This window comes from Philodulcilactobacillus myokonensis (genome assembly GCF_027923585.1).
Classification (GTDB): domain Bacteria; phylum Bacillota; class Bacilli; order Lactobacillales; family Lactobacillaceae; genus Philodulcilactobacillus; species Philodulcilactobacillus myokonensis.
Map to the genome: position 1 here is coordinate 633,976 of NZ_BRPL01000002.1, position 57,671 is coordinate 691,646.

The 57,671-nt window shown below is 33.4% G+C and carries 53 protein-coding genes, 13 tRNA genes, 3 rRNA genes, 1 riboswitch and 1 other annotated feature (2 of these 71 only partly in view); of the genes, 60 read left to right on the forward strand and 9 right to left on the reverse strand.

Annotation, left to right across the window (positions count from 1 at the left end; translation table 11 throughout):
• The 9 genes from alaS to WR164_RS03365 all read left to right on the forward strand — a co-directional run.
• Window positions 1–2,343: the 3' portion of an alanine--tRNA ligase gene (gene alaS, locus WR164_RS03325; RefSeq protein WP_286136143.1), read on the forward strand. It extends 303 nt beyond the left edge of the window; only the last 2,343 of its 2,646 coding nucleotides appear in the window; its start codon lies off the left edge, out of view; its stop codon occupies window positions 2,341–2,343.
• Between the two features lie 75 nt (window positions 2,344–2,418).
• Window positions 2,419–2,703, forward strand: a complete 285-nt coding sequence (locus WR164_RS03330; RefSeq protein ID WP_286136144.1) for an IreB family regulatory phosphoprotein — start codon at window positions 2,419–2,421, stop codon at window positions 2,701–2,703.
• On the forward strand, window positions 2,700–3,137 hold the full coding sequence (ruvX, locus tag WR164_RS03335) for a Holliday junction resolvase RuvX (RefSeq protein ID WP_286136145.1): 438 nt from the start codon (window positions 2,700–2,702) through the stop codon (window positions 3,135–3,137). Before WR164_RS03330 ends, ruvX begins: the two co-directional genes overlap by 4 nt.
• Before the next feature lie 10 nt (window positions 3,138–3,147).
• On the forward strand, window positions 3,148–3,447 hold the full coding sequence (locus tag WR164_RS03340) for a DUF1292 domain-containing protein (protein ID WP_309297710.1): 300 nt from the start codon (window positions 3,148–3,150) through the stop codon (window positions 3,445–3,447).
• Window positions 3,448–3,560: 113 nt separating this feature from the next.
• The gene (locus WR164_RS03345; protein WP_286136146.1) at window positions 3,561–3,794 is read left to right on the forward strand and encodes a cell division protein ZapA; all 234 of its coding nucleotides are present in this window, start codon (window positions 3,561–3,563) and stop codon (window positions 3,792–3,794) included.
• Window positions 3,795–3,812: 18 nt separating this feature from the next.
• Window positions 3,813–4,295, forward strand: coding sequence for a CvpA family protein (locus tag WR164_RS03350; protein WP_286136147.1), 483 nt, complete (start codon window positions 3,813–3,815; stop codon window positions 4,293–4,295).
• A 15-nt stretch (window positions 4,296–4,310) separates the two neighbouring features.
• Window positions 4,311–6,680, forward strand: a complete 2,370-nt coding sequence (locus WR164_RS03355; RefSeq protein WP_286136148.1) for an endonuclease MutS2 — start codon at window positions 4,311–4,313, stop codon at window positions 6,678–6,680.
• 80 nt (window positions 6,681–6,760) lie between these two features.
• Entirely contained in the window at window positions 6,761–7,075 is a 315-nt protein-coding gene (trxA, locus tag WR164_RS03360; RefSeq protein ID WP_286136149.1) for a thioredoxin, read from the forward strand.
• A 125-nt stretch (window positions 7,076–7,200) separates the two neighbouring features.
• Entirely contained in the window at window positions 7,201–8,070 is an 870-nt protein-coding gene (locus WR164_RS03365; RefSeq protein WP_286136150.1) for a GRP family sugar transporter, read from the forward strand.
• Here WR164_RS03365 and WR164_RS03370 read toward each other — a convergent pair.
• Entirely contained in the window at window positions 8,063–8,518 is a 456-nt protein-coding gene (locus WR164_RS03370; RefSeq protein WP_286136151.1) for a YslB family protein, read from the reverse strand. The genes WR164_RS03365 and WR164_RS03370 overlap by 8 nt on opposite strands.
• A gap of 152 nt (window positions 8,519–8,670) precedes the next feature.
• Here WR164_RS03370 and murI point away from each other — a divergent pair, with 152 nt between their 5' ends.
• Window positions 8,671–9,489 (forward strand): glutamate racemase, encoded by an 819-nt coding sequence (gene murI / locus WR164_RS03375; RefSeq protein ID WP_286136152.1) that lies wholly within the window; start codon window positions 8,671–8,673, stop codon window positions 9,487–9,489.
• Window positions 9,477–10,076 (forward strand): XTP/dITP diphosphatase, encoded by a 600-nt coding sequence (locus WR164_RS03380; protein ID WP_373876918.1) that lies wholly within the window; start codon window positions 9,477–9,479, stop codon window positions 10,074–10,076. The genes murI and WR164_RS03380 overlap by 13 nt, the downstream gene beginning before the upstream one ends.
• Before the next feature lie 41 nt (window positions 10,077–10,117).
• On the opposite strand, the gene WR164_RS03385 is transcribed toward WR164_RS03380, so the two are convergent.
• Window positions 10,118–11,002 (reverse strand): mechanosensitive ion channel family protein, encoded by an 885-nt coding sequence (locus WR164_RS03385; protein WP_286136154.1) that lies wholly within the window; start codon window positions 11,000–11,002, stop codon window positions 10,118–10,120.
• Between the two features lie 131 nt (window positions 11,003–11,133).
• Between WR164_RS03385 and WR164_RS03390 the strand changes: the two genes are divergently transcribed.
• From WR164_RS03390 to WR164_RS03485, 20 genes are all read left to right on the forward strand, one after another.
• Complete coding sequence (locus tag WR164_RS03390) at window positions 11,134–11,535, forward strand: DUF948 domain-containing protein (protein ID WP_286136155.1); 402 nt, start codon at window positions 11,134–11,136, stop codon at window positions 11,533–11,535.
• A 17-nt stretch (window positions 11,536–11,552) separates the two neighbouring features.
• Window positions 11,553–12,044: a hypothetical protein gene (locus WR164_RS03395; protein ID WP_286136156.1), complete on the forward strand. Its 492-nt coding sequence runs from the start codon at window positions 11,553–11,555 to the stop codon at window positions 12,042–12,044.
• Window positions 12,045–12,204: 160 nt separating this feature from the next.
• Window positions 12,205–13,215 carry a catabolite control protein A gene (ccpA, locus tag WR164_RS03400; RefSeq protein ID WP_286136157.1) on the forward strand — a complete coding sequence of 337 codons (1,011 nt, stop codon included), beginning with the start codon at window positions 12,205–12,207 and terminating at the stop codon, window positions 13,213–13,215.
• A 10-nt stretch (window positions 13,216–13,225) separates the two neighbouring features.
• Window positions 13,226–14,017 carry a hypothetical protein gene (locus WR164_RS03405; protein WP_286136158.1) on the forward strand — a complete coding sequence of 264 codons (792 nt, stop codon included), beginning with the start codon at window positions 13,226–13,228 and terminating at the stop codon, window positions 14,015–14,017.
• A gap of 129 nt (window positions 14,018–14,146) precedes the next feature.
• Window positions 14,147–14,884, forward strand: a complete 738-nt coding sequence (locus WR164_RS03410; protein ID WP_286136159.1) for a YebC/PmpR family DNA-binding transcriptional regulator — start codon at window positions 14,147–14,149, stop codon at window positions 14,882–14,884.
• Between the two features lie 114 nt (window positions 14,885–14,998).
• Window positions 14,999–15,973 (forward strand): competence type IV pilus ATPase ComGA, encoded by a 975-nt coding sequence (comGA, locus tag WR164_RS03415; RefSeq protein WP_286136160.1) that lies wholly within the window; start codon window positions 14,999–15,001, stop codon window positions 15,971–15,973.
• The gene (gene comGB, locus WR164_RS03420) at window positions 15,912–16,949 is read left to right on the forward strand and encodes a competence type IV pilus assembly protein ComGB (RefSeq protein WP_286136161.1); all 1,038 of its coding nucleotides are present in this window, start codon (window positions 15,912–15,914) and stop codon (window positions 16,947–16,949) included. The genes comGA and comGB overlap by 62 nt, the downstream gene beginning before the upstream one ends.
• The gene (comGC, locus tag WR164_RS03425; protein WP_286136162.1) at window positions 16,950–17,258 is read left to right on the forward strand and encodes a competence type IV pilus major pilin ComGC; all 309 of its coding nucleotides are present in this window, start codon (window positions 16,950–16,952) and stop codon (window positions 17,256–17,258) included. It begins immediately after the preceding gene.
• On the forward strand, window positions 17,242–17,682 hold the full coding sequence (locus WR164_RS03430; protein ID WP_286136163.1) for a PulJ/GspJ family protein: 441 nt from the start codon (window positions 17,242–17,244) through the stop codon (window positions 17,680–17,682). Before comGC ends, WR164_RS03430 begins: the two co-directional genes overlap by 17 nt.
• Before the next feature lie 22 nt (window positions 17,683–17,704).
• Window positions 17,705–17,863, forward strand: coding sequence for a hypothetical protein (locus tag WR164_RS03435; protein ID WP_286136164.1), 159 nt, complete (start codon window positions 17,705–17,707; stop codon window positions 17,861–17,863).
• Complete coding sequence (locus WR164_RS03440; RefSeq protein ID WP_286136165.1) at window positions 17,832–18,287, forward strand: competence type IV pilus minor pilin ComGF; 456 nt, start codon at window positions 17,832–17,834, stop codon at window positions 18,285–18,287. Before WR164_RS03435 ends, WR164_RS03440 begins: the two co-directional genes overlap by 32 nt.
• A complete protein-coding gene (locus tag WR164_RS03445) occupies window positions 18,277–18,471 on the forward strand; it encodes a hypothetical protein (RefSeq protein WP_286136166.1) in 195 nt (64 codons plus the stop codon). The genes WR164_RS03440 and WR164_RS03445 overlap by 11 nt, the downstream gene beginning before the upstream one ends.
• 116 nt (window positions 18,472–18,587) lie before the next feature.
• Window positions 18,588–19,568 (forward strand): class I SAM-dependent methyltransferase, encoded by a 981-nt coding sequence (locus tag WR164_RS03450; protein WP_309297714.1) that lies wholly within the window; start codon window positions 18,588–18,590, stop codon window positions 19,566–19,568.
• Between the two features lie 27 nt (window positions 19,569–19,595).
• A complete protein-coding gene (locus tag WR164_RS03455) occupies window positions 19,596–20,792 on the forward strand; it encodes an acetate/propionate family kinase (RefSeq protein ID WP_286136168.1) in 1,197 nt (398 codons plus the stop codon).
• 95 nt (window positions 20,793–20,887) lie between these two features.
• Entirely contained in the window at window positions 20,888–22,258 is a 1,371-nt protein-coding gene (locus tag WR164_RS03460; RefSeq protein WP_286136169.1) for an amino acid permease, read from the forward strand.
• 63 nt (window positions 22,259–22,321) lie between these two features.
• Window positions 22,322–22,930, forward strand: a complete 609-nt coding sequence (locus WR164_RS03465; protein ID WP_286136170.1) for a metallophosphoesterase — start codon at window positions 22,322–22,324, stop codon at window positions 22,928–22,930.
• Between the two features lie 27 nt (window positions 22,931–22,957).
• Window positions 22,958–24,340 carry a bifunctional metallophosphatase/5'-nucleotidase gene (locus WR164_RS03470; RefSeq protein WP_286136171.1) on the forward strand — a complete coding sequence of 461 codons (1,383 nt, stop codon included), beginning with the start codon at window positions 22,958–22,960 and terminating at the stop codon, window positions 24,338–24,340.
• 13 nt (window positions 24,341–24,353) lie between these two features.
• Window positions 24,354–24,923 carry a YutD family protein gene (locus WR164_RS03475; RefSeq protein WP_286136172.1) on the forward strand — a complete coding sequence of 190 codons (570 nt, stop codon included), beginning with the start codon at window positions 24,354–24,356 and terminating at the stop codon, window positions 24,921–24,923.
• On the forward strand, window positions 24,923–25,696 hold the full coding sequence (locus WR164_RS03480) for a TIGR01457 family HAD-type hydrolase (RefSeq protein ID WP_286136173.1): 774 nt from the start codon (window positions 24,923–24,925) through the stop codon (window positions 25,694–25,696). Before WR164_RS03475 ends, WR164_RS03480 begins: the two co-directional genes overlap by 1 nt.
• Window positions 25,697–26,332: a TIGR01906 family membrane protein gene (locus WR164_RS03485; protein WP_286136174.1), complete on the forward strand. Its 636-nt coding sequence runs from the start codon at window positions 25,697–25,699 to the stop codon at window positions 26,330–26,332.
• On the opposite strand, the gene WR164_RS03490 is transcribed toward WR164_RS03485, so the two are convergent.
• Window positions 26,322–26,960: a VTT domain-containing protein gene (locus WR164_RS03490; protein WP_286136175.1), complete on the reverse strand. Its 639-nt coding sequence runs from the start codon at window positions 26,958–26,960 to the stop codon at window positions 26,322–26,324. The two genes, WR164_RS03485 and WR164_RS03490, sit on opposite strands and share 11 nt — an antisense overlap.
• 113 nt (window positions 26,961–27,073) lie before the next feature.
• Here WR164_RS03490 and WR164_RS03495 point away from each other — a divergent pair, with 113 nt between their 5' ends.
• The 17 genes from WR164_RS03495 (at window position 27,074) to WR164_RS03575 (ending at window position 36,834) form a co-directional block, all read left to right on the forward strand.
• A complete protein-coding gene (locus WR164_RS03495; protein WP_286136176.1) occupies window positions 27,074–27,661 on the forward strand; it encodes a peptidylprolyl isomerase in 588 nt (195 codons plus the stop codon).
• Window positions 27,662–27,970: 309 nt separating this feature from the next.
• Window positions 27,971–29,546 (forward strand): 16S ribosomal RNA (locus tag WR164_RS03500).
• 83 nt (window positions 29,547–29,629) lie between these two features.
• Window positions 29,630–29,703: transfer RNA gene (locus tag WR164_RS03505), tRNA-Ile, on the forward strand.
• A 23-nt stretch (window positions 29,704–29,726) separates the two neighbouring features.
• Window positions 29,727–29,799 (forward strand) — tRNA-Ala (locus WR164_RS03510).
• Between the two features lie 174 nt (window positions 29,800–29,973).
• Window positions 29,974–32,885: ribosomal RNA gene (locus WR164_RS03515) — 23S ribosomal RNA — on the forward strand.
• A 77-nt stretch (window positions 32,886–32,962) separates the two neighbouring features.
• Window positions 32,963–33,079 (forward strand): 5S ribosomal RNA (gene rrf / locus WR164_RS03520).
• The 16S, 23S and 5S rRNA genes sit together here with 11 tRNA genes alongside, the layout of an rRNA operon.
• An 8-nt stretch (window positions 33,080–33,087) precedes the next feature.
• Window positions 33,088–33,160, forward strand: a tRNA-Asn gene (locus WR164_RS03525).
• A gap of 8 nt (window positions 33,161–33,168) precedes the next feature.
• Window positions 33,169–33,259: transfer RNA gene (locus WR164_RS03530), tRNA-Ser, on the forward strand.
• 14 nt (window positions 33,260–33,273) lie between these two features.
• Window positions 33,274–33,346: transfer RNA gene (locus tag WR164_RS03535), tRNA-Glu, on the forward strand.
• A gap of 19 nt (window positions 33,347–33,365) precedes the next feature.
• Window positions 33,366–33,440: transfer RNA gene (locus WR164_RS03540), tRNA-Asp, on the forward strand.
• Window positions 33,441–33,465: 25 nt separating this feature from the next.
• Window positions 33,466–33,538, forward strand: a tRNA-Phe gene (locus WR164_RS03545).
• A gap of 5 nt (window positions 33,539–33,543) precedes the next feature.
• A tRNA-Tyr gene (locus tag WR164_RS03550) sits at window positions 33,544–33,626 on the forward strand.
• 4 nt (window positions 33,627–33,630) lie between these two features.
• Window positions 33,631–33,701 (forward strand) — tRNA-Trp (locus tag WR164_RS03555).
• Between the two features lie 22 nt (window positions 33,702–33,723).
• Window positions 33,724–33,794: transfer RNA gene (locus WR164_RS03560), tRNA-Cys, on the forward strand.
• Window positions 33,795–33,812: 18 nt separating this feature from the next.
• A tRNA-Leu gene (locus WR164_RS03565) sits at window positions 33,813–33,898 on the forward strand.
• A gap of 121 nt (window positions 33,899–34,019) precedes the next feature.
• Window positions 34,020–34,105: riboswitch (SMK box riboswitch) on the forward strand.
• Window positions 34,105–35,292, forward strand: coding sequence for a methionine adenosyltransferase (gene metK / locus WR164_RS03570; RefSeq protein WP_286136177.1), 1,188 nt, complete (start codon window positions 34,105–34,107; stop codon window positions 35,290–35,292). Its footprint overlaps the riboswitch before it by 1 nt.
• 111 nt (window positions 35,293–35,403) lie before the next feature.
• The gene (locus tag WR164_RS03575) at window positions 35,404–36,834 is read left to right on the forward strand and encodes an MFS transporter (RefSeq protein WP_286136178.1); all 1,431 of its coding nucleotides are present in this window, start codon (window positions 35,404–35,406) and stop codon (window positions 36,832–36,834) included.
• On the opposite strand, the gene mnmM is transcribed toward WR164_RS03575, so the two are convergent.
• The gene (gene mnmM / locus WR164_RS03580) at window positions 36,831–37,394 is read right to left on the reverse strand and encodes a tRNA 5-(aminomethyl)-2-thiouridylate-methyltransferase MnmM (RefSeq protein WP_286136179.1); all 564 of its coding nucleotides are present in this window, start codon (window positions 37,392–37,394) and stop codon (window positions 36,831–36,833) included. The two genes, WR164_RS03575 and mnmM, sit on opposite strands and share 4 nt — an antisense overlap.
• Before the next feature lie 106 nt (window positions 37,395–37,500).
• Window positions 37,501–37,707: a binding site (T-box leader), on the forward strand.
• A gap of 55 nt (window positions 37,708–37,762) precedes the next feature.
• Between mnmM and leuS the strand changes: the two genes are divergently transcribed.
• Entirely contained in the window at window positions 37,763–40,183 is a 2,421-nt protein-coding gene (leuS, locus tag WR164_RS03585; protein WP_286136180.1) for a leucine--tRNA ligase, read from the forward strand.
• Window positions 40,184–40,360: 177 nt separating this feature from the next.
• Window positions 40,361–42,031: a putative polysaccharide biosynthesis protein gene (locus tag WR164_RS03590; protein WP_286136181.1), complete on the forward strand. Its 1,671-nt coding sequence runs from the start codon at window positions 40,361–40,363 to the stop codon at window positions 42,029–42,031.
• A 68-nt stretch (window positions 42,032–42,099) separates the two neighbouring features.
• On the opposite strand, the gene WR164_RS03595 is transcribed toward WR164_RS03590, so the two are convergent.
• On the reverse strand, window positions 42,100–42,933 hold the full coding sequence (locus WR164_RS03595) for an NAD(P)H-hydrate dehydratase (protein WP_286136182.1): 834 nt from the start codon (window positions 42,931–42,933) through the stop codon (window positions 42,100–42,102).
• Between the two features lie 115 nt (window positions 42,934–43,048).
• Here WR164_RS03595 and pepV point away from each other — a divergent pair, with 115 nt between their 5' ends.
• Together pepV and WR164_RS03605 are read left to right on the forward strand one after the other, a co-directional pair.
• Entirely contained in the window at window positions 43,049–44,434 is a 1,386-nt protein-coding gene (gene pepV / locus WR164_RS03600; protein WP_286136183.1) for a dipeptidase PepV, read from the forward strand.
• 122 nt (window positions 44,435–44,556) lie between these two features.
• Entirely contained in the window at window positions 44,557–45,336 is a 780-nt protein-coding gene (locus tag WR164_RS03605; protein WP_286136184.1) for a restriction endonuclease, read from the forward strand.
• 37 nt (window positions 45,337–45,373) lie between these two features.
• Here the strand turns inward: WR164_RS03605 and WR164_RS03610 are convergent, their stop codons facing one another.
• Window positions 45,374–46,009, reverse strand: a complete 636-nt coding sequence (locus WR164_RS03610; protein WP_286136185.1) for a deoxynucleoside kinase — start codon at window positions 46,007–46,009, stop codon at window positions 45,374–45,376.
• Window positions 46,010–46,027: 18 nt separating this feature from the next.
• The gene (gene mscL / locus WR164_RS03615; protein ID WP_286136186.1) at window positions 46,028–46,390 is read right to left on the reverse strand and encodes a large-conductance mechanosensitive channel protein MscL; all 363 of its coding nucleotides are present in this window, start codon (window positions 46,388–46,390) and stop codon (window positions 46,028–46,030) included.
• Window positions 46,391–46,544: 154 nt separating this feature from the next.
• On the opposite strand from mscL, the gene WR164_RS03620 reads away from it, so the two are divergent.
• Complete coding sequence (locus WR164_RS03620) at window positions 46,545–48,326, forward strand: S53 family peptidase (protein ID WP_286136187.1); 1,782 nt, start codon at window positions 46,545–46,547, stop codon at window positions 48,324–48,326.
• Between the two features lie 46 nt (window positions 48,327–48,372).
• Here WR164_RS03620 and WR164_RS03625 read toward each other — a convergent pair.
• Window positions 48,373–48,456, reverse strand: a tRNA-Leu gene (locus WR164_RS03625).
• Between the two features lie 204 nt (window positions 48,457–48,660).
• On the opposite strand from WR164_RS03625, the gene asnB reads away from it, so the two are divergent.
• From asnB to WR164_RS03645, 4 genes are read left to right on the forward strand one after another with little or no spacing between them, the layout of a single operon-like run.
• Window positions 48,661–50,553 carry an asparagine synthase (glutamine-hydrolyzing) gene (gene asnB / locus WR164_RS03630; RefSeq protein WP_286136188.1) on the forward strand — a complete coding sequence of 631 codons (1,893 nt, stop codon included), beginning with the start codon at window positions 48,661–48,663 and terminating at the stop codon, window positions 50,551–50,553.
• Between the two features lie 56 nt (window positions 50,554–50,609).
• Window positions 50,610–52,151 (forward strand): UDP-N-acetylmuramoyl-L-alanyl-D-glutamate--2,6-diaminopimelate ligase, encoded by a 1,542-nt coding sequence (locus WR164_RS03635; protein WP_286136189.1) that lies wholly within the window; start codon window positions 50,610–50,612, stop codon window positions 52,149–52,151.
• On the forward strand, window positions 52,152–53,387 hold the full coding sequence (locus tag WR164_RS03640; protein ID WP_286136190.1) for a carboxylate--amine ligase: 1,236 nt from the start codon (window positions 52,152–52,154) through the stop codon (window positions 53,385–53,387).
• Window positions 53,388–53,405: 18 nt separating this feature from the next.
• Window positions 53,406–54,119, forward strand: a complete 714-nt coding sequence (locus tag WR164_RS03645) for an aspartate/glutamate racemase family protein (protein ID WP_286136191.1) — start codon at window positions 53,406–53,408, stop codon at window positions 54,117–54,119.
• A gap of 65 nt (window positions 54,120–54,184) precedes the next feature.
• On the opposite strand, the gene WR164_RS03650 is transcribed toward WR164_RS03645, so the two are convergent.
• Window positions 54,185–54,526, reverse strand: a complete 342-nt coding sequence (locus WR164_RS03650) for a DUF1516 family protein (RefSeq protein ID WP_286136192.1) — start codon at window positions 54,524–54,526, stop codon at window positions 54,185–54,187.
• Window positions 54,527–54,673: 147 nt separating this feature from the next.
• Between WR164_RS03650 and WR164_RS03655 the strand changes: the two genes are divergently transcribed.
• From WR164_RS03655 to argS, 3 genes are all read left to right on the forward strand, one after another.
• Window positions 54,674–55,600, forward strand: a complete 927-nt coding sequence (locus tag WR164_RS03655; RefSeq protein WP_286136193.1) for an L-lactate dehydrogenase — start codon at window positions 54,674–54,676, stop codon at window positions 55,598–55,600.
• A gap of 63 nt (window positions 55,601–55,663) precedes the next feature.
• Window positions 55,664–55,734 (forward strand) — tRNA-Gly (locus WR164_RS03660).
• A 273-nt stretch (window positions 55,735–56,007) separates the two neighbouring features.
• Window positions 56,008–57,671: the 5' portion of an arginine--tRNA ligase gene (argS, locus tag WR164_RS03665; RefSeq protein ID WP_286136194.1), read on the forward strand. Its footprint extends 34 nt past the window's final position; the window shows 1,664 of its 1,698 coding nt (coding positions 1–1,664); the start codon lies at window positions 56,008–56,010; the stop codon falls past the right edge of the window.

A 57,671-nucleotide genomic window follows, 5' to 3' on the forward strand; every position in this document is an offset into this window, starting at 1 on the left:
AAGGAAGCAATTAGCTGGGCATTTGAATTATTAACTTCGCCCAAATGGTTTGGCTGGGATAAAAATAATTTATACATGACGGTTTACCCCAAAGATAAGGATGCTATCCACTATTGGGAAAAAGCTGGGGTCGCTCCAGATCATATCGTTAAAATTGAAGATAATTTCTGGGATGTTGGTCAAGGACCATCTGGACCCGATTCAGAAATTTTTTATGATCGTGGTAAAAAATTTACCAAATTAGCTGATGACGATCCTGAAAATTATCCTGGTGGTGAAAATGGCCGATATTTAGAAGTTTGGAACATTGTCTTTTCACAGTTTAATCATAAACCAGATGGTACCTATGAACCATTGCCAAGAAAGAATATTGATACTGGGATGGGACTTGAAAGGGTCGTTTCTATTTTCCAAAATGCACCGACTAATTTTGAAACCGATCTTTTCTTACCAATTATTCATAAAACGGAAGAATTAAGTGATCATCAAAAGTATGATGAAAAGGATACTAAGAAAGACGTTGCCTTTAAGATCATTGCTGATCATGCGAGAGCAATTACATTTGCAATTGGGGATGGCGCCTTACCTTCTAACGTTGGTAGGGGATATGTTATCAGGAGGCTAATTCGTCGTGCTACCGTTGCTGGTCACGAATTAGGAATTGATGATGCATTTTTATATAAACTTGTCCCAGTTGTAGGCCACATTATGGAATCATATTATCCCGATGTTTTAGAACAAAGCGATTACATTTCTAAAGTCATTCACTCAGAAGAAAAGCGGTTTAATGAAACATTGAATGACGGGTTAAAGTTATTTAATCACTTAATTAAACAACTGAAGGCTTCTAATAAAACTGAAATGAGCGGTAAAGATGCCTTTAAATTATATGATACTTATGGTTTTCCATTTGAATTAACTAGTGAGTATGTGCACGATGAGAATTTATCAGTTGATGAACATGGCTTTAATAATGAGATGCAAAAACAAAGAGACCGTGCCAGAAAAGCTCGTGGTAATGACATGGCAATGGGTATTCAACGTGATTTATTGGTTGATTTAAAAGTACCAAGTAAATATGTTGGATATCATCAGTTAACAGTTAATGATACTGAACTGGAAACGATTATTGTTAACGATAAATTTGTTGATCATGTAGATGCTGGTAAAAAAGCAGAGTTAATTTTTAAGGAAACCCCATTTTACGCTGAAATGGGCGGACAAGTCGCTGATACTGGAGTAATTAAACAAGGAGATCAAGTTGTTGCTAAAGTAGGTGACGTCCAACATGCTCCAAATAAACAGAATTTACATTCGGTTAAAGTGTTGAAACCAATGAAAAAAGGAACTAAATATACTTTGGTTGTTGACCAAATTAGGCACAGTAAAATTGAAATGAATCATACTGCAACCCATTTGTTAGATCAATCCTTGAGAAATGTATTAGGTAGCCATACTCAACAAGCTGGATCATTAGTCGCACCACATTACCTTCGTTTTGATTTTAATCATTTTGGTCAAGTTACAGATCATGATCTAGCCAAGGTTGAATCAATGGTCAATCAACAAATTTTTAAAGAAATTCCTGTTAAAACCGTCATTACTGATCCAAAATCCGGAAAAGAAATGGGCGCCGTTGCCATCTTTTCAAATAAGTATGGTAAAAAAGTGAGGGTCGTTCAAATTGGTGACTTTTCAATTGAATTTTGTGGTGGAACCCATGTTAAAAATACCGATGCCCTAGGAATGTTCAAGATTATTTCTGAATCAGGTGTTGGTGCCGGTGTTAGAAGAATTGAAGCCGTTACTTCATCCGATGCATTTGACTATTTAAATCGGGAAGAGCAAATTTTAAAACAAACTGCCAGTCAATTGAAAGTTTCTAAGGTTGAAAATGTTTTGAGCCGTGTTGATCAATTGCAGAACCAGGTAAAAACTTTAGAACAAAAACAGGCTTCACTTGAATCTAAGGTTGCTGAGCGTCAGGCATCCGATGTATTTAAAAACACTAGTAATATTAATGGCGTTAAATTAATTACTGGAATCATCAAAAATTCTAAGATGACTCAATTAAGACAATTAGCTGATACCTGGCGTAGTAAGAAATTATCTGATGTTTTAGTATTAGGGACTTCCTCCGATGGTAAAGCTAATTTAATTGCTGCAGTAAGTGATGACCAGGTTAAATCTGGATTAAAGGCCGGTGATATTATTAAAACTGCTGCTAAGGAAATCAATGGTGGTGGCGGTGGCCGTCCTAATTTGGCTCAAGCTGGCGGTAAAAAACCGGCTGGTTTAGATAAGGCCATGAAAGCTGTTAAAGATTACATCTCAAAAAAATAATAGTTGAAATTTATCGTTGATTGTTTTAAAGTTAGTTTAATGTAATGCTACTTTATTTGAGATGGAGGCGTTTTTATGAGTAATTTAGATCAAACAATGTTTTTTAATTTTAATAGTAAACCTCCAAAAGATGTTCATGATACTTTATTAATTGTCTATCATGCCTTAGAGAAAAAAGGATATAATCCTTATAATCAAATTGTGGGCTATCTTATATCTGGAGATCCAGCCTATATTCCACGGTTTAATGACGCCAGAAATTTAATTCGCCGCCATGAACGTGATGAGATTATTGAAGAACTTGTTCGATTTTATCTAGATCATAATCAAGATGATAAAAAGAAAGAAGATCATAAATGAGATTAATGGGATTGGATGTCGGTTCCAAAACTGTTGGAGTTGCCGTCAGTGATTTGTTAGGGTGGACTTCACAGGGAGTTGAAATTGTTCAAATTGATGAAGATCAAAAGCAATTCGGTTTGGATGAAATGAAACGATTAGTGAATAAATATAAACCAACTGGTTTTGTAGTTGGTTTTCCTAAAAATATGAATAATACTTGTGGTCCGCGTGTGGACGCATCGAAGCATTATGGTGACTTATTAATTCAGCATTTTCATTTACCTGTTGATTACCAAGATGAACGTTTAACAACGGTAGAAGCGGATCGAATGTTAATTGAAAAAGCTGATACATCCCGTTACCATAGAAAAAAAGTAATTGATAAAGTAGCCGCAGAATTTATTTTGCAAACCTATTTAGATCGTAAAGGTAAGTTAACAAAACAAAAGTGAGGTTTTAATTATGAGAATGAATTCAGATGCACAATCTGATAAGATTACAATGATTGATAAGAATGGTAACGAGCGATTATTTGATATAATATTAACTTTTAAATCTGAAGACTACCACCGTTCATATATTTTAGTAGCACCAAGTGATCAAGTTGGAACTGATGAATTGCATGTTCAGGCATATGCAATGGAAGACGGATCCGATCCTACTAATCCACAGAATGGTAAATTACTCGAGATCCATGATGATAAAGAATGGGATATGGTTGAATCTGTTTTAAATACATTTTCTAATCACGCGCCTAAATAGTAATTTTAAATTAAATGGTAATGAACCTCTATTCACATTGAATAGGGGTTTTCTTATCGTTATCGTTTTTAATTCTTTCGTGATAAAATATTTTTTGATTGGAGGTTTTTTAAATGCCAAAGCAACGTTTTAAGGTAACAATCGATGGTCATGATTATAATTTGGTTGGCAATAGCTCAAGTGAACATATTAAAACGGTTACTGAATTGCTTAACCAACAAATTAAACAAATTAAACAAATTTCACCTAAATTAGATGATCAAACCATATCTGTTTTGTTAGCATTCAATGCCATTTCAGATCAATTAAAATTACAAGCAAAACTTGATCGTTCTAATCAGTATTAAAATGAGGTGAATACACAAATGATTCTATCGCTTTTTATTATTTTAATTTTAATTTTTAGTTTTTTTACTGGATATCAAAGTGGATTTATTTTAGAATTATTTCATTTAATTAGTTATGTTTTTGCCTGGATAATATCTCTGATTTTGATTAATCCAATTGATTGGTTAATTGATGATTGGTTTTTAAGGGGAACTAGTTCTAAACTATTTATTCATGGATTGATTTTTTTCTTGATTTTTTTAATAATTCATTACTTTATTATTAAAATGGGAATGTTCTTTAACGTCTTATCGCACTTTCCAGTCATTCACAAACTTAATCAAATTGGTGGTGGGATAATTAGCTTTTTAATTTGCTACTTTATTATTTTTTTAGTTTTAACAATTGGATTGCAAACGAATATTACCACATTTCAAAATCAATATTATAATTCTAGTATTGCTGAATTGATAGTTAATCAAACGCCAATGATCTCACATCATGTCTTTAATAATCTATAGGGAGGAATGTGAAATTTGAACCAAAACGTTTTAAAAACTCTTGAATATCCAAAAATAAAACAACAGGTTAATTCATTTTTAGTTACCGAATCTGGAAAAAAAGAATTAAATGATTTAAAACCAATTGATGATCCTAAAATTATTCAACAATGGTTAGATGAAACTGATGATGGATACCATTTGTTACGATTGAATTCAGAGATTCCGGTTCCGGTAATTAATGATATTATTCCATATATGAAGCGAATTAAAATTCAAGCTTCATTAAATGGAAACGAACTATCTCAAATTAGCAAAATTTTGAATTCAGTTAATCAAATTGCTAGTTTCTTTGATAAATTAAGAAACGAAAAAGTTACTTTTAATCGTCTATATGAATTAGTGCAATCATTTAAAGGAATTCCATCAGTTGCTAATCAATTAAGAACATCAATTTCTGATGATGGCTACTTACTCGATTCTGCATCATCTGAATTACATCATATTAGAAAAATAGTTGCCAGGATGCAGAATATGATTCGAACGAGGATGAATCATTTTACTAATGGTAAAAACGTTAAATATCTTAGTGAACCAATTATTACAATTAGGGATGATCGTTATGTCATTCCAATTAAAGCTGAATATAAGCAAAAATTTGGTGGAATTATTCATGATCAAAGTTCATCTGGTCAAACTCTATATGTTGAACCATCTTCAGTTATTAAATTTAATAATGAATTACGTAGAGACCAGTTAGCTGAAAAGCAGGAAGAACGAAAGGTTCTAGCTGAATTATCTGATTTAATCAGGCCTTATCAAAATGAAATTATTAATAACTACCGTGTTTTAGGACATTTAGATTTAATTAATGCTAAGGCAAAGTATGCGCGATTAATGAAATCCACTAAACCAGTTATTTCTAAGCAAAATCATGTTAACCTCAGAAAGGCTAGGCATCCACTGATTGATGCCAAAAAAGTGGTTGCAAATGATGTTATTTTAGGTGATAAGTATAAAACTATCATTATTACTGGACCCAACACTGGTGGGAAAACCATTACAATTAAAATGTTAGGATTACTCCAATTAATGGGGCAATCAGGTTTATTCATTACTGCAAATGAAAATAGTCAAATTGGTGTTTTTGATCAAGTCTTTGCCGATATTGGTGATGACCAATCAATTGAACAAAATTTAAGTACTTTTTCATCTCACATGGATAATATTGTTAAAATTTTGCATCATATTACTAATCAAAGTTTAGTTTTACTTGATGAAGTTGGCGCTGGAACTGATCCAAAAGAAGGAGCTTATTTGGCAATTTCGATTTTGGATTATATTTCACAAGTTGATAGTGAAGTAGTCGCAACTACCCATTACCCTGAATTGAAAGTTTATGGATATAATCGTCCCAAGACTGAAAATGCTTCAATGGAATTTAATACCAAAACACTACAACCAACTTATCATTTATTGTTAGGGGTTCCTGGACAAAGTAATGGTTTAAACATTGCCGAAAGATTAGGCTTAGATCAAATGATTATTAAAGAAGCCCAGGGATTGACTAGTGATAGTAGCCAGGATATTAATAATATGATTAAACAGTTAGCTGAACAGACGAGGCTAGTTAGACGAAGAGCTGATAAACTGCGACAAAATTTAAACGATGCGACTAATTTGTATCACCAATTGAAAAATAAATACGGTCAGTATGAAAATCAACGTGATCGTCTAAATGTTGAGGCAAAAGAAAAAGCTAATGACATTGTCAAAGATACTAAACGTAAAGTTGATCAAATTATTCATCGCTTGCACGTTAAAGAAAAACAATTAGCAAGTAGCCCCGTTAAAGAAAATGAATTGATTGATGCTAAAGGTGATGTGAATTCACTTAAACAAGATGTTAGTTTGAAGCATAATCATGTTTTAAATCGTGCTAAAGCCCAGAAAAAGCGTCAAAATGAACTTAAAGTGGGTGATGATGTAATGGTCACTACCTATGGACAACGCGGCGTTTTAATAAGTCATTTGAGTCGTAATACTTGGGAAGTTCAAATTGGCATTTTAAAGATGAGGGTGTCTAGTTCTAATTTGAAGAAAATTAATCCACCAAAAGAAAAATCAACATACACTGGTGTAAGAAGAACATCATCATCTGGATTATCCACTAAATTGGATTTGAGGGGCGAACGTTACGAAGAAGCAATGCATCGTGTTGATCGTTTCATTGATGAAGCATTATTGGCTGGCTATCCAATGGTTACGATTATTCATGGAAAGGGAACCGGCGCTTTAAGAACTGGTGTTAATCAGTATTTAAAACAAAATTCGCGTGTTAAAAGCTTTGGGTATGCCCCCGCTAATGCTGGTGGCGATGGTTCGACAATCGTAAAATTTAAATAATTAAATCAAAATAGTTGAATCTGTTTATATTTTTGGTTATCCTTACTTTAAGTAAGAAATAGAAATGAGGAGGTATTATTATGGTTTCAGAAACTACTGATAAAACTTTTGAAAATGACACTTCTAAGGGTGTTACATTAACTGATTTTTGGGCATCATGGTGTGGTCCTTGCCGAATGCAATCACCAATTGTTGAACAATTATCTGATGAAATGAGTGATAAGGTTACATTTAACAAAATGGATGTTGATGCTAACCCGCAAACACCACAAAAATTTGGAATCATGAGTATTCCAACTTTGTTAGTTAAAAAAGATGGCAAAGTTGCTGATAGCATCGTTGGTTACCATACAAAAGATCAATTAAAGAAAATTTTAAACCAATACGTTGGTTAATTTATGATTAAAGAATTAAAAAGGACTTATAATCTGTAAAGATTATAAGTCCTTTTTTAGTTGAGATTTAATTTAAAATTAAAATTTACTTGTTAAAATAACAATAATGGGAGTTTTGATATTCTATGAGTTTATTAATTAGCTTAATCCCAGCTTTTTTATGGGGAATCCAGCCTTTATTGTTATTTAAAATTAAAGGAAATACTATTTTTCAACTTTTAGGCACCGTTTATGGAACGTTGATTGTTTCGATCATAATTTATTTCTTCAATCAACCACAATTTCATTTAAATGCCTTTTTTATGTGTATGCTATCAGGTGCCAGTTGGACATTCGGACAATTTACACAGTACGTTGGATTTAAAGAAATTGGGATCGCAAGTGGAACGCCAATTGCAACTGCACTCCAATTAATTGGGAATCCACTGACTGGAATCTTATTATTTAATGAGTGGCCAACGTTGTTTAATAAATTATTTGGCTTTTTATCATTAAGTTTAATTATAATTGGTGGCATAATAATTGCAAGAGTTAATCCACAGCAAACCCAAAAGAAACAATTAAAATTTAAACATGGATTTTGGATATTGTTTATTGGCACCTTTGGGTACATTGGATATTCAACATTCCCAAAATTAGCTAATGTTGGTGGCACCGATGCAATTTTACCGCAAGCATTTGGAATGGTAATCACTGCCATTATCATTGCAAAGGTAAGTCGTACTTATCATGCAAAGAAAGTTTTATTTGATTGCCAGATCCTAGATAATTTAATTTTAGGATTTGTATTTGGAATTGCAGCATTTTATTATTTAGTTTCAGTCCACGTAAATGGTGTTGCCAACGGATTCATTATTACTCAAATGGATGTTGTCATATCTACTTTAGGTGGCATTGTTATCTTTAAAGAGATTAAAAAAATAAAAGCCATTATTTTTACCATTTTAGGATTAATTCTAATTATTATTGGTGGGATCGTTACTAGCCTTATTTAGAAACTTTATTTTTAGGATCAATTTGGACTAAAATTGGTACGACGTTTTTCTTTATTTTTTTAGGATTCATTGCACCTTCTGCCACTACCCCTAATTGTTGTTCAATTGATTGTGCTAAAAAACCAGTTTCAAACATGAAATCTGGATCTTTTTGAATTTTAATTCGTTCTTCAACAATGCTTCCAGATAATGTCCATTCAAATCGATCCTTGCCTTGATGTTTTAATTTTAGAGTACCTAAATTAGTTTGATTAAAAAAAGATATTAAACTATCAACATTATTTGTTGGGTGTTTTCTGGCTAATCTTTTTCCGGACCAATAAAGAATGTCGTGGATATCGTCACCTAATAATTCTGTTAGTAGATCATCCCTTAAAAATTCTTGTGGCCAGAATTTTGCAATTTCTTTGCTTTTGGTAAAATGTTTATAAACGTTTTCTTTATCCATAACTTGACACCTTTTCTTTCTTTGCTTATGATTATGTATTAAACTTACATATTATAGAATAACATTAATCAGGATAATTTATAATCTTTTTTACTAGTAAAAAATAAAATGAATGGTGACTTTTGATTGTTCACTGAAAGAAGGATATAAACTTGAATTCACATCCAATTGGATTTATGGACTCTGGACTTGGCGGCCTTACAGTCGTTAAAGAAGCTATGAAAAAATTGCCACATGAAAATATGGTTTTTTTAGGAGATGAAGCTAGGCTTCCGTATGGTGAGAAAACAGCTAAACAAGTTCAGACTTTTGCTAAACAAATTGCTAAATTTCAAATTAAAAAAGGAATTAAAATTTTAGTCATTGCATGTAATACAGCTACGGCACAAGCTTTACCGATGCTTAAACGGGAATTGAATATTCCTGTTATTGGTGTCATTGAACCTGGCAGTGAAATGGCGATTCGAACAACTAAAAACAATCAAGTGGGTGTTATCGCTACTAATGGAACGGTTAAAAACGGTGCATATTTAAGGGCAATTAAAAAGGATGATCCTAATATTAATCTATATAGTTTAGGATGTCCGGAATTTGTTCAAATGGTGGAACATGGTCATTATTCTTCTAATGATGACCAGAAAAAGGTTTCAAAAGATTTAAAACCAATCCATAAAACTCATATTGACACTTTGATTATGGGATGTACCCATTTTCCAATCATGCAAAATTTAATTCAAAAAGCAGTTGGCAAACATATTAAATTAGTTGACCCAGGGATTGCAATTACGGATGTAATTGTTGACGTTTTATCTGATTACAATTTAGCTGTGGATCCCAACAATCAACCGCATCGTGTTTTTTATACAACTGGTGATGTTAATAATTTTGATCGAATTGCAAGCGATTGGTTGAAAATGCCAATTCATGCTCAACATGTCAATGTAAAGGAATTGGAGGCATTAACCAAATGAATGAGATCGTAATTGCGAGCCGCAATCAAAATAAAATTAAAGAATATCGAAAAATGTTTGCTGAAAAGGGTTTTAATGTGAAATCAACTGATGATTTTTTAGGTATTCCAACTGTTAAAGAAACTGGCAAAACATTTGAAGAAAATGCAACTTTAAAAGCTGAAGCAATGGTAAGGCATACTAAATTACCAGTGATTGCGGATGATTCAGGATTAGAAGTAAAATCATTGAATAATGAACCTGGTATTTATTCTGCACGTTATGCAGGCGATCATGACGATCAAGCAAATAATCGAAAATTGTTAAGTCAATTAAGCAATTTTAAAAACCGTGATGCAAAATTTGTAACTTGGATTGTAATGATGAAACCTAATTTTGATAAATTAGTTGTTCATGGTGAATTAAATGGTGAAATATTAAAATCTAAACGGGGCCGTAATGGATTCGGATATGATCCACTGTTTTATGTTTCATCAAAAAAGAAATCATTAGCTGAAATGACAATGTCAGAAAAAAATTCGATTAGTCATCGTGGACGTGCTTTAAGAAAATTATTGGAAAAGTTTGATGAATTTTGGGATAAATAAAAAAGCATTTTCAATCATAAAATCATGATTGAAAATGCTTTTTAGTTGTTGAATTTATAATAAATGGATGGTAAATTAACATCATTTTTTCGCATGGCTTCTAAGTAAAAAGCTAAGAATTCATGCTGAATCATCCATTGTGCTCCATTTTTAGTAGGAATATTGATTTGAATGGCCGCGTATGCATCTGGTAAGTTGACACTCCGCCAAATATCCGGTTCACCAATAATTTCCGGATAATTATGCATTTTTTCTTCATCAACTTCTTTAATGGTTGCAATTGCCTTATCAATTTGGGTCTTAGGGTCAATTCTAATTTTAATAATCGCTTTCATTTGGTTTCTGGACATGTTAGCAATCGTTGTAATGTAATGATTAGGAACAAAATTAAGGGTTCCATCTGGGCTGGTAACTTTAGTCGTTCTAAGTCCAACGCCAGTGACAGTTCCGGTTACATTATCAATTGTTACGAATTCGCCAACATCAATTTGACGTTCAAATAGGATAAAGAATCCGCTGACAATATCTGAGACAAAGGTTTGAGCACCAAGGCCAATTGCAATACTGAATATTCCAGCACCAGCAATTAATGTCCCAATTGGAATGCCAATGATTGATAATAAAGAATAAATCCAGAAAAAGCCTAATCCATATTGAAAAATATTGTGGGTTAATGATGATAAGGTGTTAGAACGTTTTTCAGTTTCTGGATGTTTTTTTAAATAATTACCATAGGATCTACTAATAAAGAAGTTGCCGATTCTTCCGATGATATAGAATAAAAAGCTAACTAAAATTAATGTAATAATTTTTGAAGCAAGATTAGCTAAAATTTGATCCCAATGAAAATTGTTAAGAAATTTAGTAATAAACGAACTGCTCTTAGTAATTTGATTAATGGGGTGCGAAGCAGTTAGAAAATTCATTTTAAATCCTCCTTTTGTTGAAAATTATATTAAACATTTTAACATAGTTTAGGCCCTGTTGATTGTCAATTTTTAAGGATAATGCTATTCTAAAACTGAATAGTTTATACCAAACAAAGGAGGGTTATCAAATGACTGGTGGTGAAATTGCCGCATTAATCGCTGCGATTGCTTTTTTACTATTAGTATTCTTTATCGGAATATTCCTAACACGCCTTATGAATACATTAAATGAAGTAAATCGTAGCATTAAATCATTAACTGATGATGTTGATGTTGTTTCTAAACAATCAAGTGATATTTTAGCAACATCAAATGATTTATTAAAAGATGTTAATGAAAAAATCAACACCATTGACCCTGTTTTTAATGCCGCTGCGGATTTAGGTCAGAGTGTTACTGATTTAAATAATTCTGTTAGACATATGACTACTAGAGTAAAGGATAATACCAATAGGGGTGCTAAGTTTGCTTTAATTAGTAAAATGGGAACAATGTTTTATAAAATGCATAATAAGAAAAAACGCAAATAATTTAATGGGGTGATCTTATGAATAAGAAATCTAAGTTTTTAATTGGCGGAATGCTTTTTGGTGGTGCTGCTTTTGCTGCCTTTAAACAATTGGATCCAAAGAAACGCAAACAATTAATTAATAAAACATCTTCATTCGCTAATAAATTGAAGAAACGTGCTATCAATTATACATTGTACGTTGATGATACAGTTAATCATGCTAAAAGCAATTTGGATGATAAAACAAGACAGGCTCGTAGTAAAGCTAAGGATGCTGCCGATAAAGCAGCTAAACAAGTTAAACAAACAACTAATCAAGTTCAAGATAAAGTTAATAATGTTTATTTCAAGTCATCTAAGAATAAGCAAAAAGATGATGAGAATACTACTCAATTCCATACTGCCACTGATCACCTTCGAACAGCCTTAAACGATCCTAATCAGGATGACATTGTTATTAATGGTGATATGTCTGTTAAACAACCAACCGTTATTTTTTATCCTGATGGAAGTTCAAAAAAGAAATAACATTAATTTAATTAAACTAAAAAAAACAGGTGCAATTGAGCACCTGCTTTTATTTTGGATAATTAATTGCTAAACCCCCCTGTTTTTGTTATATTGGTAGTTGTGTAAGCGCTACAAATTTAAGTTATTAATTAAGTTATATTACAAGGGAATGTATATTATGGAAAAGCAGACAGTAACAATTTATGATGTTGCTCATAAAGCGAATGTATCAATGGCAACTGTTTCTAGAGTTGTAAATGGTAATTCAAATGTAAAGCCTAATACACGAAATAAAGTATTAGATGTTATTAATCAATTAAAATATCATCCCAATGCAGTTGCTCGCGGACTAGCCAGTAAGAAGACAACCACCGTTGGTGTAATTATCCCTGATGTTACTGATATGTATTTTGCATCTCTTGCAAGGGGAATTGATGATATAGCTGCAATGTATAAATATAATATTATTTTAGCTAATTCTGATGGAAAAGAAGGAAAAGAAATTCATGTTTTAAATACATTGTTAGCTAAACAAGTTGATGGAATTATTTTTATGGGAAATAATATTACTGATAAATTAAGAAAACAATTTCAAAGTACATCCGTTCCAATTGTATTAGCCGGTTCAGTGGATATAAAGGAAACGGAACCAAGTATTAATATTGATTATATAAAAGCGGTTAGCGAAGCAGTTAATGATTTAGTTCAAAATGGTAATCAAAAAATTGCATTTATTTCGGGACCTTTAAATCAAGATATTAATTCTAAATATCGTTTAAAGGGATATCGATATGCGTTATCTAAAAATCACATTACATATGATCAACAATTGGTTTATGGAATTAAACATTCTGATGATTTATATAAAGTTGGTGAAAAATTAGCTCAATCATTGATTGATAATCATATAACAGCTGCAATTATTAGTGATGATGAATTAGCTGTGGGCGTGTTAAACGGGATGAAAGCTCACAACGTAAAAATTCCCCAAGATTTTGAAATTATTACTAGTAATGATACAAAATTAACTAGAATGGTTAGACCACAGTTATCTTCAATTACGCAACCATTATATGATATTGGGGCAGTTGCAATGCGATTACTAACTAAAATCATGGATAATAAGAAAATTGATGATAAGAATATTTTATTACATTACCGTTTAGTTAAACGTGATTCAACCAAATAGGGGGATTGGAATGGAATCTAGAAGCAGAACTGCAATTTATAATCATAAAAATGCCAATCATCATTACTTGATTAACTTTTTATCCTTTATTTTATTGGCAATTCTAACTTTATCAATTTCTTTTCAAATTAATGTTTTTAGTAGTCAATCAAATACCAAAAATTTAATGGTTAAAACGATTAGTAATCGAATAGGAAATGTCGAAAACAATCAACTGGCAACCTATGGAATCAGTAATCAAAGTTTTAAACATGATTTAATTACGCCAATTGTTAATTATGAAGTGGATCAAGCTTATCAAAATAAAGAGATGGCGATCCCGAATCAAATGATTCAAAATTCTGTGAATAATTTAACAAAGCATAGTAATTTAGCTGGTGATGGCCTTTCATCGACAATTAATGAAGATTTGGTTCCGACGGTTACTCAAAAAATTACTCAAAATATTCAGTCTGGAAATCTAAGCCAATTAAAACAAATTTCGTATTATCATAATGTGAATGATATCATTATAATTGTGAGCACAATTTTATTTGTATTATTATTGATTATTTCATTATTTAAACATACTTTTTGGCGAACTTTTAGCTTAAGTTTCCTTAGAGCTGGACTAGTTTTACTTATTATTAGTGGAATTGGTCTATTGATGATTCGTGGAGGTATAACACAGATTAATCTAGGCGTATTTGCAGAGTTATTGCAGCCAGTGATAAGTTCAACATTAAGTTATGTTTGCTTAATGTCATTCATAGAATTTTGTATTGGATTAATGTTGACTATTATTAGGCATATTTTTAAATAAACCTTATCTTGATAATAAGAACAAATATTGATATAATAAATTCTGTTTATCTCAAAATTGAATCTAAATGATTGATGATTGAGTTTAAAATGTATATACATTTTAAAGAATTCGGAAGGAGTATGTACAATGTCAGGACATTCAAAATGGCATAATATACAAGGACGTAAGAACGCCCAAGATAAAAAACGTGGTAAAATTTTCCAAAAAATTTCAAGAAACTTATACACAGTTGCTAAAGCAGGCGGTCCAGAACCAGAATCTAATCCACAACTTCGATTAGAAATGGATAAAGCCCGTGCTGCTAACATGCCAAAAGAAAATGTTAAGCGAGCAATTGATAAGGCATCTGGAATTGGCGGTGCTAAATTTGAACAAATTACTTACGAAGGTTATGGACCAGGCGGAACGGCATTAATGGTTCTTGCTTTAACTGATAATAAGAATCGTACTGCCTCCGCTATTCGTGCAGCTTTTAGTCATCATGGTGGTTCATTAGGTACTACTGGATCTGTTTCATATTTGTTTGATCGAAAGGGATACATCGTTATCTTGAGAAAGGGATTGGACAAAGATGAAGATGGAATGTTAGAAGATGTTTTAGAAGCAGGTGGCGATGATCTTAAAACATTTGATGATCGATTTGTTATCTTTACAGATCCAAAGGAATTAGCTAAAGTTCGTAACTCTTTACAGAAGAAGGGTTATAAATTAGATACTTCTGAAATCAAAATGATTCCAAAGACGGTAACTGAAGTACCTAGTGATAAGGTCCAACAGTATACTGGACTATTAGATGAATTGAATGAAAATGATGATGTTCAAGATGTCTATGAAGCCGCTAAATTACCTAAACATGCTGAATAATTATTAAAAATAAAACAAATTAAATGGGATCCAACAATTTATTAATTGTTGGATCTTTTTTTCGCAAAAAATATCTTAATAAACGTATTTTATAGGGAAGAGGAGGGAGAAAGCATGAGTATTAATAAATGGTTGACAGAAATAATTCGGGTTTCAATTTTGAAACAATATTCTGATATATACATTATTCCCCAAAATAAATCATATGATATTAGAATGCATTCTAATTTTAAAACATTCCATTATCGATCAATCACAAATGAGTTTGCTTCTAAAATTATTAATTATTGTAAATATAAGAGTGGAATGGTTATTAGTGAACACCGTCGGCCCCAATTAGGTTCAATGACTTTGATTGTTAATCATCAAAATTTGTATTTACGTTTTTCAACCGTTAGTAATTTTAAAAATCAAGAATCATTGGTGATTAGAATTATGTATGATTTAAAAGCAACTAATCAACATTTTGTTTTCAGAAATCAGTTTAAAGAACTGGAACATTTATCTAAGAAACGTGGCCTAATGCTATTTGCAGGTCCAACAGGTTCAGGTAAAACGACCAGTATTTATCATTTAGCCCAACGTAATTGTCAAGATAAAATGGTAATGACGATTGAAGATCCGGTTGAAATTAGGGCGGAACAATTTTTACAACTACAAGTCAATGATGATGCTAATATGTCATATCAAGAATTGCTTAAGGTCGGTTTAAGGCATCGACCGGATGTATTTATTATTGGTGAAATCCGGGATGAACAGACCGCAAAAGTGGCAATTGAAGCTTCGTTAAGTGGCCATTTAGTTATGAGCACTGTTCACGCTAAAACTCCATTAGGGGTGATTAATAGACTACGTCAATTGGGAATTTCTGAATATCATTTAAAGCAAAGTTTGAATTCAATTATATACCAAAGAATTATTAAAATTCCAAATGGACTTGGTGCTTTGCTAAGCATTAATGAATGTGAGAATTTATTTTTAGGAAATGATAATCAATCCTTTTATCAAGACTGGAGGAATCATTTAAATGAATTGGTTCAAAATCAAATCATTAATATTAAACAAGCTGAAGATTACTGGTACGGATAAATTAAAGATGTCTGATCAAATTTTTCTATTTAGAAATTTATATGATTTATTTCAATCCGGATTTACCTTTTATGATGCTTTGAAATTCTTAAAAGTGGCTAATTTTAATTCTTACGCAGTGACACAAATGCTTGAACGTTTAGAACGGGGTGAACAATTTTCAAATTGTATCCGTCCGTTTATTAGTTCAAATTTATGTGATCAAATTCAAATGGCTGAAAAACATGGAAATATTCTTTCTTGTTTGGAGACAATTGTTGATTATGTTGATTTGAAATGCAGGCAGAAGAGAAAATTAAAAGAAATTATTATGTATCCATTATTTTTATTGATCTTATTAATTTCAATTATTATTGGAATTAAAGTCTTAGTACTTCCCCAATTAAATGGATTAGTTCAAAAAGATTCGTCTAAACCATTAAACTTTTATTTGATGGGTTTCATTTTATTAATTTTAATTATTATGATGCTAAGTTTGATTGATATTTATTTACACCGTCCTAAATTTGAACAAATTGATTTAATTATTAAAATTCCCTTAATTGGCAAAATTTGCCGTGATTATTACGGATATTACATTGCAAACAATTTAAGTCTAATGATTAAAAGTGGGATGAACATTAATGATATTTTAAATATTATGAAGAATTTTGGTAGTGATTCTTTGATGCATCAACTAGGGCAAGAAGTATCAAATACCCTTAATCAAGGAAAGGATTTTAAAGCTGTTTCTAATCGGCATTCGTTTATTCCCAATCAAGTTTATTTATTTTTATCAAAGGGAGATTCATTAGACGTAGTTGCTAAAAATTTAAATGCTTTTTCTAAGTTATGTTTTAAACAGATTGAATTAAGGACTAACCGTTTAATTACATTTATTCAACCAGCCATCTTTGCATTAATCGGAATTGCTATTATCACGACGTATTTAAATATGCTAATGCCAATGTATCAATCACTAAGGGGGATTTATTGAATGACTTTAAAAAACATGAAATCTGGGTTTACATTAATCGAAATGACGATCGTATTATTTATTATTTCACTATTAATTTTAATTATTATTCCTAATCTTAATAACCAGCGTCATAAGGCTCAGACAATTCATGAATCAGCAATGACATCAATGATTCAAACGCAAATTGATTCGTATTTAAGTACTTTTCCGTCATCAGATGTTAAATACAATAGTTTAGAACAATCTGGATATTTAACTGGGAAGCAGGTTGATGAAGCTCAAAAGGAAGGAATTCAAATTGTAAATAATCATGCTCAAAAAAATTGATTTTAAATGTGGCTTTACACTACTAGAAGTAATGATTGTCTTGTTCTTATCGACTTTAATACTGGGATTAAGCTTATTTGCTATTGCTAGTTTTTCTAATCATCAATCTGAAGAACGCTTATTTTGGCATAGTTTTAAAACTAAATTTGATCAATTAGAATTTCAGACTAAACAAAATCATTTTCCATCGATGATTACTTTTCATTCTCAAAATATTGTCTTTACATCTCATCAAAAATCATCGACCCTTCATGTACCATCAGGACTACGTTTTGTTAAAAAGAATTTTAATCATGGTGCTTCGATTCACATTCAAAGTGATGGCTTTATTGATCCACAAACGGTTGTTTGGCATTCATATAATTCTAATCATGATATTTTTCAAAAATTTCAATTAGGGTGGGGCGTTTATAATTTATATTAAAAATAAAAAGAATGGTTTTTGGATGGCTGATTCGATGGTTGGTTTATCCTTGATTACGACGGGGATGATATTTTATTTTCAATTTAATTCGACAATTAATCGATCGCTTTATCGTCAAAATCAAATGGTCATTCAATCACGGAAAACATATGAAAATCAAATTCAAAATCGATTCAAGTAAATCTGGATTTACATTAATTGAAACCATTTTTTCACTCCTTTTAATTTCATTTATCATAATATTAATTCATGGTTTTATTCTTGTTATCAATCAAAAACCAGATTTTAAAGATCGAACTAGTGAAGTATATCAATGGATTAATTTTATAGAGTCATCTCATTTTAATTTTCAGATTGCTAATCGCCATCAACATTTAACTTTATACAGTCTAAGTCAGCATCAATTCTATTTATTAAAAATTAATTCTAAAAATCATGAATTATACATGTCGAAACAAGGAGAAGGTGGTTATATGCCTTTATTGTCAAAAGTTGAATGGATTGATTTGAGTTATCATCAACCAATCTTAACCTTTAATATTAATTTAACAAATGGGCAAAAATACACCTTTCATAGCCTAATGGAGCAAATTAATGATAAGTAATGTTAAGAATGGTTCAGCAACCGTCATTGCTATTTATTTTCTTTTGCTACTGACGATTATTCTAGAATTTCAAATCATTGATTATAAAAATGAAACATGGTTAAATAATCAATTAATTAGAACTTATCAAAAAAGAAACGTTGAAATCAGCCATTCCCACATTAAACATTTAAAAAACCATTAATATAAGCAATTCTTGAATTTATGATCGTAATTCTGGTAATATAAAAGTGATTATAATATTGCATATTAGAGGAGCTGATCATACTGTCAGAAAAAGATACTCAAGAATTGTTTTCTGTGTTTGACCAGTCTAATCAATTATTAAGACAATCATTGAACGTTTCCTATATGGATGCGTTTATTGAAACTGGTAATAATATTTTAGATGGCAATCAGGTTGCTACCAGTGATGGACTTCCTGATCAAAACACAGTTCAAAAATTAGAACAAATTTATGCTAAAGTTGATTATCACAGTATGAATTCTGAAAGTATTAGAAAAGCAATTCAATTAGTGTTGATCAAGGCAATTAAAGAAGATGAAATTCAAGCTAATCATCAAGTTACACCTGATACAATTGCATTTATTATGGGATACTTGGTAATTAGATTATTGAAGAATAAATCAACAATTAATATTTTTGATTTAACGGTTGGAAGTGGAAATTTGTTAACTGCTGTAATGCATCAACTAAAAGATGCTTTACATGCTAAGATAAATGGCATTGGAATTGATAATGATGATTCTGAATTAGCTGTTGCTAGTATCAGTTCCCAAATGCAAAATGTTCCAGTTGAATTGATGCATCAAGATGCGGTTAACAATATTTTGGTTGATGACATGGATTTAGTAATGTCTGATTTACCAATTGGCTATTATCCAATTGATGCTAATACTACAAATTACCAAACCAGTTCTAACAATGGGCATTCATTTGCACATCATTTATTGATAGAGCAAGGGATGAACCATGTTAAAACAGGTGGATTAGGTGTTTTCTTAGTACCTAGTAATATTTTTCAGAGTCAAGAATCCAAAAGTCTGTTAAAATGGATTGAGGGTTCCTGTTACTTACAAGCAATGTTAAATTTGCCTAAGGAACTATTTAGCAATGTTAGTGCTAGAAAGTCAATTTTAATTCTTCAAAAGCATGGTGATAAAGCTAAACAAGCTAAACAAGTCATGCTTGGGGATTTCCCATCATTTAAAAATGTTTCTGAATTTCAGAAATTTATGGCTGGTATAGTCAAATGGGAAGAAGAAGATTTATTAAAATAAAACTTTAGAATAATGGGGAGTAAGCTTATGGAAAAAACAATTGCTGTTAACGCTGGAAGTTCAACATTAAAGTTTAAATTATTTGAAATGCCATCAGAAAAATTAATTAGTAGTGGATCGATTGATCGAATTGGATTGGGTAAATCTAATATTTCAATTAAATTTAATGGCAAAAAATTCAAGGATGTTCAAGACGTTAATGATCATAGTGCTGCAATTAAATTAATGCTTGATAAACTAATTAGCTTAAAGATTGTTAAACATTATGATGAAATCACTGGTGTTGGTCACCGTGTTGTTGCTGGTGGAGAAGAATTTAATGATTCAGTTGTGGTTACTGATGATGTTATGAAAAAACTTGAAAACTTATCAGAATTAGCACCATTACATGAACCAGCAAATATTCTTGGAATTAAAGCATTCAAGAAAATTTTACCTAATGTTATTAATGTTGCTGTTTTTGATACTTCATTCCATCATACTATTCCTGAAAAGAATTATTTATATGGCTTTCCATATAAATATTATCAAAAGTATGGTGCTAGAAAGTATGGTGCTCATGGAACAAGTTACCGATATGTTTCTAAACGTGCTTCAAAAATGTTAGGAAAACCATTAAAAGATTTAAAACTAATTGTAATGCATATTGGCGCTGGTGCTTCAATTTGTGCAATTGATCATGGAAAATCATTAGATACTTCGATGGGTTTTACTCCATTAACTGGAATTATGATGGCAACTCGTTCTGGAGATATTGATCCATCAGTGGTTTCATTTGTGATGGAAAAAGAACATATTAAGAATCCAAATGATATGATTAACATTTTAAATAGTAAATCCGGTTTAGCTGGTGTTTCTGGTGTTTCTGCTGATATGCGTGAATTAGAAAAAGTTATGTCACATAATCACCGTGCAATGTTAGCAAGAGAAATGTTTAAGAATCGAATTATCAGATATGTTGGCCAATATATTGCTGAGATGAACGGCGTTGATGCGATCGTATTTACGGCTGGTGTTGGCGAAAATGATATTGGTATCAGACAGGAAGTTACCGATAAATTGAGCTACTTTGGAATTGATGTTGATCCTAAGAAGAATCATATTCGTGGTCAAGAACGTGATATTAGTTCAGATGATGCTAAAGTTAAGACTTTATTAATTCCAACAAATGAAGAATTGATGATTGTTCGTGATGTTGAAAGATTAAAAAATGCTTCAAAATAAATAGTTAAATAAAATTATGATTAAAAGACATGTAATTAGGCATGTCTTTTTGTATAATATAAAGTATATATTTATTAAAGAAGGTTTTTAGAGAAATGTCAGATGAACAACAAAACAACGAGCAATTATCAAGAGGGTTAAAAGCTCGTCATGTCCAGTTAATGGCCCTTGGTGGGACGATTGGAACTGGATTATTTCTAGGATCAGGGCAATCAATTCACTTAGCAGGTCCCTCTATCATTTTTGCTTATTTAATTGCTGGAATTGCTTGCTTTTTATTAATGCGTGCTTTGGGTGAACTATTGTTATCAGATCTTAATTGTCATTCATACATTGAATTTATTACTAGGTACTTAGGTCGCAAGACTGGTTTTGTTGCCGGTTGGACTTATTGGATCTGTTGGATATGTATTGCAATGGCGGAAGTAACCGCATCTGGATTATATATGCAATTCTGGTTTCCAAATTTACCACAGTGGGTTACAGGAGTCGTTTTAATTATATTACTGTTTTTATTTAATTCTTTAAATGTGGGTATTTTTGGTGAAGCTGAATTTTGGTTTGCAATTATTAAAGTAGTTGCAATCGTTATTTTAATTTTAGTCGGAATTTGGTTGGTGATTATTAATTATAAAACGCCAGTTGGTCATTCAAGTGTGATGAATCTTTTCCGTGGTGGAATTTTTCCGCATGGATTAAAAGGATTTTTACTATCATTTCAGATGGTTATTTTCAGTTTTGTTGGGATTGAAATGATTGGAATGACAACTTCTGAAACTCAGGATGCCAAAAAAGTTTTACCAGAAAGTATTAATGAGGTTCCATTAAGAATCATTTTGTTTTATGTTGGATCGTTAATTGCATTGATGTGTATTTATCCGTGGAATTACATTTCAGCATCTTCTAGTCCATTTGTTCAAGTTTTTCAAAACATTGGAATTAGATCGGCAGCTGCCATCATTAACTTTGTTGTTTTAACGGCAGCAGCTTCATCTTGTAACAGTGGTATTTTTACAACCGGTCGAATGTTATTTTCATTAGCATCGGATACGAAGTCTAATTCTAAATTTACGAGGTATTTAAAACAAATATCAAAGCATCAAATTCCAATCCATGCGATTTTTATTTCAATTATTGTGATTGCAATTTCAGTTTTAATGAACTTGCTTTTACCGGGGATTATTTTTACATTTATTTCAAGCGTTGCAACAACGTGTTTCTTATTTATTTGGGGGACAATTATTGTTTCACATCTTAAATATCGTCAAAAAGTTACCAAAAATAATGATGAAAATAAGCTTACATTCAAGGAACCATTTTATCCATATTCGGACTATTTTGTTTTAATTTTCTTCGCTTTTGTTGGTATCATCTTATTATTTAAAACTGAAACACTAATTGCATTAATTGGATCGGTCATTTGGTTGATTTTATTGTATGTCATTATTAGCATGAAAAGAGAATAGTAATTTAAAATCCTAATCATAATTAGGATTTTTTTGTATTTGAAATTAAAGGAAGGAATCTTAATGCAATATTTTACAGCAGATACTCATTTCTTTGATAAATATTTATTGGGAATTGATAATTTTGCACCGCGGCCTTTTAAAACCGTTGATGAAATGAATCAAACAATTATTGATAACTGGAATCAACGTGTTAAACCGGATGATACAGTCTATCATTTGGGTGATATTGCAGTGTATTTTACCCATCCAGCAGTTTTATCTAACCAGGCTGTTTTTAGTGTTTTAAAACAATTAAATGGTCATTTGATTTTAATTAAGGGTAATCATGATAGCCGTAGTTTATTTAAATATTTAGCTAACCATAATTTTGATGTTGATGGGAAGCCAAAATTTCAATTTCATGACGTTGGGGCTTTAATTAAGTTTAATCATTGTCAGTATTATATGACCCATTACCCAATGTTGCTTGGAATTGTAAAACAAATTATTAATTTACATGGGCATATTCACCACAATTCAATTCCAATTAAGGAAAACATTAATGTTGGGATTGATACTCCAGAAGTACAATATTTAGATCATAAAATTTCATTTGGGACGCCTTTTTCTGAACAAGAAATTGAACAAATGGTAAGAGGTAAAGCAATTGATTTTGATAAGCGTCAATGATAATTTAAAATAAAAAGGGTGACTTAAATGGATGAAAAAATTGCAATTTTACACACTAATGATTTGCATTCACATTTTGAAAACTGGCCTAAAATTAGACGTTATTTAGTTCATCAGAAAGCCGTTTTAGAAAAACAAGGGTACTTTGTGTTAACGGTAGACGATGGGGATGCAATTGATCATTTTCATCCGTTAACTGATGCAACTGCCGGGCAAGCTAACGTTAAATTACTAAATCAGGTTCATTATGATGCCGCAACGATCGGTAATAATGAAGGACTCACTAATACCCATAATCAATTGAACCATTTATATGATCATGCTAATTTTAATATTATTTTAGATAATTTAATTGATAAGACGACTAACCAAAAACCTAAGTGGGCAATTCCAAGTAAAACCATTGAAACACCAAATCATACTAGAATTATGATCTTAGGGTTAACCGTTCCATATGCAACTTATCGTTTGTTAGGATGGGATCCAATGACTCCTAAACAGGTGATGCCAAAATTAGCCAAAAAAATTGATGGTAAGGCTGATGTTACAATTTTATTGTCACATCTAGGAATTTTCACCGACCGTAAGATTGCAAAGCATAATTCTTTATTCGATGTGATCATTGGTGGACATACCCACCATTTACTAGTTCATGGTGAAGAAATCAACCGGACAATGTTAGCAGCAGCTCAAAAGTATGGTCATTATGTTGGGTGTGTTAAATTGACATTAAAACACCATCATGTCGAAAGTAGGGAAGCTTCTGTCGTGAAAACAAGTGATTTACCTGAACAATCTGGTGATAAAACTGAAATTAATCATTATATTGAACTTGGTAATCATTTATTGGCAAATCAGAAAATAGCTTATTTGCCAACTGAATTGAAAGCTAATTTATTGAAACGCAATCAAATGATAAACATTGGGTTAAAGGCTTTAAGTGCCAAAGCGCATACTGATGCAGCGGTGATTAATTCTGGATTATTTTTGCGTAATTTGCCAGCTGGAATCATCAACATGAATTATTTGCACCAGTTATTACCACATAACATGCATGTTGTTAGAACAACTTTAACCGGGTATAATTTAAACCGTTTGGTTCAGGAAATGGAAAAAAATAAGCGTTTTCTAGTTAAATTCCAACAAAAAGGAATGGGATTTCGTGGCAAGTATTTTGGTAAATTAAATTATCTGGGAATTAAATATGACGATAAGAAACAACGGACCATTTTTAATGGTAGACCGGTTGAAAATGATAAGACGTATTCAATTGCGTTATTAGATCATTATATTTATATTCCGTTCTTCCCAACCGTTCAAATTGCTGGAGATAACCATATTTTTTATGATCAAAATTTAAGAGAGGTTTTTGCTGATTACTTAGGTAAAGCTTATCCTCTTAATAAATAAACGAGGTGTTTTTGTGAATCGAAAAAGTATTGAGGAATTAATTGAAGAAAATGTGAAACAGGAGCGTCCATTAGCGGATGTAAAACAATTAACAGAAAACAAGTTAACCATTAATGGCCATCACTACGAAATTGTTGCTAATCCTTCTGATAGCTTTGAAATTGATCAATTTCAAAGAAAGTATAATCCCATGCTTAGTAAGTACGATTTTATTGTGGGAGACATTAGCTTTGATCAATTAAGATTAAAAGGATTTTATGCTGATAGTAGAGAAGTTAATAACAATGGTAAAATTAGTTCTTTACAGGATTATTTAATGGAATATTGTAATTTTGGTGTTCATTATTACGTTTTATGTAATTTGGAAGTAATTAAAAAACATTTTGTTACCCATCGCAAAAAGCGACTTTACCAAAATGGCAAGAAATTTAAAATTAAGGGTAAACACATTCGAATTAGACGACGAGTGGGTAAGCGCCGAACATCTGCCGTTGAAAATAAGCGGGGACGAATGGTTGTAACCAAATCGAAAGGTAGGGGTCGGCATCATTTTACGATTCGACAAAAAAAGGTTAGGAAGTAATGGATTTGACTTATAGAGGATATTTTATCGATCTTGATGGAACAATATATGCAGGAAAGCACCGTATTCCAGCTGCTAAAAGATTTATTGACCGTTTAAAGCATAATCACATTCCATTTCTATTTGTAACCAATAACACCACTAAAATGCCATCTGATGTTGTGTCCAATTTATCTAAAAATCATGATATTCACGTTAAAGATAGTAATGTTTATACAGCTGGATTGGCAACTGCTGATTATCTGGATCAGAATGCTTCTAAAAAACGGACGGTTTATGTTATCGGAGAAGAAGGACTAAACCAAGCTTTGATAAGGAAGGGGTTTCACATTACTTCTGATCATCCTAACTATGTTGTTGTGGGATTAGATCGAAACGTTACGTATGAAAAATTTTGTTTAGCCACCTTAGCAATTCAACATGGTGCGACCTTTATCGGTACTAATTCTGATACAAATATACCAAATGAACGTGGGATGTTACCTGGTGCTGGTTCCTTGGTTGAAATGGTTAAATATGCAACTCAAAAACAACCAATCTTAATTGGAAAACCAAAAACAATTATTTTAAAAAATGCTTTAAAATTAATTGGATTAAGAAAATCAGATGTTGTTATGGTCGGCGATAACTACATGACTGACATTATGGCAGGAATTAATTTTGGCATTGATACATTGTTAGTATATACGGGGGTTTCCACTAAGAATCAGGTCAGTAACATGAAGAAAAAGCCAACCCATGAAATTGATTCACTGGATGAGTGGACAATATAAATGGATCACTCATTCAGATTTAATATTATGTTTTTAACCATGATAATTAATATTATTACATTTTCAATTTTTTTAACTGTTAATTCACCATGGTTGTATTATCTTAATATTTGTTATTTACATGTTGGAAATAATTTGGGATTAAATCATTTTCAATTAATGCACGTTTATTTTCAAATGATTGGTTTTATTCAAATTCCGTGGGAACATCATTTTAATTTGATATATTTAAAATCATCTATGAAAGCAATTCAGCATTTTAAGGATGTAAAAAGATTAATTTTATTTAATCATGGTCTAATGCTAATTACATTTCCATTTTCAATTCATTTTTATATTCAACTTATGAAAAGAAAAATGACATGGCTACTGATTTCACCATGTCAAAAATTATTATCATTTATTTTTATTTTATTGCTTCTATTTGGATTAGATTTTAATGATTTGTTTATTGCTTTTCATCGATTGATGTTTCGTAATCTAGATTGGGTCTTTAATTCTAAAGCTGATCCAATTATAAATGCATTACCGAATTCGTTGTTTTTTCAATATTTTATGATGTTTTTCGGCATTCTGCTTTTGATTTTGGTTCTAATTGTATTTAATGCAAAACATGATTTACGGTCTATTTCTTAGTGCAGGCTTTTAATAACCCAATAATTGATGGTAATAAAGAAACTACGATGATTCCTATGATGATTAATGAGAAATGGCTCTGAATAAATGGAATATTACCAAAGAAATACCCACTTAAGCAAAACAATAATGTCCAGGTGATACAAGCAGGCCAATTATATTTAATAAATCCTTTGTATTTAATTTCACTGCTTGCTGCAATAAATGGAGCAAGAGTTCGAATTAATGGGATAAATCTAGCTAGAAACAGTGATTCGGTTCCATTTTGTTTAATAAAATCTTTGACCCTTTGTAAACTTGAAGGGCCAATTAATTTTTTAACTAGTTTATGGTTTAACAGCTTAATTCCTACTTTTTTACCAATTTCAAAATTACAAGAATCACCTAATAGTGAACCAAATAAAGTAATCAGTAATAATACAATTATACTTAAGTGATATCTACTATCTGCGGTTAAAGCCGCTGCAGCAAAAATTAGTGAATCACCGGGTAGAAATGGGAATATAACTGCACCTGTTTCTATAAAAGTAATAAGAAGTATAATTAAATATGTCCAATTACCAAAAAGATTAACAATGTTTACTAAATGCTCGTTAATGTGTAATATAAAATTAATTAAATTTTCCATTGTGTAGCTCCTTTTCAAATTAAAAACAACATTTTAATTTTAACAAAAAAACATATAATGTTATAGTTGTATAATGTTAGTTATAAATAAAAAATAAAATTTTGGAGGTAAACATGAATACTTATCCTCAATTATCGTTAAATAATCAAAATGGCCCTAAGGCTACGATTAATACAAATTTGGGTTCAATTAAAATTCAATTGTTTCCCAAACATGCTCCTAAGACTGTAGAAAATTTTAGAGAGTTATCAAATGCTGGTTACTATGATCATAGTAACTTTCATCGTGTTATAAAGGATTTTATGATTCAGGGTGGAGATCCAACTGGAACTGGTTCAGGTGGAGAAAGTATTTGGAATCATCCTTTTGAAGACGAATTTTCTTCTGAACTATATAACTTAAGAGGAGCACTTTCAATGGCAAATGCTGGCCCTAATACTAATGGAAGTCAATTTTTTATTGTTCAAAACAAAACGGTTAATGATAAATTAATTAAGCAAATGAAAGATGCTGCTTTTCCTAAAGATATTATTGAAGCTTATCATAAAATGGGTGGTGCACCCTGGCTTGATTTTCGTCATACTGTTTTTGGCCAGGTAATTGAGGGGATGGATGTAGTTGATAAAATTGCTGAGATTCCCGTTGATAATGATGATCGTCCTAAAAAAGATGTTATTATAAAAAATATTAAAATAAAATAAATAACATATTGACTGTTTTAATATTTTTTGATATTATTATTCATGTTGCTTAATTGGTATTTTATATTAATTTCATATTTAATTATATCAATTAGTAGTTGACATTTATTTTATGTGATGATATTATTATTTATGTTGCGTTATAGCAATACTTTTAATAAGTAGGTCTTTGAAAACTGAACAAGATATTTAAACAACCTAAGATGTGTAAGGTGTTTTATATTTATATAAAACAAACAAACTTATGCGAACGAAGTTAATTCGTTTTTAATTATTTTAAGAAGAGCTTTGTATTAAACTTTTCATTTTTAAAATGAGAGTTTGATCCTGGCTCAGGACGAACGCTGGCGGCATGCCTAATACATGCAAGTCGAACGAGGTTTCCTTAATGATAGTTGGTGCTTGCATCAATTTGACTTAAGATCTAACCGAGTGGCGAACTGGTGAGTAACACGTGGGTAACCTGCCCTGAAGTAGGGGATAACATTTGGAAACAAATGCTAATACCGTATAACAACATAAACCACATGGTCTATGTTTGAAAGATGGCTCTGCTATCGCTTTTGGATGGACCCGCGGCGTATTAGCTAGTTGGTGGGATAATGGCTCACCAAGGCGATGATACGTAGCCGACCTGAGAGGGTAATCGGCCACATTGGAACTGAGACACGGTCCAGACTCCTACGGGAGGCAGCAGTAGGGAATCTTTCACAATGGACGAAAGTCTGATGAAGCAATGCCGCGTGAGTGATGAAGGGTTTCGGCTCGTAAAGCTCTGTTGTTAGAGAAGAACAGGTGTAAGAGTAACTGTTTACATCTCGACGGTATCTAACCAGAAAGTCACGGCTAACTACGTGCCAGCAGCCGCGGTAATACGTAGGTGGCAAGCGTTGTCCGGATTTATTGGGCGTAAAGTGAGCGCAGGCGGTTTTTTAAGTCTAATGTGAAAGCCTTCGGCTTAACCGAAGAAGTGCATTGGAAACTAAGAAACTTGAGTGCAGAAAAGGATAGTGGAACTCCATGTGTAGCGGTGAAATGCGTAGATATATGGAAGAACACCAGTGGCGAAGGCGGCTATCTGGTCTGTTACTGACGTTGAGGCTCGAAAGCATGGGTAGCGAACAGGATTAGATACCCTGGTAGTCCATGCCGTAAACGATGAATGCTAGGTGTTAGAGGATTTCCGTCCTTTAGTGCCGCAGCTAACGCATTAAGCATTCCGCCTGGGGAGTACGACCGCAAGGTTGAAACTCAAAGGAATTGACGGGGGCCCGCACAAGTGGTGGAGCATGTGGTTTAATTCGATGCTACGCGAAGAACCTTACCAGGTCTTGACATCTTTCTGCTAGCCTAAGAGATTAGGTGTTCCCTTCGGGGACAGATTGACAGGTGGTGCATGGTTGTCGTCAGCTCGTGTCGTGAGATGTTGGGTTAAGTCCCGCAACGAGCGCAACCCTTATTATCAGTTGCCAGCATTCAGTTGGGCACTCTGGTGAGACTGCCGGTGATAAACCGGAGGAAGGCGGGGATGACGTCTAATCATCATGCCCCTTACGACCTGGGCTACACACGTGCTACAATGGACAGTACAAAGAGTTGCAAAACCGCGAGGTCAAGCAAATCCCATAAAGCTGTTCTCAGTTCGGATTGCAGGCTGCAACTCGCCTGCATGAAGTTGGAATCACTAGTAATCGTGGATCAGAATGCCACGGTGAATACGTTCTCAGGCCTTGTACATACCGCCCGTCACACCATGAGAGTTTGTAACACCCAAAGCCGGTGATGTAACCCTTCGGGGAACTAGCCGTCTAAGGTGGGACAGATGATTAGGGTGAAGTCGTAACAAGGTAGCCGTAGGAGAACCTGCGGCTGGATCACCTCCTTTCTAAGGATTTAATTCGGAAACTTACACATGTTGTGCAAATGTCTTGTTTAGTTTTGAGAGGCCTACTGGCATCGCGTTTTGTTGGGCCTATAGCTCAGTTGGTCAGAGCGCACGCCTGATAAGCGTGAGGTCGATGGTTCGAGTCCAGCTAGGCCCATTTAACGGTCTGACCGTAATATTGGGGAATTAGCTCAGTTGGGAGAGCACCTGCTTTGCAAGCAGGAGGTCAACGGTTCGAACCCGTTATTCTCCATTGACATTTCATTGTCATACTTTGTTCTTTGAAAACTAGATAATATTAATTTCTATTGAATTGATAATTTATATAATTATTCAATTTCAACCGAGAACACCGTGTTATTTTGAGTTCAATAAATATATTTTCGTAATTACTCAATTAACCAAAAGCGCCACGTAGTGGCAATTAGGTTAAGTTATGAAGGGCGCATGGTGGATGCCTTGGCACTAGAAGCCGATGAAGGACGTGACTAACAGCGATATGCTTCGGAGAGCTGTACGTAAGCTTTGATCCGGAGATTTCCGAATGAGGAAACTCAATAGCTTTAACGAGTTATTATTGATTAAACTTAGTTTAATCAAAGGTAAACGTGGGGAACTGAAACATCTCAGTACCCGCAGGAAAATAAAGAAATTTCGATTCCCTTAGTAGCGGCGAGCGAACGGGGAACAGCCCAAACCAACGAGCTTGCTCGTTGGGGTTGTAGGACTGAACATTTGAGTTACCAAAGATTTTAATAACTGAAAAACCTGGAAAGGTTTGCCAAAGTGGGTGACAGCCCCGTAAGTGAAATTAAAATCCCTCAGTTCAGGATCCTGAGTACGGCGATACACGTGAAACATCGTCGGAATCCGGGAGGACCATCTCCCAAGGCTAAATACTAACTAGTGACCGATAGTGAACCAGTACCGTGAGGGAAAGGTGAAAAGCACCCCGGAAGGGGAGTGAAATAGTTCTTGAAACCATGTGCCTACAAGCAGTTAGAGCCCGTTAACGGGTGATAGCGTGCCTCTTGCAGAATGAACCGGCGAGTTATGATTACATGCAAGGTTAAGATGATAAGTCGGAGCCGCAGCGAAAGCGAGTCTGAAACGGGCGTTTCAGTATGTAATGATAGACCCGAAACCAGGTGATCTACCCATGTCCAGGATGAAAGTGCGGTAAAACGCACCGGAGGTCCGAACTTGTGTACGTTGAAAAGTGCTAAGATGAGATGTGGGTAGCGGTGAAATTCCAAACGAACTTGGAGATAGCTGGTTCTCTCCGAAATAGCTTTAGGGTTAGCCTTGGAGTTGAGAATCATGGAGGTAGAGCGACTGTTTAGACGAGGGGCTCATCTTGAGTTACTAAGTTTAGATAAACTCCGAAGCCCATTGATTTATATCCAGGAGTCAGACGATGAGTGATAAGATCCACCGTCGAAAGGGAAACAGCCCAGACCACCAATTAAGGTCCCTAAATACATGCTAAGTGGAAAAGGAAGTGGAGTTGCATAGACAACTAGGATGTTGGCTCAGAAGCAGCCATCATTTAAAGAGTGCGTAATAGCTCACTAGTCGAGTGATTTTGCGCCGAAAATTTACCGGGGCTAAGCATGTTACCGAGATTGTGGACGTGACTTCGTCACGTGATAGGAGAGCGTTCTAAGTGCATTGAAGCAGGATCGTAAGAACTTGTGGAGTGCTTAGAAGTGAGAATGCCGGTATGAGTAGCGAAAAACCAGTGAGAATCTGGTTCACCGAATGACTAAGGTTTCCTGGGGAAGGCTCGTCCTCCCAGGGTTAGTCGGGACCTAAGCCCAGGCCGAAAGGCGTAGGCGATGGATAACAGGTTGAGATTCCTGTACTAGTTAGTTGTGCTTGAACGATGGAAGGACATAGGAGGCTAAGTTATGCATGCCGTTGGATGTGCATGTTCAAACTGTAAGTCAGGTCATGAGTCAAATGCTTATGACCGGGTTGACAAGCAGTGATGAGGACTGAAGTTTAGTAAGGAAGTAACTGACGTCACACTATCGAGAAAAGTTTCTAGTGAGCAATTAATTACCCGTACCACAAACCGACACAGGTAGTCGAGGAGAGTATCCTAAGGTGAGCGAGTGAACCCTCGTTAAGGAACTCGGCAAAATGACCCCGTAACTTCGGGAGAAGGGGTGCTGCACGCAAGTGCAGCCGCAGTGAAAAGGCTCAGGCGACTGTTTATTAAAAACACAGGTTTTTGCAAAATCGTAAGATGAAGTATAAGGGCTGACACCTGCCCGGTGCTGGAAGGTTAAATGGATGAGTTAGCTTCGGCGAAGCTCAGAAATGAAGCCCCAGTAAACGGCGGCCGTAACTATAACGGTCCTAAGGTAGCGAAATTCCTTGTCGGGTAAGTTCCGACCCGCACGAAAGGTGTAACGATCTGAGCGCTGTCTCAACGAGGGACTCGGTGAAATTGAGATACCTGTGAAGAAGCAGGTTACCCGCGACAGGACGGAAAGACCCCATGGAGCTTTACTGTAGCTTGATATTGGGTGTTGACATGACTTGTACAGGATAGGTAGGAGCCGTAGAAACCGGAACGTTAGTTTCGGTGGAGGCGTTGTTGGGATACTACCCTTGTTGTGTGGACACTCTAACCCGCGCCACTAATCGTGGCGGGAGACAGTGTCAGGTTGGCAGTTTGACTGGGGCGGTCGCCTCCTAAATTGTAACGGAGGCGCTCAAAGGTTCCCTCAGAATGGTTGGAAATCATTCATTGAGTGTAAAGGCATAAGGGAGCTTGACTGTGAGACATACAAGTCGAACAGGGACAAAAGTCGGACTTAGTGATCCGGTGGTTCCATATGGAAGGGCCATCGCTCAACGGATAAAAGCTACCCTGGGGATAACAGGCTTATCTCCCCCAAGAGTTCATATCGACGGGGAGGTTTGGCACCTCGATGTCGGCTCATCGCATCCTGGGGCTGTAGTTGGTCCCAAGGGTTGGGCTGTTCGCCCATTAAAGCGGTACGCGAGCTGGGTTTAGAACGTCGTGAGACAGTTCGGTCCCTATCCGTCGCGGGCGCAGGAAATTTGAGAGGATCTATCCTTAGTACGAGAGGACCGGGATGGACATACCGCTGGTGTATCAGTTGTGCCGCCAGGCGCACTGCTGAGTAGCTATGTATGGATAAGATAAACGCTGAAAGCATCTAAGTGTGAAACTTACCTCAAGATGAGATTTCCCATTTCTTCGTAAAGTAAGATCCCTGAAAGATGATCAGGTAGATAGGCTAGAAGTGGCAGTGCAGTGATGCATGAAGCGGACTAGTACTAATCGATCGAGGACTTAACCACAAAAGGTGGAACGGTTGAAGTTAGGAATTAATATTAGCTAGTTTTGAGAGAACGAAGTTCTCTGAACAATTAAATAGTGTGGTGGCGATAGCTAGAAGGATACACCTGTAACCATGCCGAACACAGTAGTTAAGCTTCTAAACGCCAAAAATAGTTGGGGGATCGCCCCTTGCGAAGATAGGACGTTGCCACGCGATTTTATTCCGGCATAGCTCAGTTGGTAGAGCACTTGACTGTTAATCAGGTTGTCGTCAGTTCGAGTCTGACTGCCGGAGTAATTTATGGAGAGTTGTCCGAGTGGCTGATGGAGCATCATTGGAAATGATGTAAACGGGTAAATGCCTGTTTCGAGGGTTCGAATCCCTCACTCTCCGTATTTATTTATTATGACCCGTTAGTCAAGCGGTTTAAGACACTGCCCTTTCACGGCAGTAACATGGGTTCGAATCCCGTACGGGTCATTGTTTTTAAATATTTTTTGGTCCGTTGGTCCAGTTGGTTTAAGACGCCTGCCTGTCACGCAGGAGGTCGCGGGTTCGAGCCTCGCACGGACCGTTACATTTATATATTATTAAATTATGGCTCGGTAGCTCAGTTGGTAGAGCAACGGATTGAAGCTTCGTGTGTCGGCAGTTCGATTCTGTCCCGAGCCATTTTTGGAGGAGTAGCGAAGTCTGGTTAAACGCGGCGGACCGTAAATCCGCTCCTTCGGGTTCGATGGTTCAAATCCATTCTCCTCCATAATAGGGATATAGTTTAATGGTAGAATACCGGTCCCCAAAACCGTTGATGCGGGTTCGATTCCTGTTATCCCTGTTTAATTACTTAGATATATAATGGCGGTATAGCCAAGTGGTAAGGCAGAGGTCTGCAAAACCTTTATCATCGGTTCAAATCCGATTACCGCCTTTATTTTATCTTATCCATGCCGGAGTGGCGGAACTGGCAGACGCGCTGGACTCAAAATCCCGTGGTCTTTATTGACCGTGTGGGTTCGAACCCCACCTCCGGCATTTTAGATTTTAGATAGATGAAATTGAAACGTTGAATTGTGTATTAGCAATTTAACGTTTTTTATTTTTTATATTCTTTAAAATTAACCTTTTAAAATGATTGATTTTATGCTATTCTTATAAGAGTTATAAGTGTATATTCCCGATAGGATTCACTTTTATGTGAAGATGCCTTGTAACCAAATCAATTAGGGGGAATAATTAAAGTGGAAAAACATTTATTTACTTCAGAATCCGTTTCTGAAGGACATCCAGATAAAATTGCTGATCAAATTAGTGATGCAATTTTAGATGCACTATTAAAAAAAGATCCAAATGCAAGAGTAGCATGTGAAACATCTGTTACTACTGGTTTAGTATTAGTTTTTGGAGAAATTTCAACTACCGCTTATGTTAATATTCAAAAAATTGTTAGAAAAACAATTGATCGAATTGGGTATGACGATTCTCAATATGGTTTTGATGGTAACACTTGTGCAGTCATTGTAGCTTTAGATGAACAATCATCTGATATTGCACAGGGCGTTGATGACTCCTTAGAAGATCGTGAAGGTAATAAGGATAAATTAGATCAAATCGGTGCCGGCGATCAAGGGATTATGTTTGGATATGCGGTTGATGAAACTCCTGAATTGATGCCATTACCAATTTCATTAGCTCACAAATTAATGCGTAAAACTGCTGAAGTTAGAAAGAATCATACGATCCCTTATTTAAGACCTGATGCTAAATCAGAAGTAACGGTTGAATATGATGATAATGATAAGCCATTTAGAGTTGATACCATTGTTTTAAGTACACAACATGATCCTGACGCTTCTTTAGATCAAATTAAAAAAGATGTTAAAGAAAAAATTATTAAGGCTGTAATTCCTAGTAATTTGTTAGATGATAAAACTAAATATTTTGTTAATCCAACTGGTCGTTTTGTCATTGGTGGACCTAAAGGTGATGCTGGTTTAACTGGCCGAAAAATTATTGTTGATACTTATGGTGGGGCAGCTCATCATGGTGGAGGTGCCTTTTCAGGTAAAGATCCTACTAAAGTTGATCGTTCTGCATCATACGCAGCAAGGTACATTGCTAAAAACATTGTTGCTGCAAAATTAGCTCACAAAGTAGAGATTCAAATTGCCTATGCAATTGGAGTTGCACAACCAGTATCCATCTCAATCAATACTTTTGGAACTTCGAAAGTTTCAGAGAATGATTTAGTTAAGGCAGTTAGAAATATTTTTGATTTAAGACCGGCTGGAATTATTAAAATGTTAAATTTAAAGCGGCCAATTTATGAACAAACTGCTGCTTACGGTCACTTTGGTAGGGATGATATTGACTTACCTTGGGAACATACCGATAAAGTAGATGCATTAAAGAAATATTTTAATAAATAATTTAAGATGAAATATAATAAAAAGCGACCTCTGATTGTTATTAATAACAATTTGAAGTCGCTTTTTTAGGAGGTATTAATTATTAACCCCAAAGTAAGTAATTTTATTGTAATGATAACGCTATTTTTAGCTACTTTTATTAGTTCAATTGAGAGTAATATTATATCAACAGCAATGCCAACAATTATTGGTGATTTGCATGGGGTTGATATTATGAATTGGGCATTTTCTGGTTTTTTACTAGCCGGATTGATTGCTACCCCAGTTTATGGAAAACTTTCTGATTTATTAGGAAGAAAATTTGTTTTCATAACTGGAATTTTAATTTTTATTATTGCTTCACTATGGATTAGTTTATCTAGTTCGATGGGGATGTTAGTTCTTGGTAGGGTTATTCAAGGAATAGGAGCTGGCGTTGTTATGCCAATTTCCTACGCAATTATTGCAGATACCTATGAGTTCCATAAACGAGCCCAAATGATTGGATTAAACGGAGCAATCTGGAGTTTTACTTTTATACTATCTCCATTACTTGGTGGATTTATTGTCGATCATTTCAATTGGCGCATTATTTTTATCATTGCAATTCCAATTGGTATTATTATTATGATTTTGATTCAAATCTTTTTAGATAATCATCCAACCAAAAAGAAATATCATTTTGATTATTTAGGAATTATTTTAATTTCAATTTCATTGCTCTCATTTATGATTATTTTACAAATGCTGAGTCGCAATTTAGTAATTGATGCACAAATTGCAACGTATTTTATGATTGATACTATTTCAACTTTATTATTTATCCGTCATGAACATTTAACTTCCGATCCGATTGTGCCAACTTCAATGTTTGGAAATCATCAATTTGTTTTGCCTAATGTTCTTAGTTTTATGACAAGTGGTTTTTTAATGCTGTTTAATATTTATCTTCCTGAGTGGATTCAGGGACTATTGGGGTTAAGTGCTTCATCAGTTGGGATTATCATTCTAATTGGTTCAATCTTTTGGATTTTAGGTTCATTTATGACTGGATGGTTATTGAAAATATTACGTTCTAAATTTGTAGCTGGAATTGGCATTATTGTTTTAACTGCAGGTGCAATCTTATTAGCTTTTATGAATCAAAATACATCAATTCTCTGGTTAATCATCATCATATCTATCTGTGAATTAGGAATTGGAATTGTGATTACAATGTCTACGACAATTGTCCAGAGCAAGGTCCACACAGATAATATTGGTGCTGCAACATCATTTAATACCGTTAGTAAAACATTAGGACAAGTTGTAATGACATTGTTATTTGGAATTGTCTCCAATATTTCAATGAAAATTAAGATTGTCCAAACACCAAAATCAAGTTTTAAAATTATGAACCAATTAATTAATCCGAGAAAAATTCATTTAATTAATCCAAAATTGATTCCAAATTTACGTGCAATTTTATATTTTGCAATTCATAATGTTTTCATTATGGCTTCTTTTTTGATTATTCTAACTTGTATTTTTTACTTTATTGACCAAAGAAAAGGGCTAAATTAACGTTTCTGAATTGCAATTAAAATTGGTGGTTCATTTACTTGATTAATGAACTGATATTTTAAAACGTTATATTTTTTCTGATCTAAATGACTTGTAAAAGATTCAATATGATTTTTTTCATCAATGCCACCTGGATGACCATAATAAATTACTAGAATTACCATACCATTAGTTTTTAGTAATTTTAAGCATGCTTGGATCGCTTTAATAGTTGTATTAGCATGGGTAATAATTTTTTTATTACCACCAGGTAAATAGCCAAGATTAAAAATAGCAGCTTTAATTTGTTTCTGGCCTAATAATTTGAAAATTTGATCGTGACTAGTTTGAAAAAGTGTGACACAGTTCTCTTTTTTATGACTTTGAAGTTTATTTTTAGTATTATTAATTGCTAATTTTTGGATGTCAAAACCATAAACGTGACCAGTTTTACCAACTAATTTTGATAGGAAAAGTGTGTCATTACCATTACCGACGGTTGCATCAATTGCTGTGTCTCCATAATTAATGTTATTTTCTAACAGATAGTGACTGAATTTTAGTGATGAATTTAATTTCATTTTAAATTAATCCTTTCATTTTTGATACTACTAATATTATATCATTATTAGTAATGAGCTTGATTTTAAATAATGACTTTGGTATGATTGTTAGTAATAATTAATATATTAAATTTTGATGTGAATTAGTAAATTAAATTTTTTTTCAGAGACTAAATGGTTGGTGTGAATTTAGATAATATTTAATCGAACTCGTCACTGAATGTCTAATTGAAATATTGAGTAGGTTAGACCGTTTTTCCTCGTTATGGAATTTCAAGAGTCTCATTTTGAGAAAAATAGGTGGCACCGCGGAATAATATTCGTCCTAAGGAAATTGTTATATTTCTTTAGGACTTTTTTTATTAAGAAGGGAAGTTATATTAGTTATGGCTTATAATCATAAAAAGATTGAACAAAAATGGCAACATTATTGGGAAACTCACAAGACATTTAAAGCTAGTGATGATACTACAAAAGATAGTTATTATGCACTAGATATGTTTCCATATCCATCAGGAAAGGGTCTTCATGTTGGTCATCCCGAAGGATATACTGCAACGGATATTATTGCTAGAATGAAAAGAATGCAGGGCAAAAATGTTTTACATCCAATTGGTTGGGATGCATTTGGTTTGCCAGCTGAACAATATGCGCTAAAGACTGGTCATAATCCTAGAACATTTACAGAAGAAAATATCAACCGTTTTAGGAAACAAATTAAATCACTTGGTTTTTCATACGATTGGGATCGAGAAGTTAACACAACTGATCCTAAATATTATAAGTGGACCCAATGGATTTTTGAACAGTTGTATAAAAAAGGTCTTGCTTATGAAAATAAAATTGAAGTTAATTGGGCGCCTGATTTCATGGGAGGAACCGTTGTTGCCAATGAAGAAGTTCAAGATGGTAAAACTAAGCGTGGCGGATATCCGGTTTACCGTGTCCCAATGCGTCAGTGGGTTTTAAGAATTACAGCATACGCTGATCGTTTGCTAAAGGGATTAGATGAAATTGATTGGCCGGAACGAATTAAAAAGATGCAAAGAAATTGGATTGGCCGTTCTGAAGGAGCAAGTGTATTTTTCCCTGTTAAAGGTCATCAAGACACTAAAATTGAAGTCTTCACTACTAGACCTGATACTTTATTTGGCGCAACTTACATGGTACTAGCTCCTGAAAGTAAAATTGTCGATCAAATTACAACTAAGGATTGTAAGGCAAAAGTTGATGCTTACCGTAAAAAGATTGCAAGTAAATCTGATTTAGAACGAACTGATTTGAATAAAAATAAAACGGGAGTATTTACCGGTGCTTATGGAATCAATCCAATCAATGGTGAAGCAATTCCAATTTGGATTGGTGATTATGTTCTAGAATCTTATGGAACTGGTGCAATCATGGCAGTTCCCGCACATGATGATCGTGACTATGCCTTTGCTAAGAAATTTGACCTCCCAATTCATCAAGTAATTGAAGGTGGCGACATTAGTAAAAAGGCTTACACAAAGGATGGAAAACATATTAACTCCGGCTTTTTAAATGGAATGAATAAGAAAGATGCTATTCATACTGCCATTGATTGGCTAGTCAAACATCATGATGGGCAAAAGAAGGTTAATTATCGTCTTCGTGATTGGATTTTCTCACGTCAAAGATACTGGGGAGAACCAATTCCTGTTATTCATTGGGAAAATGGTAAAACCACGTTAGTACCTGAAGATCAATTGCCATTGAAATTGCCAAAAACTGATAATCTGGAACCATCTGGAACTGGTGAAAGCCCACTAGCTAACATCAAAGATTGGGTTAACGTTGTTGATAAAAATGGTTTGAAGGGGAAACGTGAAACTAACACAATGCCACAATGGGCTGGTAGTTCATGGTATTACTTGAGATATTGTGATCCGCACAATGATAAGATGCTTGCGGATCCTAAGAAATTGAAATACTGGCTTCCCGTTGATTTATACGTTGGCGGTGCGGAACACGCTGTTTTACACTTGTTGTATGCCCGTTTCTGGCATAAGGTTTTGTATGATTTAGGTGTTGTTCCAACTTCTGAACCATTTCATAAATTGGTTAATCAAGGAATGATTTTAGGTAAAAACCATGAAAAAATGTCTAAATCGAAGGGCAATGTTGTCAATCCTGATGATATTGTAAACGAATATGGTGCAGACACACTTAGATTGTATGAAATGTTCATGGGACCAATTAGTGAGTCTAAACCTTGGAATACAGAAGGTCTGAAGGGTGCCTATCGTTGGATTAATCGTGTATGGCGTTTGTTAATTGATGAAAAAGACAACGCGCGTTCAATCATTTTAAATCAAAATGATGGCAGTTTAGACCGGATTTATAATCAAACCGTTAAAACCGTTACAAACGACTATGATCAAATGCATTTTAATGTTGCTATTTCCCAAATGATGGTCTTTGTAAACCAGGCCTATAAGGCTAAGACATTATATAAACCTTATGTTGAAGGATTTATTAAACTTCTAAATCCAATTGCACCACATATGTGTGAAGAAATTTGGGATAAATTAGGGCATGAAGGTAGCATGGCTTATGCTAAATGGCCAAAGTACGATGCATCTAAACTGGTTAATAATCAAGTTGAAATCCCAATTCAAATTAACGGTCGGGTTCATGCTAAATTAAAATTTGAACGGAATGCTACCCAAGATACTGTTAAACAATCAGTATTAGATGATGATCGTGTTAAAGAATTTATTAATGGTAAGCAAGTTAAAAAGGTAATTATGATTCCAAATCGAATTGTTAATATCGTTGTAAAATAATTTAAATATTGATTTGAAACTGAACATCCAGTAATTATTAAAATAATTACTGGATGTTTTTGTATGATTCAATAAGATTTTGATTAATTATTTCTTATAGATATTGATAAAAAAATTTAGATTGTTTAAAATAAAAAGGTCAACTCTATTGAATCGAAAGAAGAATAAAACTAACTCATGCAAATTAATAATCATAAAATTATTCAAAAAAAGGAATCATCACAGGATAAAATGGTTAAAGGATCCATGTGGATGACTGCCGGGAGCATTTTTTCAAGGATATTAGGTGCTATTTATATTATTCCGTGGCGTTTAATGTTTGGCATTCTTTTATATTACCAGGCAAATGCACTCTATGTTCAAGGATATAATGTTTACAGTTTCTTTCTGATTATTTCAATTGCAGGAATTCCATCTGCAATTGCCAAGCAGGTCGCTCATTATAATGCATTAAATGAATATAATGTTGGGGTAACATTATATAAAAAAGGAATGCTGCTAGCAGCAGTAACTGGAATTATTTGTGCTTTAATTCTATATTTTGGAGCACCATTATTAATGTTAACTAATAATAATGATGCTAACATTATTCCAGTTATGCATTCATTGGCTTGGGCGGTTTTGATTATTCCAATCATGAGTGTTACCCGCGGGTATTTTCAAGGTTATCAAGATATGGCTCCATCCGCTATTTCACAATTTACAGAACAGTTGGCCAGGGTAGCATATATGCTCTTAATGACATACTTAATTATGCGCGTTTTCCATGGTAGTTGGGTATCCGCTGTTTCTCAATCTACTTTTGCTGCATTTATTGGAGCGGTATTTGGAATTGCTATTTTAGGGGTATATTATTTTAAACGCCGTGATTACTATCGTGAATTACGTGAAAACAGTAATAATGATGTTCATGTTAATTCATCAAGGCTTTATCGAGAAATTTTACAACAGGCAGTTCCATTTATCATCTTGGGTGCCGGAATTACAATTTTTCAATTAATTGATCAATTGACATTCTTCAAGTTAATGGATTTCTTTAGGGGATATTCAAATTTCGTTTTAAATGAGTTGTATACGATTTTTGCCGGAAACGCAAATAAATTAATTATGATCACAATTTCATTATCATCTGCATTGGCAGTTACCGTTGTTCCATTGTTATCCGAGGCTCATACCCATCATGATACTAATTCAGTTCGAAAAGAAATTACTAATGGGATGTTGATGTTTGAATTTGTAATGCTGCCAGCTTCATTAGGAATGGCTGCCGTTGCTGGTCCCATTTATCGGGTTTTCTATGGAAATGACAATAACGCTTTTTCTGCTAATATTCTATCGTTTTCATCAATCATTGCAATTTCATTTGGGATTTTTACAGTTGCATCTGCCATCATGCAAGGAATTGGTCAAAATAAACGAGCAGTTAAATACTTTATTATTGGAACAATCGTAAAAATTTTGACTCAGGCTCCTTTAATTTATTTCTTTGGAACTTTTGGTCCGTTAATATCATCCGGTTTAGGATTTATGGTTGCTAATTACTTAATTTTCCGTTCGTTAAATCACCAGTACCATTTAAATCTTGCCTTAGCTGCTAAAAAGACTAATCGCATTTTGCTATATTCAATTTTGACTTATCTTGCTGCATTAATAATGGTTTGGATTGAAAATCGGTTAATCGGTCGCTTCGTTAATGTTTATAATTCAAAAATTAGTTTGATTATTACCATTGTAGCTGCATTGGTGGGCGGATTTGTTTATATTTACTGTACTCTTAAAACGCGGCTTGCTGATCAAATTCTTGGCAGTAAGGTTGCTAAACTAAGAACTTTCTTGAAAATTAAATAAGATTAAATTAAAAAGGGAAAATCAAGATTAATTGATTCTCCCTTTCTTTTTATATTTTTGATTAAATTCTATTTAAAGCTTTGATAATTGTGCATAAAGAATGGAATTCTTTCAGCAATTTGATGGGGTAAAACAACGTATCTTCTTTCTGCTAATTTATCCGCAATTGCGCTATGGGCATATACAGCTGCTAAAACAGCATTTTCAGTGTTTTTAAATTGAGCGGTAAATCCAGCAATCATTCCGGCTAAAGTATCACCCATTCCACCAGTTGCTTGAGCGGGTGTTCCACCAGGATTAATAAAAGTATCCTTACTAGTATAAATTTGGGTATGGTGTGATTTTAAAACGACAATTGCATTTAACTTATCTCTAACTTTTTGATTTAAATTTTGATTTTTCTGATCGGCAATTTTGATGCCTGATAATCTTTGCCATTCCATTTGGTGTGGAGTGAAGATAATGTGAGCTTTGGGTAGTTTGATTTTATCTTGTGCAACCATCGTAATTGCTGAACCATCAATAATTACAATCTGATTTGGTTGGACATTTTGTAAGGTTAGTTGAAGAATATTTTTACTTTGATCGTCAGTACCTAGACCAGGACCAACGACAACCACGTTTGCACCAGGAATTAATTTTTTAATTTGATTTGAATCTAAAATATTAGCAACCATTGCTTCCGGTAATCTGGAATGTAGGCTTGATAAGTTATGCATATCAGTTAAAGTGCTAACAAGTCCAGCGCCTGAATAAACAGCGGCGGTTGTTGCCATGATGATAGCACCGCCCATATTTTGATTACCACCAACTAACGTAACCCGTCCATATGTTCCCTTATGACTTTGATTGGGACGGATCCGGATTGTATTTCTGATTAAATCTTCAGTGATTGATTTCATATAAATACCCCCTCAATAAATTATAGCATTACAATTAAAACCATTGTACTATATGCTTTGTCATTATTCATGATAAAATTAGAATATGATTTAATTTAAAAAGAAGGTAAGTTACATGATTAATTGGAAAAAAACAGCAAATAGTTATCAAAAAGATTATTTAAATGATTTAAAACAACTAATCGCCATTGATAGTGAACGTGATGACGCCCACCGTAGTGAACAATATCCTTTAGGCCCCGGTCCTGCCAAGGCATTAAAAAAGTATTTAGAATTTGGTAAACGCGATGGATTCAAAACCGAGAATCTAGATAATACAGTTGGATATATTGAATACGGGATAGGAAATCAAACCATGGCCATTCAAGCACACGCTGATGTTATGCCGGCAGGTAATGGCTGGAAAACTAATCCATTTAAAATGATTGAAAAGAATGGCAATATTTATGGACGTGGTACCTCTGATGATAAAGGTCCTGGGTTAGCAGCATATTACGGCCTAAAAATGCTTAAAGACCATGGAATTAAACCGCATTGTAAAATTCGGTTCATTATTGGAACGGATGAGGAAAGCGATTGGACAGGAATGAAACATTATTTTGATGTCGAACCAGCACCTAATTTTGGATTCTCACCTGATGCTGAATTTCCATTAATCAACGGTGAAAAGGGAATTTCAAGTTTCCAAATTAAATTTGGCCGGGGAGGTAATGACAATTCACAATTAATATCATTTCATTCTGGTTTAAGGGATAATATGGTTCCTGCTGAGGCAACCGCAGCCGTTAAATCCAACGATTTTAAATCATTATCAGATCAATTTTCAAAATTTTTGGATCATAATCCAATTCATGGTGAAACTAAAAATGATAATGGACAAATTCAATTTAAAGTTAATGGTAAAGCTGCTCACGGAATGGCACCGCAAAATGGAGTTAATGCTGGAACCTACCTAGCCAAATTCTTAAACCAATATGTAAATGATAATTCAAATTTTCTTGATTTTATTACTAAATTTCTTCATCTTGATTTCTTGGGACAACACCTTAATTTAAATCATCATGATGATACCATGGGGGATTTAACAATTAACCCTGGAATTATGAATTTTGATGTCAAAAATGGTGGATTAATTGTTGTTAATATTAGATACCCAAAGGGAATTGATATTCAAACCATTAATAGTCGTCTGAATCAGTATGCTAACAACAATGCAGTTGTTAAATTAGATAATATGAATCCACACTATGTTGATCCTAAAGATCCAGTTGTTACTAAATTGATGCATGCTTATCGAACACAAACTGGACGTAATGATCAGCCCAAGGTTGTTGGTGGCGGTACGTATGCTAGAATGATGAGTCGTGGAGTTGCTTTTGGAGCATTATGTTCATGGAAGACACCAAGCACAATGCATCAACCAAATGAATTTCAGCCCATTAGTGATTTAATGCTTGCAATGTCAATTTATGGCCAATCAATTTATGAATTAACAAAATAAGATCTATTTGGTTTTTAAAATATTAAACAAGTATTAGGTTAGTGATTACTAATACTTGTTTTCTTTTCTGTAATTTTGAAATGATGTATAATTCAAATAGGTTAAAGTGAGGGAAGAACAGAATGGATAAAATACATATATTTATAAATGTATTTCTATACTTAATTCAATTTATGGGACGAATTACCCTAATTGCTCTAATTGAATTGTGGAATTTGTTTAGTGATATTGACCAAATTATTTTTCAACAAAAGGATATTTGGAATTCAACAACCAGTTTTAATTTTAATCTACCATCACCATTAATTAATTTTGTCGTTGGAATGGCAGTAATTATATTAATTTGCTTTTATTTTAATTACCATCGTCATTTTAGGGTGAAACGAAATAATCCACTTAAGAGATTTTTAAGAAATCCCCATCACCACCTTCCTTTACATGGCAATAAAATTGGTTATTATGCTTATCACAAATACATTAAGTATAGTTTATACACCAGCAGGCATTTTTGGCAAAGGCACCGTAAAATTGATCCTAGCGGATTTGAATATTTTTGTGGAGCCTTATTTTATCACAGTAATTTTAAGAATGTAACGGTTACACAGCAATCAGGCGACTATGGGATTGACGTTGCGGCAACGTATAAACAAAGAAACTATGGAATTCAATGTAAGTTGTATAGTCGGCACCATGAAGTAGGGGTTGCGGCCGTTCAGGAGGCAATTTCTGGAACCTTAGCTTATGGCCTAGACGTTCCGATTGTGGTTACGACAAGTCATTACACTAATGCTGCTAGAGAAATGGCAAATGCAACCGGAACCATTTTAATTAGCCAAATTAATTTGCAGAAATGGCAAAAGCATCCTAATTATATTTTTCAACTTTTGCATATTCGAAAATAAAAGAACCACTCCAAATTGGAAGTGGTTTTTTTAATGATCATTTTTGAATCTTTTTTATAGCTTGGTCAATTTGATTTAAAACAATTTGTGAATTACCCGGCTTCAAAAGGTTCAATTTTTGTAAGTTGATTTTTATTTTGGGGCTAATTTGATAATCTTGAAACCATTTTTGATAATTTCTCCACATTAAATAATAATAATTTTTGAGATCCGGGTTATGATCAAATTGTTCATAGGGACGACCACGTTTCTTAATTCTTTTTAAAATGGTTTCAAAGTCACTACTTGCGTATACTAATAGATCTGGTGCCTTTTTAGGTAATAATTTTAATTCATCCATCATGTTATCCAGTAACTTTAAGTAGACATTTAATTCAATATCACTAATGTTACCTTCACGATGGTTTTCCTTTGTAAATAGCGCATCTTCATAGATAGAGCGGTCTAAAACGTTATTGTCATCTGATAACGCTTTTTTAATCATTGAAAAACGCTGATTCAAGAAATAAATCTGTAGTAAAAACCCGTATTGTTTTGGATTTTTATAATAAAGTGGCAATACCGGATTATTACCAGCAGGTTCATAAAAAGCTTTTGTTCCTAAATGCTTAGCAACTTTACCAGTTAGGGTTGTTTTGCCAACCCCAATCATTCCAGCAATAATTATCACCATTATTGGCTCCCCTTATAATTAATTTTTAGCCTTTAATAAATCTCTAATTTCAGTTAAAAGAGCTTCTGATTTAGTTTCCTTAGGTTGAGGATTTCGTTGAATGATCCGATTAATAATTTTAATTAAGATGAAAACAACGAATGCAATAATAATAAAATTAATAATTGAATTAATAAATGATCCATACCTAAAAGTTGCTGATCCAACTGTTAACTTTAGATTTGATAAATCAACTCGTCCTAAGAAAATTCCAATTAGTGGGTTGATTAAATTGGATGTTAATGATTTAACGATTCCCGTAAAGGCTGAACCAATGATAACACCAACAGCTAAATCAATTACATTACCTCGTGCAATAAAATTTTTAAATTCTTTAAACATTAAATAAAAAACTCCTTTCAAAATATGAAAACATTAATGATTTTAACATGTTTTAATTTCTTTTTGAGAAAAAATTATTAAATTATATTTTTCGAATAATAATTTTAAATGTTTTATAATACTAATGAAGTACTTAAAGTTAGGAAGTTAATTTATGTCTAAACAACGTTCTTTTAGAAAACGGTTATTATTACTTATTCCAATTGGAATGCTTATTTTTGCCTTTTTTTCAATTCAAAATGTTAGTGGAAAAACTACATCTAATTTTAATCAGGATCGAATTACATTTGTTTTCAATCCTCAAAATAATAAATCTTTAAATCATTACGTTTACCAAACGGTTGAACGGAATGGTAAAAATTTTCATCATTATTTTTCGCCCCATCAATTTGCAAATAAATTTGGGCAACCCAATTGGGTTATAAAACGATTAACGAATCGTTTAAGACGCCAACATCTTAAAACTAAGGCTTATCAGGGTCGGTTAATCGTTGTTGCAACCGGAAACTCAAAGGATATTAAACGTGTTATTAATTTGAATCAAAGGAAAAAATTAATGCCACGTTTTGCATCAAACAAAATATTAGGAATTGTTAAATCTAATCAAACCAATCAATTTAAATCAAATTATTATCAATCTAAAATTGATTATGGTAATGGGAGTAAAGACAGTAATTTAATTAATGCCGGACCCAGAAGGTTTATTAACCGGTATGATGTTTCGCCACTTTATGAAAATAATCAATTAGGTCGTGGCCAATCCATTGGGATTATTTCATTTGCTAATTTTAATCCTTCAGATGCTTATTATTATTGGAACAAACAGGGAATTCCTGCTAAATCAAACCGGATTAAAATTATTAATACTAGTAATAAAAAGCCATCTTGGAATCAATACGATGAAACAACCAATGATGTTGAACAATCTGGATCAATTGCACCTGATGCTAATATTGATGTTTATATGGGAGATACCACTGCACAGGGGATGATTAATGCCCTTGCCAATGCAATTAGTGCGAACCAAACCAGTTCTCTATCAATTAGTTGGGGCCAAAGTGAACGTTTGGTTCAATCAGAAATCAAAAGTGGTCAGATTCCTAAGTATTATAATGGCATCATTAATTTATTATTTAAACAAGCTGCTGCCCAGGGCATGAGTATTTTTACATCCGCTGGTGATAATGGGGCATACGATGCGATTGATGAAAATTATGACCCCGAATTGTCGGTTGATACACCTGCTGCTTCACCATATGTAACTGCAGTTGGCGGAACAACACTTCCTTACCGGGTATCCAATACACTTTCTGTAAATCAGGAACGTGCATGGTCGAATGATTTCCTATACTCAATCTTTGATCACCGTGGCTTAATGAATGGAAGCCAATCTAAATTTGTCCAAAATTATTTTGCTGGCACTGGTGGCGGTTTTAGTAAATTGAATCCAATTCCTCCATATCAATACCATGTAAAAGGAACCGGAACTTACAATGCAATTCCACTGTGGCTTTATAAAAATAAAACTTTGTACCGGATTGCCCACCCTAAATTAATTAGTGGGACTTCTTCTGGAAGAAATGTTCCAGATATTTCTGTTAATGCTGATCCTAATACTGGATATGCAGCGTACTATTCCAATCCAGGTCATTTTAATTCTAATGGTCATTGGGCATATACAGGAGGAACTAGCATTGTTGCACCTCAAATGGCTGCCGTTGCTGCTTTAGTTAATAGTAAAAACAATGTTAGAAGTGGGTTTTGGAATCCCCAAATATATCAAATGGCAACTGGTAATGATTCACCATTTCATCCTTTAGACAGTATTTATAATAATAATAATCTTTATTACACTGGTCAAAAAGATGCTATTTATAACCAAAGTACCGGTCTAGGAACCGTTGATGTTGCTAAATTAAATCATTTTTTTGACTAAAAATAAAAAACGCTAGGAAATATATTCCTAACGTTTTTTTATGAAATGCCCCGAGCAGGGATCGAACCTGTACTTGATTGCTCAAACAGCGACCTGAACGCTGCGCGTCTGCCAATTCCGCCATCGGGGCATAAAAAACAATTCAATCACCATTTTACACGAAAATATTATAAAATCCAATGAAATTCTAATTTAGGTTCGATATAATCATGATTGATGAAATGATACCAGTTAATAACTATGGTATAAAATATTGATTTTTGGTACAATACATTTGTGTGTATATTAAATATGTAAAGACTTTTTATTAAAGCATTTAAAGGGGATAAAAGCAATGTGTGGATTTACTGGATTTGTTAACCAGAAAGATGTTCCAACCGGAACGATTAATAAAATGGCAGACCGGATTAAACATCGAGGCCCTGATGACGAAGTATATTTTGATGATCATAAAGTATCAATTGGCTTTAGAAGATTGTCAATCATTGATTTAGCTCATGGAGCTCAACCAATTTATAGTGAAGATCATAAAAGCGTTTTAACTTTTAATGGTGAAATTTATAATTATAAAGATATCAGAAAAGAATTAAAAGATTTAGGCTACAAATTTAATACGGATGTAGATTCAGAAGTTATTATTCGTGGATATGAAGCATGGGGTCCAAAGGTTTTAAATAAGCTACGTGGGATGTTTGCTTTCGTTATCTATGATAGTGCTAAAAAGCAAGTATTTGGTGCCCGTGATCATTTTGGAATTAAGCCATTATACTATTATGATGATGGTAAAACATTCCTTTGGGGATCAGAAATTAAAGCCTTTTTAGAACATCCTAACTTTAAAAAAGAATTGAATACTAAATTATTACCCATCCATTTAAGTTTCGAATTTATTCCATCACGCGAAACAATGTTCAAACATGTTTATAAACTATTGCCAGGACAATATTTTGTTCATAAATTAAATGGTGGAACTGAATTACATCGTTACTTTAAATTTAACTATGATCACATTGATAATAGTCAAACGGTTGATGGTGATGCTAAAAAATTAAGAAAAATTGTTCGAGATTCAGTTAAAGAGCACATGGTTTCAGATGTTGAAGTTGGTAGCTTCCTATCCAGTGGCGTTGATTCTAGTTATGTTTTAACTGAAGCTTCTAAATTGCACCCAATTCACTCATTTTCATTAGGATTTCATCATTCTAAATACAGTGAATTGTCATGGTCAACTGATTTTGCAAAGCAACTTCATCAGAAAAATACACCGATTTATATGAACGGTGATGATTACTTTGGTTTTCTTCCAACAATGATGTATTACATGGATGAACCATTGTCTAATCCGTCTGCACCACAATTATTCTTCCTTTCTAAACGAACAAGGGAAAGTGTTAAAGTTGCTTTATCTGGTGAAGGAGCAGATGAATTCTTCGGTGGATATAATACTTATCTAGAAGCCATTCCATTTGAACGTTATCAAAAATGGGTTCCTGGATTTATCAGAAATGCATTAGCCAAGATGGTTAAAAAAATGCGTCCATTCCATGGCCGTCGTTTCTTAATTCGTGGTGCTGAACCACTTAGTGAACGTTATTACCGTGTTAATTATGTTTTTGATTATGACCAAAGAAATCAATTGCTTAAAGATCCAAGTATTAATGTTGATTCAGGTAAATATACTAAGCATATTTTCGATGATGTTAAAGATAAAGATCCAATGACCCAAGAACAATATTTTGATATTAATACTTGGCTTCCATATGACATTTTACACAAGGCTGATCGAATGAGTATGTGTAATTCACTAGAAGTTAGAACGCCATTGGTTGATAAAGTTGTCGGTAAATTTGCTTCTACCATGCCAACTAAAACTAGGATTCTTAAGGATGGAACTACCAAAGTCTCACTTAGACAAGCAGCTGAAGACGCATTACCTGATAAAGTTGCTAAGAAAGAAAAAATGGGTTTCCCATCACCAATTGCTAAATGGATTAATACTCCTAAATATCATAAATTAATTGTAAAGGCATTTAATTCCGATATTGCCCATCGATTCTTCAATGTTGATTATTTGATGCATCTTTTAAAGTTACATGCTGAAGGTCATTCCATTATGCAAAAGATTTTCACCATTTATACATTTATTTTATGGTATGGTGTCTACTTCCCAGAAAATACTAACTTAGATATTATTGACCAAGTTCATAAGACTAAGACTGATATGTAATGATTTCCAATTTATTTTAATTACAAAATAAATTATAGGAAGGAAAGATCTTAGTTGTGTTAACAGTTAATGAAATTATAACGTTATTAAATGAACATCATTTGTTAAAATCTTATCATTTGAATAATAATCAAAAAGTATTTAAACATGTTACTTATGATTCAAGAAAGGCAACTGATCAAACGTTGTTTTTCTGTAAGGGTAATTTTAAACCACAGTATTTAACCTCAGCAATTGAAAAAGGGGCAAGTGGTTATGTTTCCGAAAAACATTTTTTAAATCAATTCAATGGATCTGAATTTATTGTTTCTGATGTTCAAAAAGCAATGGCACTTTTGGGCGCTGCTTTTTATGGATACCCTCAAAATCAAATGCATGTTATTGGAATTACTGGAACCAAAGGGAAAACAACGACTGGTTATTTTATTCGAAGTATTTTACAGAATACGACCAATCGAAAGACGGCTTTGTTTTCCACCATTGATACATTTTTAGGTAATCAACCTAATCAAAGGTTTAAATCTCAATTAACCACTCCTGAGTCATTAGATTTATTTAAAAATATGAGAACTGCCGTTGATAATGGAATGACTAATTTAGTGATGGAAGTTTCATCTCAATCGTATAAAAAGAACCGTGTTTATGGGATGCATTATGATGTCGGAATCTTTTTGAATATTACCCCAGATCATATTGGACCCAATGAACATCCTAATTTTGCTGATTATTTACATTGCAAAGAACAGTTATTGGTTAATTCCAAAGTATGTTTAATTAATGCAGAATCTAAACATCTAAAGGATTTATATTTTGCTGCTAAAACGACATCTGAACCCAGCAATATTTATTTCTTCGCGCGTCAAGGAACCAAACCAGAATATCCGGTTCGTGTTGATTTTCAATTCAAGAGTTTAAAGGATAATATGAATGCTAATCAAATTCATTTTGTGTCTTCATCTGACCGCATTCCGAAATTAAAATCCATAAACGGTAATTATAAGTTATCAATGCCGGGTGATTATAATGAATCCAATGCAACTGCAGCAATTGTTGCAGCTGGATTTGCTGGTGCCAATTCACAAGATATTTATAATGGGCTTTCCAATGTAAATGTTCCTGGAAGAATGGAGCGTCATTTTAGTAAATCGCATGGAACCATTTACGTTGATTATGCTCATAACTATGCCAGTATGCATGCTTTACTTGGGTTCTTGAAACGTGAGAATCAAGATTCAAATATTATTGTTGTCCTTGGTAGTACCGGTGATAAAGGTGAAAATCGTAGAAAAGGTTTTGGGAAAGCGCTAAGTGAATATGCTGACGTTGCTTTCCTAACAACTGATGATCCAGGCGATGAAAATCCAATGGCAATTGATCAACAAATTGATTCATACGTTGATCACAATAAAGTCAAAGTTAATTTTGAATTAGACCGAACAAAAGCTATTCAAAAAGCAATTACAATGAGCAATAATCATGATATGGTTGTTGTCGCCGGAAAAGGACGCGATCCATACCAAAAGGTAAATGGCAAAAATATTCCTTATGAAACCGATTCTGTAGCGGTTGATAACGTTTTGAAAGGACTTGAAAAGTAAATGAATAGTGAAAATTCGAAATCATTTACACCGATTTTGCTAGGAAGTGACTTTAATGTTTATGGGATGGCACGTTCACTATATGAAAAATATGGTAAACCAGTGAAAGCCTATGCTGAAAAATCGCTTGCCCCAACAAGATATACTAAAATCGTTGATTTAACTTTAATTCCAGGATTCAGTGAGGATCCAACTTGGATTAATGAAATGATGAAATTAAAACAACAATATGCTAACCATAAAGAACCGGTGATTTTGATTGGTTGTGGTGATGGTTATGCACAGTTGATTTCTAAGCATCAAGATGAGTTAAAAGATGTTTTCATTTGTCCCTACGTTAATTATCATATGCTACGTCAGTTAAATAGTAAGGAAAATTTTTATAAAATTTGTGATCAGTATCATCTTCCATATCCTAAAACCATTATTTTAACCAAACAAATGTATAAAAATCATGATTATGAAAATCCGTTTGGTTATCCGGTGGCATTAAAACCAACTAACAGTGTCGAATGGCTGGACATTCATTTTAAGGGTCGGAAAAAGGCATTTGTGATTAAGAGCAAGAAAGAATTTATAACCATCGTTAATAAAATTTATGAAAATGGTTATACGTCTGATTTGATTGTCCAAGAATATGTCGGTGGTGAAGATCGGACGTTGAATGCTTATGTGGATAAAAATCACCATGTTAAAATGATGTGCCTTGGTTATCCACTATTAGAAGATCCTTCACCATCATCAATTGGTAATTATGTCGCCATTTTACCCGATTACAATCAAAAAATTTATCAAGTTGTTCAGAAATTTTTAGAGTCAATTCAGTATACTGGATATGCTAATTTTGATTTGAAATATGATTCGCAAGACCATTCATTTAAATTTTTTGAAATTAATTTAAGACAGGGAAGAAGTAGCTTCTTTGTTACATTATGTGGATATAATTTAGCTGATTGGGTTATCCAGGATTATGTATTTGATAGTCTTAAAGATAAACCAACCCTTCTAGCTAATAGGAGCCATGAAAATTATAATTTATGGTTAGGTGTCGGTGTAAGGACTTTTAAAAAGTATACTAAAGAATCACACAGTAAATCAATTGCATTAGATTTGCTTCGTGAACATCGTTATGGGAGTACTTTTTGGTATTCCAAAGACCGTAATTTCAAACGCTGGTTGCTTTTAGAATGGATGCAACATATTTATGCTAAAAACTTCAGCAAATATAGTAACTAATAAGGATGGTTTTTAAGAATGAAGAACTATTTTTCCATTATTGGTGGGATGGGGACTGAAGCGACTGAAAGTTATATTCATGTTTTGAATCAGCGAACCCCATCAAAAAAAGATCAAGATTATTTAAATTATATATTAGTTAACCATGCAACCATTCCGGATCGAACCGATTATATCTTGGATCATACTAAACCCAATCCATTACCAGATTTGATTGAGGATATTAAGCAACAAAGTCAAATTAAACCGGCTCCTAAGTTTTTTGCTTTACCATGTAATACAGCTCATTATTTTTACAAGCAATTGCAAGAAGCCACTAAAATTCCAATTTTAAACATGCCTAAAGAAGCAGTTAAGGCAATTAGTAAGTTTTATCCCCATGCAAAAAGGATTGGATTGATTGCAACTCGTGGAACAATTCATGATCATATTTATGATGATGAAATTAAACATGCTGGCTATAAATTAATCCATCCATCGCAAAAGATAGAAGATGAAACCATGGAATTAATTTACGATGATATTAAAACTAAGGATACCGTCGATGCCCATCTATATCATCATATTTTAAGCGAAATGATTGATTTGAAAAAATGCGACGTTGTTATCTTAGGATGTACTGAATTATCATTAGCTCAAGAACGAGCCAGCAACCATCATTTTAACATTATTGATGCTCAGTCTGTTTTGGTTGATTGTTCAATTCGAATGGCAATAAAAAATAGAAATTAATTATAAAAAATTCTCCTAATGAAAAATGAAGTTAAAATGCTTCTTTAATATCATTAGGGGAATTTTTAATTTAGGATTAAAATTTGTAAAAAAATAAAAACAAAAGAGCAAATACATAGTAATATTACTGATCCATGATTAATTTTACTTTGTTCTTTAAAACGATAGTTGGTTTCAACCACTGGAATTAAAATTAAAACGATTAGATCACATATGATAACTAGCCATGGATGGTGAGCAAACATCCTGATGGTTAAAATCACTTGGCTAATGATTAAAATGCAATAAAATAGCCTTGACCAAATCATTGATTGAATCATTCGCTTTTCCGAATGAAGATTTAAACCAATGCCATTTGAAATCATAAGTAAAAACCAACAAGTTAAATTAATTGTAATCCATCGCATACTGTGCCTTCTTTAATATTTCTTATTAAATTAATTTTATCACATTTTAGTGATTGGTATTGACAATTAATAATGAGTAATCTATTATAATTATTAGAAAGTAGTTAACATATATTTAATTAAAATATAATAAAGGAGACAGTACATATGAGTAGAAAAATTGGCGTTATTGGAATTGGACATGTTGGTTCAACGGTTGCCCATTACCTTGTTTCAGGTGGTTTTGTTGACGAATTAGTATTAATTGATAAAAATAAAGCTAAAGTGGTTGCTGATGCTTTAGACTTAAAGGAAGCATTACCTAATTTACCTTACCATCCTAAAATTGTGGTAAACGATTATGATGCGTTAAAAGATGCGGACGTCATTATTTCATCGTTAGGTAACACTCGGGTGTTAAGCTCTAAAACAAGTGATCGCTTTGCTGAGTTACCATTTGTATCGGCACAGGTAAAATTAGTTGCCCCAAAGATTAAAGCATCTGGTTTTAATGGTGTCATCGTTGATATTAGTAATCCGTGTGATGTTATCACTTCGATGTATCAAAAATTAACCGGACTCCCTAAGAATCAAGTCATGGGAACTGGAACACTACTTGATTCAGCTAGAATGAAGCGAACTGTTGGTGAGGCTTTACATGTCGCTTCTAGTTCTGTATCTGGTTATAATTTGGGTGAGCACGGTAATTCACAATTTACTGCCTGGTCAACGGTAGTAGTATTAAGTCACCCGATTAGCGAATTGGTTGATAAATATCATCTTGATTTAGATCAATTGGATCAAAATGCTAAAAATGGTGGATTCACTATTTTTAAAGGAAAGGGATACACTAATTATGGAGTTGCAACCGCTGCAGTTCGTTTAGCTAATGTTGTTATGAACGATGCAAATACTGAATTGCCAGTTTCTAATTACAGAAAGGAATATGGGGTCTACTTATCATACCCAGCTGTTATTGGTAAACAGGGAATTGTTCATCAGGATCAATTGAATTTATCTGACGATGAAAAAAAGAAGCTTCAAAAATCTGCCAACTTCATTAAAAGCAAATTTGAACAAGTAATGAATAAATAACGAACTACTTTCTAATTAATCATGACAAATAGATAATTATGTGTTAAAATTATCTGTTGTTAAGCGGGTATAGTTTAGTGGTAAAATATAAGCTTCCCAAGCTTAAGTCGCGGGTCCGATTCCCGTTACCCGCTTATAATGATTCGATTATAAAAGAGTAGTAGTTATGATTAATAATCAAGCGAACCTGGGTTGGTGAGAGCCAGGGTTATGATTTTAACGAAAGCGTGCTTTTTAGAATCTAAAATTATATATTTAAAGTGGATAATTGATATCAACAAGAGTGGTACCGCGGGCTTGCTCGTCTCTTACAATTATGAATAGTAATTGTAAGAGTTTTTTTATCCAATCATAAAATGATTGACTTAATCATACTTTGCCATGATGAATTTTAAGGAGGGGTAATATTGGATTATAAACAAACAATTGCTGATAATATCAGTTCAGCATTGGATCATAAAATTAATCGTAAGGATATTGAAGCTAAAATTGAAGTTCCCAAAAATTCTAAAATGGGTGATCTAGCTTTTCCAACATTTATTTTAGCTAAGGAATTACATCAAGCACCACAAATAATTGCTCAAAATTTAGTTAAACAAATTAATACTGAAGGATTTGATAAAGTTGTTGCAACTGGTCCTTATATTAATTTCTTTCTAAATAAATCTAAATTTAGCAATGATGTTTTGGACTTGATTTTAAAACAGCAACAAAACTATGGCAATAATCAACGTGGTAATCAACGAAACGTTACAATTGATATGTCTTCACCTAATATTGCAAAACCAATTTCAATGGGGCATTTAAGATCAACCGTAATTGGAAATTCAATTGCGAATATTTTATCTAAAAACGGCTACCATCCAATTAAAGATAATCACCTTGGTGATTGGGGAACCCAATTTGGTAAGTTAATCACGGCTTATTTAAAATGGGGGAATGAAAAAGACGTTGAGGCTGACCCAATCAATAAGTTGGTTGAATACTATGTCCATTTTCATAAGGTTGATAAAGAACATCCTGAACTTGATGATGAAGCACGTGAATGGTTCAAAAAGCTCGAAAATGGGAACCAAGAAGCAATTAATTTATGGAAATGGTTCAGAGATGTATCTTTAAAATCATTTAATAAAACGTATGATAAATTGGGTGTTAAATTTGATACCTATAACGGTGAATCATTCTATAATGATAAAATGGATGAAGTTATCCAAATGTTGAAAGATAAACACCTTCTAAAGAAATCACGCGGGGCTGAAATTGTTGATTTACAAAAATATAATTTGAATCCGGCATTAATTTTAAAGAGTGATGGTGCATCCCTTTATATTACACGTGATTTAGCAACTGCCATTTACCGTGATCGAACTTACCATCCTGCAATGAATCTATACGTTGTTGGTTCTGAACAAATTTTATACTTTAAACAGTTAAAGGCCGTTTTAAAGGAAATGGGAATTCCATCGGCTGATAATTTACATCACGTTCCATTTGGCTTAATTTTATCTAATGGACAAAAATTATCAACAAGATCCGGTCGCATCATCCTATTGAACAAGGTATTAGATGATTCTGTTAAACTTGCTAAGGAACAAATTCAAGAAAAGAATCCTGATTTGCCTAATAAAGATAATGTTGCTAACGAAGTCGGTGTTGGTGCAATCATATTTGGTGATTTAAAGAATAATCGAATGGATAGCATCAATTTCGTTTTAAAAGATCAATTACGGTTTGAAGGTGAAACTGGTCCATATGTTCAATATGCCCATGCTCGCGCTGAAAGTATTCTTAGAAAAGCTCACGTTAGTTCACAATCAATTGTGTCTGGTTCTAAATCAGTTAGTGATCCAGCAGCTTGGGATGTTTTAAAATTATTGAATGACTTCCCTCGAATTGTAAAAATGGCTTGTGACGAATTTGAACCGTCAGACATTGCAAAATATTCTTTGAAACTATCGAAAGCATTTAATAAATACTACGCTCATACTAAGGTCTTAGTTAAAGATGATGAATTAGTTGCTCGATTATCATTAGTAAAAAGTATTTCAATCGTTTTGAAGGAAGCATTACG

What these genes read in the sequence shown, in the direction of transcription:
- WR164_RS03330 (WP_286136144.1), top strand. Translation starts at nt 2,419, where the DNA reads ATGAGTAATTTAGATCAAACAATGTTTTTTAATTTTAATAGTAAACCT.
- ruvX (WP_286136145.1), top strand. Translation starts at nt 2,700, where the DNA reads ATGAGATTAATGGGATTGGATGTCGGTTCCAAAACTGTTGGAGTTGCC.
- WR164_RS03340 (WP_309297710.1), top strand. Translation starts at nt 3,148, where the DNA reads ATGAGAATGAATTCAGATGCACAATCTGATAAGATTACAATGATTGAT.
- WR164_RS03345 (WP_286136146.1), top strand. Translation starts at nt 3,561, where the DNA reads ATGCCAAAGCAACGTTTTAAGGTAACAATCGATGGTCATGATTATAAT.
- WR164_RS03350 (WP_286136147.1), top strand. Translation starts at nt 3,813, where the DNA reads ATGATTCTATCGCTTTTTATTATTTTAATTTTAATTTTTAGTTTTTTT.
- trxA (WP_286136149.1), top strand. Translation starts at nt 6,761, where the DNA reads ATGGTTTCAGAAACTACTGATAAAACTTTTGAAAATGACACTTCTAAG.
- WR164_RS03365 (WP_286136150.1), top strand. Translation starts at nt 7,201, where the DNA reads ATGAGTTTATTAATTAGCTTAATCCCAGCTTTTTTATGGGGAATCCAG.
- WR164_RS03370 (WP_286136151.1), bottom strand. Translation starts at nt 8,518, where the DNA reads ATGGATAAAGAAAACGTTTATAAACATTTTACCAAAAGCAAAGAAATT.
- WR164_RS03385 (WP_286136154.1), bottom strand. Translation starts at nt 11,002, where the DNA reads ATGAATTTTCTAACTGCTTCGCACCCCATTAATCAAATTACTAAGAGC.
- WR164_RS03390 (WP_286136155.1), top strand. Translation starts at nt 11,134, where the DNA reads ATGACTGGTGGTGAAATTGCCGCATTAATCGCTGCGATTGCTTTTTTA.
- WR164_RS03395 (WP_286136156.1), top strand. Translation starts at nt 11,553, where the DNA reads ATGAATAAGAAATCTAAGTTTTTAATTGGCGGAATGCTTTTTGGTGGT.
- ccpA (WP_286136157.1), top strand. Translation starts at nt 12,205, where the DNA reads ATGGAAAAGCAGACAGTAACAATTTATGATGTTGCTCATAAAGCGAAT.
- WR164_RS03405 (WP_286136158.1), top strand. Translation starts at nt 13,226, where the DNA reads ATGGAATCTAGAAGCAGAACTGCAATTTATAATCATAAAAATGCCAAT.
- WR164_RS03410 (WP_286136159.1), top strand. Translation starts at nt 14,147, where the DNA reads ATGTCAGGACATTCAAAATGGCATAATATACAAGGACGTAAGAACGCC.
- comGA (WP_286136160.1), top strand. Translation starts at nt 14,999, where the DNA reads ATGAGTATTAATAAATGGTTGACAGAAATAATTCGGGTTTCAATTTTG.
- comGB (WP_286136161.1), top strand. Translation starts at nt 15,912, where the DNA reads ATGAATTGGTTCAAAATCAAATCATTAATATTAAACAAGCTGAAGATT.
- comGC (WP_286136162.1), top strand. Translation starts at nt 16,950, where the DNA reads ATGACTTTAAAAAACATGAAATCTGGGTTTACATTAATCGAAATGACG.
- WR164_RS03430 (WP_286136163.1), top strand. Translation starts at nt 17,242, where the DNA reads ATGCTCAAAAAAATTGATTTTAAATGTGGCTTTACACTACTAGAAGTA.
- WR164_RS03435 (WP_286136164.1), top strand. Translation starts at nt 17,705, where the DNA reads ATGGCTGATTCGATGGTTGGTTTATCCTTGATTACGACGGGGATGATA.
- WR164_RS03440 (WP_286136165.1), top strand. Translation starts at nt 17,832, where the DNA reads ATGAAAATCAAATTCAAAATCGATTCAAGTAAATCTGGATTTACATTA.
- WR164_RS03445 (WP_286136166.1), top strand. Translation starts at nt 18,277, where the DNA reads ATGATAAGTAATGTTAAGAATGGTTCAGCAACCGTCATTGCTATTTAT.
- WR164_RS03455 (WP_286136168.1), top strand. Translation starts at nt 19,596, where the DNA reads ATGGAAAAAACAATTGCTGTTAACGCTGGAAGTTCAACATTAAAGTTT.
- WR164_RS03460 (WP_286136169.1), top strand. Translation starts at nt 20,888, where the DNA reads ATGTCAGATGAACAACAAAACAACGAGCAATTATCAAGAGGGTTAAAA.
- WR164_RS03465 (WP_286136170.1), top strand. Translation starts at nt 22,322, where the DNA reads ATGCAATATTTTACAGCAGATACTCATTTCTTTGATAAATATTTATTG.
- WR164_RS03470 (WP_286136171.1), top strand. Translation starts at nt 22,958, where the DNA reads ATGGATGAAAAAATTGCAATTTTACACACTAATGATTTGCATTCACAT.
- WR164_RS03480 (WP_286136173.1), top strand. Translation starts at nt 24,923, where the DNA reads ATGGATTTGACTTATAGAGGATATTTTATCGATCTTGATGGAACAATA.
- WR164_RS03485 (WP_286136174.1), top strand. Translation starts at nt 25,697, where the DNA reads ATGGATCACTCATTCAGATTTAATATTATGTTTTTAACCATGATAATT.
- WR164_RS03490 (WP_286136175.1), bottom strand. Translation starts at nt 26,960, where the DNA reads ATGGAAAATTTAATTAATTTTATATTACACATTAACGAGCATTTAGTA.
- WR164_RS03495 (WP_286136176.1), top strand. Translation starts at nt 27,074, where the DNA reads ATGAATACTTATCCTCAATTATCGTTAAATAATCAAAATGGCCCTAAG.
- WR164_RS03575 (WP_286136178.1), top strand. Translation starts at nt 35,404, where the DNA reads ATGATAACGCTATTTTTAGCTACTTTTATTAGTTCAATTGAGAGTAAT.
- mnmM (WP_286136179.1), bottom strand. Translation starts at nt 37,394, where the DNA reads ATGAAATTAAATTCATCACTAAAATTCAGTCACTATCTGTTAGAAAAT.
- leuS (WP_286136180.1), top strand. Translation starts at nt 37,763, where the DNA reads ATGGCTTATAATCATAAAAAGATTGAACAAAAATGGCAACATTATTGG.
- WR164_RS03590 (WP_286136181.1), top strand. Translation starts at nt 40,361, where the DNA reads ATGCAAATTAATAATCATAAAATTATTCAAAAAAAGGAATCATCACAG.
- WR164_RS03595 (WP_286136182.1), bottom strand. Translation starts at nt 42,933, where the DNA reads ATGAAATCAATCACTGAAGATTTAATCAGAAATACAATCCGGATCCGT.
- pepV (WP_286136183.1), top strand. Translation starts at nt 43,049, where the DNA reads ATGATTAATTGGAAAAAAACAGCAAATAGTTATCAAAAAGATTATTTA.
- WR164_RS03605 (WP_286136184.1), top strand. Translation starts at nt 44,557, where the DNA reads ATGGATAAAATACATATATTTATAAATGTATTTCTATACTTAATTCAA.
- WR164_RS03610 (WP_286136185.1), bottom strand. Translation starts at nt 46,009, where the DNA reads ATGGTGATAATTATTGCTGGAATGATTGGGGTTGGCAAAACAACCCTA.
- mscL (WP_286136186.1), bottom strand. Translation starts at nt 46,390, where the DNA reads ATGTTTAAAGAATTTAAAAATTTTATTGCACGAGGTAATGTAATTGAT.
- WR164_RS03620 (WP_286136187.1), top strand. Translation starts at nt 46,545, where the DNA reads ATGTCTAAACAACGTTCTTTTAGAAAACGGTTATTATTACTTATTCCA.
- asnB (WP_286136188.1), top strand. Translation starts at nt 48,661, where the DNA reads ATGTGTGGATTTACTGGATTTGTTAACCAGAAAGATGTTCCAACCGGA.
- WR164_RS03640 (WP_286136190.1), top strand. Translation starts at nt 52,152, where the DNA reads ATGAATAGTGAAAATTCGAAATCATTTACACCGATTTTGCTAGGAAGT.
- WR164_RS03645 (WP_286136191.1), top strand. Translation starts at nt 53,406, where the DNA reads ATGAAGAACTATTTTTCCATTATTGGTGGGATGGGGACTGAAGCGACT.
- WR164_RS03650 (WP_286136192.1), bottom strand. Translation starts at nt 54,526, where the DNA reads ATGCGATGGATTACAATTAATTTAACTTGTTGGTTTTTACTTATGATT.
- WR164_RS03655 (WP_286136193.1), top strand. Translation starts at nt 54,674, where the DNA reads ATGAGTAGAAAAATTGGCGTTATTGGAATTGGACATGTTGGTTCAACG.